This is a genomic window from Blastochloris sulfoviridis, assembly GCF_008630065.1.
GTDB classification, from domain to species: Bacteria; Pseudomonadota; Alphaproteobacteria; order Rhizobiales; family Xanthobacteraceae; genus Blastochloris; species Blastochloris sulfoviridis.
Map to the genome: position 1 here is coordinate 1 of NZ_VWPL01000018.1, position 57,152 is coordinate 57,152.

Here is a 57,152-nt window from a genome sequence, read left to right on the forward strand (position 1 = left end):
TTGATGTCGCGAGGATCGTGAACTTGGCGGAAAATCGAGATGAGAGCCTGCATGGGAGCCTCCCCGAATCGAGAAGCGTCATGAATGAATCCTTCTCTACCTCCCGCGCAATGCCCTTATACTCATCTGCGATTCCCCTGGGGTCAGGGGTGGGGGGTGCGCAACCCTCTTCCTCCCTCTCCCCGCGAGCACCGCGCGTGGTGGGGAGGGGTTGGGGGTGGGGGGAACTCCCGTCCCCCGCCCTTGCCCAAACCGCATTTCGATGGAATGTCGAGCCACTGCAAACAGGAGCCGAGGGCCGATGACCGCTCCCCGCACATTGCGTGACATGGTCGGCGCGCCGAGCGTGCCGCCGCGGCTGGCCGATGCCGTGGTGGTGGTGATCGACGCCCAGCGCGAATATGTCGATGGCCGCCTGCCGCTGGTCGACGTCGACGCGGCGCTGGCGCGCCTGGCCGACGTGCTGTTCGCCGCCCGTGCGGCCGGCGCGCCGGTCATCCACGTCCAGCACCGCGGCGCGGCCGGCGGGGCGTTCGACCCGGCCGGGCCGGGCTTTGCTTTCGCCGATCCGGCAGCGCCGGTCACCGGCGAGCGGGTGGTCGAGAAGACGCTGCCCAATTCCTTTGCCGACACCGAGCTGGCCGAGGCTGTGGCCGAGACCGGCAGCCGCCAGCTCGTGCTGGCGGGCTTCATGACCCATATGTGCGTCTCGACCACCGCGCGCGCCGCCCTCGACCACGGCCTCGGCGTCACCGTGATCGCCGATGCCTGCGCCACCCGCGACCTGCCCGATCCCACCGGCGGCCCGGTCATTCCGGCGGCCGAGATTCACCGCGTCGCCTTGGCCGAGCTGGCCGACCGCTTCGCCATCGTCTGCCGCGCCTCCGACCTCAAGCGCTGAGCCATGCCCGATCTTCTGTTCGAACTGTTCTCCGAAGAGATTCCCGCCCGCATGCAGCCGCGTGCGGCCGAGGATCTCAAGTCGCTGGTCACCACTGCGCTGGTCGAGCGCGGCCTGACCTATGAGGGCGCGAAGGCCATCGCCACGCCGCGACGGCTTGCGCTTACCATCCATGGCCTGCCGGCCCGCCAGCCCGACGTGCGGGAGGAGAAGAAGGGCCCGCGCCTCGGCGCGCCCGAGGCCGCCATCCAGGGCTTCCTCAAGTCGGCGGGGCTTGCCGACATCGGCCAGGCCAAGGTTGTGAGCGATGCCAAGAAGGGCGAGTTCTACGTCGCGGTGATCGAGAAGCCCGGCCGCGCCACGCTCGACGTGCTGGCCGAGGTGCTGCCCGCCATCGTGCGCGCCTTCCCCTGGCCGAAGTCGATGCGCTGGGGCGAGGGATCTTTGCGCTGGGTGCGGCCGCTGCACTCCATCGTCGCGACCTTCGGCCCCGAAACCGAGGAGCCGGAGATCGTGCCGTTCGAGGTCGACGGCATCCGCGCCGGCAACGTCACCTACGGCCACCGGTTCCTCGCGCCCGGCCCGATTTTGGTGCGGCGCTGGGACGATTATCTGACCAAGCTGGAGGCCGCCAAGGTGGTGGCCGATCCCGAGCGGCGCCGCGCCATGATCCTGCACGACGCCCGCAATCTGGCGTTCGCGCAGGGCTTCGAGCTGGTGGAGGACGCCGGGCTGTTGGAGGAGGTGTCGGGCCTCGTCGAGTGGCCGGTTGCGCTGATGGGATCGTTCGACGCGGCGTTTCTGACGATTCCCCCTGAGGTGATCCGCGCCACCATCCGCGCCAACCAGAAGTGCTTCGTGCTGAAGAAAGGCGAGGGGCTCGCCAACCGCTTCATCCTGGTGTCGAACCTCGTCGCCTCGGATGGCGGCGCCGCCATCATCGCCGGCAATGAGCGGGTGATCCGGGCGCGGCTGTCGGATGCCAAGTTCTTCTACGAGACCGACTTGGCGAAACAGCTTGAGGACCGGCTGCCGAAGCTCTCCGAGATCGTATTCCACGCCAAGCTGGGCACGCAAGGAGAGCGCATCGAGCGTATCGAGCGGCTGGCGGCCGAGATCGCACCCCTCGTCGGCGCCGATGTCGAGAAGGCGAAGCGCGCAGCACGCCTGTGCAAGCTCGACCTCGTGACGGAAGTCGTCGGCGAGTTCCCGGAAGTCCAGGGCCTGATGGGCAAGTACTACGCGCTGGCCCAAAGCGAGGATGCCTCGGTCGCCGCCGCGATCGAGGAGCACTACAAGCCGGTCGGCCCCTCCGACCGCGTGCCGACCGATCCGGTCTCGATCGCGGTGGCGCTGGCCGACAAGCTCGACACGCTTTCGCTTTTCTTCTGGATGGGTGAGCTTCCGACAGGTTCAAAAGACCCCTATGCCCTGCGCCGTGCTGCGCTCGGCTGCATTCGCAACATAATTGAAAACGGGCATCGTCTCAGACTTGCTGAGCTTTTCCAGCAAGCCATTTGGGCTGTCATTTGCGAATGGGATAATAAGTATCGTTCAGTGCTCCTGGTTTCGGATGTCGTCGACGATCCAGATGGGGGCACCGATGAAAATGGTCATATCCTGAAGGGGCGCGATTTTCAGCATATTCGCTCGCCTGACAATTTAGAAGAATTTCGCTTGAGGGAAAATTTTACATCAATTGCGTTCACATTGGGTGATGAACAAGGGGTTAGTGGGTTTGAACTGGAGGGCTCTTTCTGGGATCAAGCCCGTCGAGGGTTCCTGGATCCATTTAAAACGATTGATGCGCTCCTCTCCTTCTTCGCCGATCGCCTGAAGGTCCAGTTGCGCGAGCAGGGCGCGCGGCACGATCTGGTCGATGCGGTGTTCGCACTGGAGGGCCAGGACGACCTCGTGCTGATCGTGCGGCGGGTGGAGGCGCTGGCCGCCTTCCTCGACTCGGACGACGGCAGGAACCTGCTCGCCGGAACCAAGCGCGCCGCCAACATCCTGCGCATCGAGGAGAAGAAGGACGGCCGCGCGTTCGACGGCGCGCCGGACCCCGCGCTCTTCGCCCAGGACGAGGAGCGGGCGCTTGCCGCGGCCATCGACACCGCCAAGACGGATGCGGCCGCCGCCGTCGCTGCCGAGGACTTCTCGGGCGCCATGGGCGCGCTGGCCCGCCTGCGCGGTCCCGTCGACACCTTCTTCGACAAGGTGACAGTGAACGCCGACGACCCGGCCATCCGCGAGAACCGCCTGAAACTCTTGAACGAAATCCGCGCCGCCACCCGCACCGTGGCCGACTTCAGCCGCATCGAGGGCTGACCGGCCCGCCGCGTGTGTCTCCGAGTTCCCTGGCTGGCCATTTTGCCGGTGGCCACAAGACTCGTCATGCCCGCGCTTGTCGCGGGCATCCACGTCTTGAAAACAGATGTAAAGACAAAGACATGAATGGCCGGGACAAGCCCGGCCATGACGTCGGCGAGTTCGTGGCAAACGCCGCAGGTGCAGGTCATTGGAAGAAGGGCAGCATTCTGGCTCGGTCTTTGCACCCATTCTGGCTCGGTCTTTGCACCTCGGTGATTCAGACGCGTGATTGCTGTAGCCGAAAGCGGAGAGGGCAGGCGCGCCGCTCCCGGCAGCCGTTCCACCGGCAATGGCGGTTCCCCAGCCATGCCGGCCAGAATTTAGCCGGCTTCAAACCCGGATTGGCGGCACCGTGTGCGCGAATGCAGGCGATTGCACCCGCCCTGCGGCGCTACGGCCGCACCGGCAAAGCCTGAGTCTTCTTGCCGCAATGCGACCGATGTTGCACAAAGGCTACGCATTTCGGGCGTACCCGGCGGCCGGCCGCGCGCCAGCCAACGGACGAACCCGGGCCGGGTGGTTTGGGCCGGGGTTTCTTGCACTGCACGCGGGCTGGAGCGTCCGCCGAACTTAACGTACCGGACGGACGCGTCTCAAGGTCTTGAGTTCTCGCATTCTCTTTCGCAAAACGGGGTCCCATTTTTGCGGAGAATGCTCTATCGCGAGGGGAAGGCGACATGGCGAAATGGGTTTACAGCTTCGGCGGCGGGTCCGCTGAAGGCAAGTCCGACATGAAGAATCTGCTCGGCGGCAAGGGGGCGAACCTCGCCGAGATGGCCAATCTCAGCTTGCCGGTACCGCCGGGCTTCACCATCACCACCGAAGTCTGCACCTATTATTATGCCAATGGCCGGGAATATCCGCCCGAATTGAAGGACCAGGTCGAGGCCGCGCTGCTGCGCGTCGGCGAGATTACCGGCCGCGGCTTCAACAATGTCGAGAACCCGCTTCTGGTGTCGGTGCGCTCCGGCGCGCGCGCCTCGATGCCGGGCATGATGGACACCGTGCTCAATCTCGGCCTCAACGACGTCACCGTCGAGGCCCTGGCCAAGTCCTCCGGCGACCGCCGCTTCGCCTTCGACAGTTATCGCCGCTTCATCACCATGTATTCCAACGTCGTGCTCGGCATCGATCATGACGTGTTCGAGGAAATCCTCGAAGAGTACAAGCACGCCAAGGGCTACGTTCAGGACACCGACCTCAACGCCGCCGACTGGGAAGAGATGGTCGCGCGCTACAAGACGCGCGTCGGCGAGGAGTTGAAGGCGCCCTTCCCGCAGGACCCCTATGACCAGCTCTGGGGCGCCATCGGCGCGGTGTTCGGCAGCTGGATGAACCAGCGCGCCATCACCTATCGCCGCCTGCACTCCATCCCCGAGAGCTGGGGCACCGCGGTCAATGTCCAGGCCATGGTGTTCGGCAACATGGGCGAGACCTCGGCCACCGGCGTCGCCTTCACCCGCAATCCCTCGACCGGCGAGAACAAGCTCTACGGCGAGTTCCTGCTCAACGCCCAGGGCGAGGACGTGGTCGCCGGCATCCGCACGCCGCAGGAGATCACCGAGGAGGCCCGCATCGCCGGCGGCTCGGAAAAGCCGTCGATGGAAACGACGATGCCGGAGGTGTTCAGCCAGTTCGCCCTCTTCGCGCAGAAGCTCGAACGCCATTACCGCGACATGCAGGACATGGAGTTCACCGTCGAGCGCGGCAAGCTGTGGATGCTGCAGACCCGCACCGGCAAGCGCACCGCCAAGGCGGCGCTGCGCATCGCCGTGGAGATGGCGCAGTCCGGCATGATCAGCCAGGACGAGGCGGTGCTGCGCATCGATGCCGCCTCGCTCGACCAGCTTCTCCACCCGACCATCGATCCCAAGGCGCCGCGCACCGTGCTTGCCACCGGCCTGCCGGCCTCGCCCGGCGCCGCGGCCGGCGAGATCGTGTTCTCCTCCGACGAGGCCGAGGCGCTGAAGGGGCAGGGCAAGAAGGTCATCCTGGTCCGCGTCGAGACCTCGCCGGAGGATATCCACGGCATGCACGCCGCCGAGGGCATCCTCACCACCCGCGGCGGCATGACCTCGCACGCCGCCGTGGTGGCGCGCGGCATGGGCAAGCCCTGCGTCTCCGGTGCCGGCGCCATCCGCGTCGATTACGCCGCCGGCACCATGACCGCGGGCGGCCAGGTGCTGAAGAAGGGCGACCTCATCACGCTGGACGGCGGCACCGGCCAGGTGCTGCTGGGCCTGGCGCCGATGATCGAGCCGGAGCTGTCCGGCGAGTTCGCCACGCTGATGACCTGGGCGGATGCGCGCCGCACGCTGAAGGTCCGCACCAATGCCGAGACGCCGGCCGACGCCCGCACCGCGCGCGCCTTCGGCGCCGAGGGCATCGGCCTGTGCCGCACCGAGCACATGTTCTTCAATGAGCAGCGCATCCTTGCGGTGCGCGAGATGATCCTCGCCGACGACGAGGCCGGCCGGCGCGCAGCGCTCGCCAAGCTCCTGCCGATGCAGCGCGACGACTTCGTCGAGCTGTTCGAGATCATGAAGGGCTTGCCGGTCACCATCCGCCTGCTCGACCCGCCGCTGCACGAGTTCCTGCCGCACGGCGCCGACGAGATCGCGGAAGTTGCCAAGCAGATCGGCGCCGATCCGCAGAAGCTCGACGCCCGCGCCAACCAGCTCAAGGAATTCAACCCGATGCTGGGCTTCCGCGGCTGCCGCCTCGCGGTGGTCTATCCGGAGATCGCCGAGATGCAGGCGCGCGCCATCTTCGAGGCGGCGGTGATCGCCGGCAAGAAGACCGGCCAGCCGGTGGTGCCGGAGGTGATGGTGCCGCTGGTCTCCACCAAGGCCGAGCTCGATTTCGTCAAGAGCCACATCATCGAGACGGCCAAGGCGGTGGAGGCCGAGACCGGCACCAAGCTCGACTACCAGATCGGCACCATGATCGAACTGCCGCGCGCGGCACTGCGTGCCGGCGACATCGCCGCCAGCGCCGAGTTCTTCTCGTTCGGCACCAACGACCTGACGCAGACCACCTTCGGCATCTCGCGCGACGACGCGGCGCTGTTCCTCGACAGCTACACCGCGAAGAACATCTTCCCGGGCGATCCCTTCGTGTCGATCGACCAGGACGGTGTCGGCGAACTGATCCAGATCGCCGCCGAGCGCGGCCGCAAGACGCGGCCGGACATCAAGCTCGGCATCTGCGGCGAGCATGGCGGCGATCCGGCCTCGGTGGTGTTCTGCGCCAAGACCGGGCTCAACTACGTGTCGTGCTCGCCGTTCCGCGTGCCGATCGCCCGCCTCGCCGCGGCGCAGGCGGCCATCGGCGCCGCCAGCTCCGGCACGGCGTGAGGTCGGGATCCTGACGAACGCCCTCATGGCTGGAGACGGCGCAAGGCGCCTCCTCGCCATGAGGGATGATCGCAAATCGCGACTCTTTTCTTCCCTCTCCCCTTGTGGGAGAGGGTGGCGAGGCCGAGCGAAGCGAGGTCGAGCCGGGTGAGGGGTGCATGCGGGCGTCCGCCTGAATATTAACCCCTCACCCGGCTCGCGATCTGACGATCGCTCGCCACCCTCTCCCGCAAGGGGAGAGGGTGGCGTCGCCTCCGTCATCGACGACCCGGATCATCCCCGAACCATGCGCTGGCTGCCCACCAAACCCGTCTACCCGCCGCCGAAGTTCCACACGCCCGAGCCGCCACGGCCGCCGGTCTCGCCGCGCGTGCTGACCTGGTGGTTCGGCGGCATGGCGATCCTCGGCATCGCCTTCGGCCTCAATGCCGGTGCGACGCCCGGCGGCTTCGATCCCGACCGGCTCTATGAGCTGTTCGGCCTCGGCTGCCTGGCGCTGATCGCGCTGCGCCTCGCGGTGCGCCGGCCGCTCACCGAGGTGATCAGCGGCCGTGCCATCGTCATCGGCTGCGGCGTCGCGGTGGCCGGCTTCCTCGGCGCGCAGTGGCTCGCCATCCAGATGTTCACGCAGCCCGCATCATGACGCTTCCCACGCTTTCCGACATCGCCGCCGGCGGCAAACGGGCGCTGTCCCAGGCGCTCGCGGCCATCGAGACCCACGCCGGCGAGCCGGCGCTGGCCGCGCTGCTGGACGAGGCCTGCCGCGCCGCGCGCGGCCACGTGCTGGGCCTCACCGGCCCGCCCGGCGTCGGCAAATCGACGCTCACCAACACCCTGATCAAGCACTGGCGCGGCAGCGGCGAGACGGTGGGGGTGATCGCCGTCGATCCGTCCTCCAAGCGCACCGGCGGCGCGCTGCTCGGCGACCGCGCCCGCATCGTCACCGATCCCGAGGACAAGGGCATCTTCGTGCGCTCGATGGCGGCGCGCGACCGGCTCGGCGGCCTGTCCGACCAGACGGTCGCTGCCATGGTGATGATGCGCGCCATCTATGACCGCGTGCTGATCGAGAGTGTCGGCATCGGTCAGTCGGAGACCGACATCGCCTTTGCCGTCGACACCGTGGTGCTGTGCATCCAGCCGGGCTCGGGCGACTCGCTGCAGTTCATGAAGGCCGGCGCCATGGAGGTGCCGGACATCGTGGCGGTGACCAAGGCCGACATGGGCGCGCCGGCCCAGCGCGCCGCCAACGACGTCAAGGGCGCGCTGACGCTCTATACCGGCCACGAGGACTGGCCGGTGCCGGTGGTGCTGGTGGCGGCCGGCCGGGGCGACGGGCTGGGCGAGCTGACCGAGGCGATCGAGCGCCACCGCGCCCATCTGGCGGTCGGCGGGCGGCTCGCCCAGCGGCGCGGCGCGCAGGAGGCGGCCTGGGTCGAGGAGGGCATCCGCGCCCATTTCGGCGCGGCCGGGCTCAAGGCGGCGTCGGCGATCGACGCCGGCACGGCCGGGCCGTTCGGCCGCGAACTGGCGATCGCGCGGGTTCTGGCCTCCCGCCTGGAGGGCGGTAAGACGGGGTGAGAGCGCGGGGCGATCACCCCCGCTCCGTCTCATCCTCGCGCGGGCGCTGGACCGGCGGGCTGGTCTGCTCGTGGCCGTCCCAGACCACCGGCCGCTCCAGCCATTTCTGGATGAAGTTCCAGGACTGGCGATAGCCGTTGTGCGGCAGGATGCAGTCCGAGCAGTCCTTGCGCTTCAGGCCGTTCTTGTCGGTGAACACCTTGTAGGGGCCGGGGCACTCATAGGCGATCAGTGGGCAGTAGCAGAACAGGCAGTTGAACTCGCGCTCCACCCCCTTGTGGCAGGGGAAGAACGGGCATGCCGTGTTGGTGAAACCCTTGAAGGCCTCGTTGTAGGTGGTGTCCTTGGGCTCCATCGCGCCTCGTGTCCGATCCTGTTCTGAAGCTTGCCGCGTGGTGACGAAATGGGTCGGATACCGGCCGATTCAACCGGCCGGCGGAAAATGACCGGGGACGCCGGCCTGCCTCACCTCGCCAGCTTCAACAGCGCGTCGAGGTCGAGATTGGCCTCGACGTGATCGGCGAGCGCCTCCAGCGCGGCCTCGGTACGCGCCTCGAAGTCGAGCGCGGAGGCCTCGGCCCCCACCGTGGTCAGCCAGTGGGCGCGGAAGGCATCCGAGCCGAACAGGCCGTGGACGTAGGCGCCGGTGACGCGGCCGTCGGCCGACACCGCGCCCTCGGGCCGGGCACTCGCGCCATCGCCCAGCATCAGCCACGGCCGTTCAAGGCCCGGCCCGGTGGTGCGGCCCATGTGCATCTCGTAGCCGGTGACGCGCTGGCCGGAGATCTGGTCGGTGACGTCGAGATCGACCAGCCGCTTGTCGGTGGTGATCTCGGTCTCGACGTCCAAGAGGCCCAGCCCCTCGGTCTCGCCGGCCGGGCCTTCGAGGCCCTGCGGGTCGCGCACCACTTTGCCCAACATCTGGAAGCCGGCGCACAGCCCCACCACCCGTCCGCCGTGGCGCACATGGGCGAGGATGTCGATGTCCCAGCCCTCCTTGCGCAGCACATTGAGGTCGGTGCGGGTGGCCTTGGAGCCGGGCAGGATGATCACGTCGGTGTCGGCGGGAATCGGATTGCCCGGCTGGACGAACTTGAGCGCCACCCCCGGCTCGGCGGCCAGCGGGTCGAGGTCGTCGAAATTGGCGATGCGGGAGAGCCGTGGCACGGCGATGTTGAGGCCGCGCCCGCCGAACTCGGCCGGGCGCTCCAGCGCCAGCGAGTCCTCGGCCGGCAGGCGGTCGGCGCGGTCGAACCAGCGGATCACGCCGAGGAACGGCCAGCCGGTCGCCTCGGTAATCGTCCTGCAGCCCGGCTCGAACAGCGAGAAGTCGCCGCGGAACTTGTTGATGATGTAGCCGACGACGCGGGCGCGGTCGGCCTCGCTCAGCAGCGCGTGGCTGCCGACGATCGCAGCCATGGTGCCGCCGCGGTCGATGTCCGACAGGATCGCCACCGGCAGGTCCGCCGACTCGGCAAGCCGCATGTTGGTGATGTCGCTTGAGCGCAGGTACACCTCGGCGCCGGAGCCCGCGCCCTCGACGATGACGAGGTCGGCCTCCGCCTGCAGGCGGCGCAACGAGTCGAGCACCGCCGGCATCAGCGCGTGGCGCATCTTGTGATAGATGCGCGCCGGGCAGTTGCCGAGCACCCGGCCGCGCAGCACCACCTGCGAGCCGATGTCGGTCTGCGGCTTGAGCAGCACCGGGTTCATGTGGATCGACGGCGGCACCTTGCAGGCGCGCGCCTGCAGCGCCTGGGCGCGGCCGATCTCGCCGCGGATCATCTCGCCGTCCGGCCCCGGCGGCAGGTCGCTGTCGGACGCCACCGCGGCGTTGTTGCTCATGTTCTGCGCCTTGTAGGGCAGCACCTTGAGGCCGCGGCGGGTGTAGGCGCGGCACAGCGCCGCCACCACCATGCTTTTGCCGACGTCGGAGGCGGTGCCCTGGATCATCAGGGTGCGGGCGCGCTTGGGCAGGTCGGCGGGGGCGGGGGTGAAGACGACGTCGGCGAGGGACTGGGTCACGCGGGCTTACTCGGCTCGATTGGGGGTGGCGCTTGCTACGAGACCGCGCCGGCCGGGGCAAGCGTGACACGGTGGACGCTGCCGGGCGGGGCGTCGATGGCGAACGCATCCGTCAAGGCAAGGCCGCGGGCGCGGGCGACGAGCGCGCGGATCACGCCGGCATGGGTGACGGCAACCACCGGTGCGCTGCCACGGCGGCGGGTGATGTCGGCGGCGAAGGCGAAGGCGCGGTCGGCGAGCGCGGCGAAGGTCTCGCCGCCGGGCGGGGCAAAGGTGACGAAGTCCGCCGTCCAGGCGTCGATCTCGGCGCGTGCAATGTCGTCCCAGCGCCGGCCCTCCCAATGGCCGAAATCGAGCTCGTGCAGCCGGTCGTCGAGGACCGGCGCGGGATGAAGCCGCGCCGCCAGCGCCCGGCAGCGGGCGGCCGGGCTCGAATAGACCGCGGCGATCCCGGCGGGAAGCGCGGCACGCACCGCCTCCGCCTCGTCCGCGAAGGTCTCGGCCAGGCCGGCTTCAAAGCGACCGTAGCACAGGCCCGTGACGCCAGCGACCTGGGTGTGGCGCACCAGGATCAGCATCAGTGCGCGCCCAGCACCACAGAGCCCAGCACCGCGAGCAGGATCGCCAATTCGGTCATCTGCTGCGTCGCACCCAGGCAATCGCCGGTGTAGCCGCCGAGGCGGCTGTTGAACATCGCGACGCAGCCTGTCCAGGCCAGCGCGCCGGCCGCGAAGGCCGGCAGGATGGCGGCCGCCGGCAGCAGGATCAGCGGGGTGATGGCGAGCCCGACCACCAGCACCAGCCGGTCGCCCTTGAGATCGCTCACCATCGGCCGGGCGCGGCTGGCGTCGGTGCGGGCATAGCTCAGCGCCGCCATCACCATGGCGCCGAGCCCGCGGCTGAAGGCGTGGGCGGCGATCAGCGCCACGGCGGCGACATCGGCCGGCAGGGCGGCCAGCGCCTGCCATTTCAGCCCGACCAGCAGCACCAGCCCGATGGCGCCGAATGCGCCGATGCGGGAATCGCGCATGATGTCGAGCATGCGCTCGCGGGTTGCGCCGCCGAAGCCGTCGCACACGTCGATGAAGCCGTCCTCGTGCTGGGCGCCAGTGAGCACGACGCCGCTGGCCAGCGCCAGCCCCGCGGCGACGCCGGCCGGCAGCGCCAGCGACGCCAGCGCATAGATGGCGGCCGCGACGAGGCCGACGCCGACCCCGATCAGCGGCCAGTAGCTGGTGGCGCGCCGCCAATCGTCCTCGGCGAAGGGCGGCAGCGGCGGCAGGGGGATGCGGGTGAAATAGATCACCGCGGCGAGCAGCGCCCGGCGCTCGCGCGCGAACGGGCTGACGGGGAGCGGGGAGGGATTACTCGGCATAATGACGGCTGCGTTCTTTCCCTCTCCCACCCGGGGCGCGCGCAAGCGCGGCCCGGGTGGGAGAGGGAAGAAAGGGCGCAACCGCCTGCAGTTGAACGGGAATCCGGGTCATTTCAGGCGCACCGGGCAGCCGGCGACGATCAGCCATGCCTCATCCGCCACGGCGGCCGCGCGCTGGCCGAGCACGCCGACGAGATCGCGAAAGCGGCGCAGGGAGGCATCCATCGGCACCGGGCTCCAGCCGATCTCGTCGCCGACGAGGATCACCGGAAAGGGCGCGGCCTTGAGCGCGGCGAGTTCCGTCTCCCAGGCGGCGAGGATGACATCGTCCGCCTGCTCGAAGCGCGTCGCCGTCCACAGCACCACGCTGTCGACGACCGCGCCGGCCGGGGCGGGGTCGAGGGCCGACAGTGCCTGCGCCATGCGGTCCGGTGCCTCCAGCGTGCGCCAGGAAGGCGGGCGCTCGGCCTGGTGCCGGCGCACCCGTTCGGCCATCTCGGCGTCGGTGGGATCGACCGGATAGGTGGCGACGAACACGACGCCATCGCCCCAGCTTCGGGCGATCTCCACCGCCCGCCGGCTCTTGCCGCTGCGGGTCGGGCCGGTCAGGAACGTCAGATGACCCATCGCGCGGTGTAACCTCCGTTCGGCTGCGGCCAGCCGCAGCATCATCGGGCGGCGACATACGCGGGATTTCCCAATGGCGCCAGAGCTTGGCGGTCCGGCCGTCTTGGCCCGTCCAGGCAGCACAGCCTTAAGCGACCAATTGTCCATCCGACGTGACACGGATACGGCGCGCCTCGTGTAGAGCGATGTTGACACCTGTTTGCCACGCACATACCAACGCCCGGTCATAAGCACTCCCGCCCCAGCGCCTCGACGGCCGGGGGCCGGTATGGGGTATCGCCCCCGCGGAGGCTGTCATGCGGATCGTGCTCGTCCATCCGAATTATCATTCCGGCGGTGCCGAGATTGCCGGCAAATGGTCGCCGGCCTGGGTCGCCTATCTTGCCGGTTATCTGAAGGCCGGCGGCTACAGCGACATCCGGTTCATCGACGCGATGACCGACGATCTCACCGAGGACGAACTGCGCGCGCAGCTTGCGGCCTCGGGGGCGGATATCGTCGGCACCACCGCCATTACCCCGGCGATCTACAAGGCCGAGCGCGTTCTGCAGATCGCCAAGGAGGTGAACCCGAAGGTGGTCACCGTGCTCGGCGGCATCCACGGCACCTTCATGTACCAGCAGGTGCTGATCGAGGCGCCCTGGATCGACGCCGTGGTGCGCGGCGAGGGCGAGGCGGTGATGCTGAAGCTCGCCCGCGCGGTCGACGAAGGCCGCTGGCCCGACTGCCGCGGCCAAGTCGCCGGCATCGCCTATGCCGAGGGCTCCAAGGTGATCGCCACCCAGGCCGAGCCGCCGATCCGCGACGTCGACACCATCGTCGCCGACTGGGGCATCCTGGACTGGGAAAAGTACATCTACATCCCGACCGGCACCCGCGTCGCGACCCCGAACCTCGCCCGCGGCTGCCCGTTCACCTGCAGCTTCTGCTCGCAGTGGAAGTTCTGGCGCGACTACCGCGTCCGCGACCCCAAGAAGGTGGTCGACGAGATCGAGGAACTGGTCACCAAGTACAAGGTCGGCTTCTTCATCCTGGCGGACGAAGAGCCCACCATCAACAAGAAGAAGTTCATCGAGTTCTGCGAGGAGATGATCAAGCGCAACCTGCCGGTGCAGTGGGGCATCAACACCCGCGTCACCGACATCATGCGCGACGAGGAGCTCTTGCCATTCTACCGCAAGGCCGGCCTCGTCCACATCTCGCTCGGCACTGAGGCGGCGGCCCAGCTCAACCTCGACATCTTCAACAAGGAGACCACGGTCGGCCAGAACAAGCGGGCGATCGATCTTCTGCGCAACGCCGGCATCGTCACCGAGGCCCAGTTCATCGTCGGCCTGGAGAACGAGACCGCCGAGACGCTGGAGGAGACCTACCGCATGGTTCGGGACTGGAACCCGGACCTTGCCAACTGGTCGATGTACACGCCCTGGCCGTTCTCCGATCTGTTTAAGGAGATGGGCGACAAGGTCGAGGTGTTCGACTTCGAGAAGTACAACTTCGTCACGCCGATCATGCGCTCCAAGGCGCTGGACCGCGCCGAGCTGCTCGACCTCGTGATGAAGAACTACCGCCGGTTCTACATGAACAAGGCGCTGTTCGGCTACATGTGGGAGCGCGACCCGCTGCGGCGCAGCTATCTGGTGGGCTGCCTCAAGGCGTTCCTCAAGAGCGCGTTCGAGCGCAAGTTCTACGACCTCGGCAAGCGCGGCTATTGGGGTCCGCTGTCGAAGAAGTTCCTCAAGTTCGAGTTCGACAAGTCGCGCAAGCTCGCCGACGCGCCGATCGCCCAGCAGTCGGCCGACTGGAAGAGCGCGCCCAAGCGCAAGCAGGATGCGGCGGCTTCCACCACTGCGGCGGCGGTGGCCGAGATGCGCGCATGCGGCGGCTCGACCGAGCAGATGGACGACATCGTCGTCCCGCCGGCCGAGAAGATCATGGCCTGCGGCGGCGGCACCCAGCAGATGCCGGAGAACGAGCCGGTCGCCAAGGTGCATTGATCAGGGGCGGCAAGCGCCGCTCGTCGACGAAAAGACTCTCGATGGCCGGGCCCTGTCCCGGCCATCGGCGTTTTGGTGGCGGCCATGTTCCCGCGTGCGTGCTGGTAGGCGGAGGCCCGCCGTCGTGCCAACGGCCCCAAACGCTGATGCGCAGGGACGTTGACTCTTGCGAATTTACTTCAAGAAAATCAATGGTTTCACGAAAATTCGCAAGCGGAGCCACCGGTCGGCTATCGCCGCCGTTGGTATCAGTTCCTGACGCTGAGGCCCATGAACAGCCCGTCGCCGTTCATCCACGGCCAGGGGCGGGCGACCTTGCGCTTGCTGGGCGGCTGATCCCACGGGCATGGCTTGTAATAGGCTTCGGTGACCTGCGTTTTCCACGCCGCGAAACAGGTCGGCCGGGTGCCGGGGGCAAGCCCGCCGCGCTCCTGCATCACCAGCAGGAAGCGGTCCGGAATCTCGTCCTCTTCGGCGCGGCTGGCGCCAAGCGGCCCCAGCAGCCCGACGACAAGCCCTGTGATGAGTACGGCCACCATGCGCATCCGGCGTTCCTCCGCTTGATTCGAGGTCCGGCTGATCAAGCCGGAGCTTCGTCGTCCGTCCGGCGCAAAACCTACACCCGCCCGGGCCGGGCCGCAGCCGCCGGGGTGGTTGCGCGCGTGCAAAAAGGGGTGTGGCGGGCGCATCGGTACTCGCGATGGCGCATGTTCGTCCGCAAAACCGGTGCCCGCTCTTGCGGAAAATGCTCCAGATCTGAGCAAGGTCAGCGCAGCAGGGTCGCCCGCGCCCACCAGCCGGGATGGGCGGCCCGCAGCTTCGCCGCTGCCCGCGAGGCGTCGCGCGGCGTGCCGTAGAGGCCGAACACCGTGGCCCCGGAGCCCGACATCCGCACGAGCCGCACCCCGGCGGTTGCCGCCACGGCCTCGATGGCCGTGCCGACCGCGGGCGCAAGCGCTCGCGCCGGCGGCTCGAGGTCGTTGCGCAAGTCCGCCAGCGCCGCGATCAGCGCCTCGCGCGAGGTGGGAATGCGATCCTCGGCCGGATGGTCCGAAGGAATGTCGGTGCCCGGCGGGATGGCGAGCGCCCGGAACACCCCCACGGTTGCCACCGGCACGCCGGGATTGACCAGCACCGCCGGCAAGGGCGGCAGGGCCAGCGGCGGGCCGAGGTCATGGCCCGTTCCGCGCATGATGCGCGCGCAGCAGGGCAGGCATACCGGGACGTCGGCCCCGGTGGCGCAGGCGGCGGCGTGCAGCCGCGGATCGTCCAGCGGCAGCGTGTTGGCGCGGGCGAGAAGCCGCAGCGCGGCGGCGGCGTCGGCCGAGCCGCCGCCGAGCCCGGCGGCCACCGGCAGCCGCTTGGTCAGCACGAATCGGCCGACAGCCAGATCCGGCACCTCGGTCGCCAGCGCGCGCGCCGCCTTCAGCACCAGATTGTCGTCCTGGGGGCCGGCATTGGCCGCCGTCGGCCCCGCGACGTCGAGCAACAGCGGCCCGCCCGGATCCAGCGTCAGCGTGTCGCCGAGCCCGGCGAACACCACGAGGCTCTCGAGCAAATGCCAGCCGTCGCTGCGGCGTCCGACGACGTGCAACGTGAGATTGATTTTGGCTGAAGCGCGGTCGATGTAAGGCATCCGGGCGCCCGATCAACCGCAATTTTGCGGCGGGTTCAAGAGTCTTTTACGGCGAGGGGCCGCAACCTTGCCCGCGCCGGGGAAAGCGTCCATTCTCCGCCCAACTGGCCGGACTGTCCGGCAACAGAGGATTCCTCCTTGACGAAACTTGGCCATTTGGTGGTCGCTGCTCTCGTCCTGTCATTGGTCGCGGGAGGGGCGGCGGTGGCTCGCCCGCAGATGGCACAGGGCGGCGATACCGAATACGTGACGCTGTCCGGCGCCTATCTCGCCGGCCGCCTCGCCGGGACGCTGCGCGACAACGCCGCCGCGACTGACTACTTCAAGGCCGCGCTGAAGGTCGATTCGAAAAGCCCCGAGGTCGTCGAGCGCGCCTTCCTGGTGATGCTGGCCCAGGGCGACATCAATGACGCCGCCACCCTTGCCGCGCGGCTGGTGCAGCTCGACCGCCAGCACCGCATTGCCCGTCTCGCCATCGCCATCCGCGCCATCAAGGCCAAGCAGTACCAAACGGCGCGCACCCAGCTCGCCCAGTCGGTGCGCACGCCGATCGCCGATCTGACCGCGACGCTGCTCGCCGCCTGGACCGCCTATGGCGCCGGCGACGTCAAGAGCGCGATCGAGCTGCTCGACAGGCTGCAGGGGCCGGAATGGTACGCCACCTTCCGCGATCTGCACGCGGGGCTGATTCTCGATCTGGCCGGCCAGAAGAAGGAGGCCGGCAAGCGCCTGGAGCGCGCCTACAAGACCAGCGCGACCGAGCTGCGGGTGGTGGACGCCTACGCCCGCTGGGCCTCGCGCAACGGCCAGCGCGAGGTGGCGCTCGAGGTCTATCGCGGGTTCGATAAGCTTCTGCCCAAGCATCCGCTGGTGGTCGAGGCCATTGAGACGCTGGAGAAGGGCAAGAGCCTGCCGCCGCCGGTGCGCTCGGCCCAGGAGGGAGCATCCGAGGTGCTCTACGGCCTCGGGGCCGCGCTTGCCCGCCAGGGCGGCGAGGATCTCGGGCTGATCTATTTGCAGTTCGCGCTCTATCTCACGCCGAAGCACCCGCTGGCGCTCCTGTCGCTGGCCGACCTGTTCGAGACGCTGAAGAAGCCGGATCTGGCGATCGAGATCTATGAACGCGTCCCCGACAGCTCGTCGCTGAAGCGGAACGCCGAGATCCAGCTCGGGCTCAATCTCGACCAGCTCGACCGCACCGATGAGGCGCGCGAGCACCTCGAAGTGCTGGTGAAGGACGATCCCAACGACCTCGATGCCGTGATCGCGCTCGGCAACGTGCTGCGCGGGCGCAAGCAGTTCGAGGAAGCGGCTCAGGTCTACACCAAGGGCATCGACAGCCTTGAGAAGCCCGAGCGCCGAAACTGGATGATCTATTATTTCCGCGGCATCTGCTACGAGCGCTCCAAGAACTGGCCGAAGGCCGAGGCCGATTTCAAGAAGGCGCTGGAGCTTTTCCCCGATCAGCCGCACGTGCTGAACTATCTCGGCTATTCGTGGGTCGACCAGGGCGTCAATCTCGAACAGGGCATCGACATGATTCGCCGCGCCGTGCAGCTTCGGCCGGACGATGGCTACATCGTCGACAGCCTGGGCTGGGCGCACTACCGGCTCGGCCGCTTCGAGGAGGCGGTCGACGAACTGGAGCGCGCCATCGAGCTGAAGCCGGACGATCCGGTGATCAACGATCACCTCGGCGACGCCTATTGGATGGTGGGCCGCAGGCTGGAGGCGATGTTCCAGTGGAGCCATGCCCGCGACATGAAGCCCGAGCCGGATGATCTGGTGAAGATCGAAGCCAAGCTGAAGAACGGCCTTCAGATCGAGACCAAGCCGAAGGCGGAGAACGACAAGGTCCGCAGCGGCGGCTGACCCGCCGCGCCGGGCCTCCCGCCCTGTCCCGTGCGGGAGAGGGCGCAGACATCGAGTCCGGCTATGGCGCCAGTGTCCGCCGCAACGCTAGAGCGTCCGATCTGACTGCATCAGATCGGACACTCTAAGTCTTTGGTTTGTCGCATTCTCTTTCGCAATACCGGTGCCCACTTTTGCGGAGAATGCTCTAATCTGGCGGCATGACCCTCTCGCCCGACGGCCACCTGCCCGCCGCCCTTCTCGACCGCCTCGCCGCCGTGGTCGGGCCGCGGCACGTCCTCGTCTCGCCCCATGACACCGCGCCCCATCTGACCGAGAGCCGCGGCCTCTATGCCGGGCGGGCGCTGGCGGTGGTGCGGCCCGGCTCGACCGAGGAGGTCGCCGCGGTCGTGCGCCTGTGCCACGAGACCGGCACGGCGATCGTGCCGCAGGGCGGCAATACCGGCCTCGTCGGCGGCCAGATTCCGGACGACACCGGCCGCCAGCTCGTGCTGTCGACGCTCCGCCTCGATCGCATCCGCGAGGTCGATGTCGAATCCGCCACCATGACCTGCGAGGCCGGCGTCACGCTCAAGCGGGCGCAGGACGCCGCGGCCGAGGCCGGCCGGCTGTTTCCGCTGTCGCTCGCCGCCGAGGGCACGGCGACGATCGGCGGCAACCTCGCCACCAATGCCGGCGGCACCCAGGTCATCGCCTACGGCAATGCCCGCGACCTCGTGCTCGGGCTGGAGGTGGTGCTGGCCGACGGCCGCGTGTGGCGGGGCCTGCGCAAGCTGCGCAAGGACAATACCGGCTACGACCTGCGCCATCTGTTCATCGGCGCCGAGGGCACGCTCGGCATCATCACCGCCGCCGTCCTCAAGCTCTTTCCGGCGCCGACCGCGGTCGAGACGGCGCAGATCGGCCTCGACTCGCCGGCCGATGCCCTGGCGCTGCTCGGCCTCGCCCAGGCGCGGGCCGGCGGCACCGTCACCAGCTTCGAGCTGATGGCCCGCATCTGCCTCGATTTCGTGCTCGCCCATATTCCGGGCACGCGCGATCCGCTGGCCGGGACGCATCCCTGGTACGTGCTGCTGGAGGTGTCCTCGCACGGCGGGGCCGAGCTGCGCGGCCGAATCGAGGACTTGCTGGCCGAGGCGCTGGAGCGCGGCCTGATCGCGGATGCGGTGGTTGCCGCGAGCCTCGATGCCCGCGCCGGGCTGTGGCGCCTGCGCGAATCGATCCCCGCCGCCCAGAAGCCGGAGGGCGGCTCGATCAAGCACGACGTCTCGGTGCCGCTCACCGCCGTGCCGGCCTTCCTGGCCGAGGCGACGGCGGCCCTCGCCCGCCTGATGCCAGCGGCACGCCCGGTGCCGTTCGGCCATCTCGGCGACGGCAACATCCATTTCAACATCACCCAGCCGCCGGGCGCCGACACCGCCGCCTATCTCGCCCGCTGGGAGGAGGTGAACGCCCTTGTCCACGCCATCGTGATGCGCCACGGCGGCTCGATCTCGGCCGAGCACGGCATCGGCCGGCTGAAGCGGGGGCTCCTGCCCGGCGTCAAGGATCCGGTGGAACTCGACCTGATGCGCGCCATCAAGCGCGCGCTCGACCCGGACGGCCTGTTCAATCCGGGCAAGGTGCTTTGAGGCAGTTTCCGGGTGATCCCTTCGGGATCCGGGGAACAGTCGAACGGATCGATCGGGCCGCCGCCGCGCATTATCCGGATGTTTAACGATCGGGCCGATGATCGCCGGTCAGATCCGACCACAACCCAGTCCGACCGATGACCCTGGCTGAGCCCAACCACACGGATGCCTTCGCGCCGCGGTTCGATCCGGAACGCCTGAAGGCGGCCAATCTCCACCCCGAGACCGGGCTCGCTACCGACTATCTGAACCGCTTCAACGAAGCGATCATGCTGCTCGAACTGGTGCCCGACGATCCCGCCTGCGCCGAGGAGCTGGCCCACTGGGAGCCGGCGGACTACGTGCAGCACTTCTCCCGCTCCAGCTTCAAGGCGCGCGATCTCGCCATCGAGGCCTATCACCGGGCGCCGGCGGTGCTGCGCCACCGGCTGAACGAGATCGGCACCACCATGACCGACATCATCGTCCAGGCGCGGGCGGCGCTGGCCGCCGGCCCGGCCGAGGACGAGGCGCGCGCGCTGGTGGAGGCGGCATTGGCCGACCTCAAGGAATACCTGTCGGAGGCCAGCGCCGTGATCCACGGCAAGCCGCTGCAGGAGGCGGCCTCCACCCGCGAGACCCAGGACGGGGTGGACGCCCTGTTCGCCGATCCGCCCGCGCGGTGAGCGTCTCCCGCCATTATCCGGCAGCACCCGTGCTGGGCGCCAGCGCGGCCATCTTCCGTGACGGCCGCATGCTGGTGGCCCGCCGCGGCCACGCGCCGATGGCAGGGCTGTGGAGCCTGCCGGGCGGCGGCGTGGAAGTGGGCGAGACGCTGCACGAGGCCGTCCGCCGCGAGGTGCGCGAGGAGATCGGCTGCGAGATCCGGCTCGGCGCCTTCATCGGCCACGCCGAGATCATCCACCGCGATCCGGACGGCCGCGTCGCCCGCCATCTGGTGGTCGCCTGCTTCGCTGCCGAATGGGCGGCCGGCGAGCCGACGCCAAGTGCGGAGGCGCCCGAGATCGCCTGGGTCGACCGCGCGCAGCTTGCCGCCCGCCCCACCACCGACCGGCTGGACGAGCTCGCCGCCGCGGCGGCCGCGAGCCTCGGCGTTCCCTGGTAGGACTTTGGACCAAAGGTAGTACCTTGGACCCAAGGACCCCGGCGCGCCGGTTTCCACCACCCCGGCGGTGCTCTATAGAAGGGTGTCGCTGTCCGGCCGATCGGGCCGGAAACCGTATCAAGGGCTCGGCGCCCGGCCGGACACAGTCCGACCGGAATATGCCCTAATACGAAATCCGGCCGATCGGGCCGGAGTTTCGTATTCCGATCGCCGAAAACCCCGTTATCGAGAATCTCTTGAAGACCTGGGGTTTTCGGCGAGATCGTTTCCGGTATCCCGAAGGGATCACCCGGAAACCGTATGAAGCCCCGGCATTTCGCGAATGTCCCTCAACACCTACGGCCATCTGTTCCGCGTCACCACCTTCGGCGAGAGCCACGGGCCGGCGATCGGCTGCGTCATCGACGGCTGTCCGCCGCGCATCGCGCTGACGGCCGCCGACATCCAGGCCGACCTCGACCGCCGCCGCCCCGGCCAGAGCCGCTTCACCACCCAGCGGCGCGAGCCCGACACGGTGAAGATCCTGTCGGGCACCTATGTCGACCCGGCCGACGGCATCGAGCGCACGACCGGCACGCCGATCGCGCTGATGATCGAGAATGTCGACCAGCGCTCGAAGGACTATTCCGACATCGCGCTGAAGTACCGGCCCGGCCACGCCGACTTCACCTACGACGCCAAATACGGCATCCGCGATCCGCGCGGCGGCGGAAGGTCCTCGGCGCGCGAGACCGCCTGCCGCGTCGCCGCCGGTGCGGTGGCCCGCAAGGTAGTGCCGTTCGTCACCATCCGCGGTGCGCTGATCCAGGTCGGCCCGCACGCCGTCCACCGCGCCCGCTGGGACTGGGAGGAGACGGCCAAGAACCCGTTCTTCTGCCCCGATGCCGAGACCGCCCAGCGCTGGGAGGCCTATCTCGACGAGATTCGCGAGGCCGGATCGTCGATCGGCGCCATCGTCGAGGTGGTGGCCGAGGGCGTGCCGGTCGGCCTCGGCGCCCCGCTCTACGGCAAGCTCGATTCCGACCTCGCGAGCGCGATGATGAGCATCAATGCGGTCAAGGGCGTCGAGATCGGCGCAGGCTTTGCTGCGGCCGCGCTCACCGGCGAGGACAACGCCGACGAGATGCGCATGGGCCGTGACGGCGCGCCGCAGTTCCTGTCCAACAATGCCGGTGGCATTCTCGGCGGCATCGCCACCGGTCAGCCCGTGGTGGTGCGCTTTGCGGTCAAGCCGACCTCGTCGATCCTGACGCCCCGCCGCACCATCGACCGCGCCGGAAACGACACCGAAATCCTCACCAAGGGCCGGCACGATCCGTGCGTCGGCATCCGGGCCGTGCCGGTGGGCGAGGCGATGATGGCCGCCGTGCTGGCCGATCACTATCTGCGACATAGAGGACAGACTGGATGACCCGCGTTCGACCGGAGGGGGAGGCCGCCATGACCGACAGCCAGGAGCGGGTGCGCACCGCGATCGAGGCGTTCCGCGCCGGGGCGATCGTCGTGGTCACCGACGATGACGACCGCGAGAACGAGGGCGACCTCATCGTCGCCGCTTCGCTGTGCACGCCGGAGAAGATGGCCTTCATCATCCGCCACACCTCCGGCATCGTCTGCGCGCCGCTCACCGCCGCCGACGCCCGGCGGCTGAACCTGGAGCCGATGGTGGCGCGCAACGACGCCCCGCTCGGCACGGCCTTCACCGTCTCGATCGACGCCCGCCACGGCGTCACCACCGGCATCTCGGCCGAGGAGCGCGCCACCACCGTGCGCGCGCTCGCCAACGGCAATATGGGGGCGGGCGACTTCGTGCGACCCGGCCACGTCTTCCCGCTGATCGCCCGCGAGGGCGGCGTGCTGATGCGCTCCGGCCACACCGAGGCGGCGGTCGATCTGTGCCGGCTCGCCGGCCTGGCGCCGGTCGGCGTCATCGGCGAACTGATGAACGACGACGGCACGGTGATGCGCGGCGGCGAGATCAAGGCGTTCGCCGAGCGCCACGGCCTGACCCGCCTCGCGGTGGCCGACCTGATCGCTTGGCGCCAGCGCCGCGACAAGCTGGTGCGCCGTATGGCCGAGTTCCCGGTCGAGACCGCCCATGGCCGCGCCACCGGCTTCAGCTACTGGACGCCGTTCGACAATGTCGAGCATCTGGCGCTGGTGTTCGGCGACATCGGCGACGGCCGCGACGTGCTGGTGCGGCTGCACCGCGAGCAGATCCTGCGCGACGTGTTCGGCGCCGACCGCTCGCTCGACCGGGCGCTGGAGCGCATCGCCAAGCTCGGGCGCGGCGTGCTGGTCTATCTGCGCGAAGGCACCGCCGGCGTGCCGCACGAGACGCTGGCGCCGAGCGGGGCGGAGGAGTCCGAATCCGCCCGCAAGCGCGAGGAGCAGTGGCGCGAGATCGGCCTGGGCGCCCAGATCCTCAAGGATCTCGGGCTGGTGTCGATCCGCCTGCTGGCCTCCAAGTCGCGCACCTATGTCGGCGTCGCCGGCTTCGACATCGAGATCCTGGCCACCGAACTGGTGTGAGGCCGGATTCCCGTCTCAGGCTCCGCGCGAATTCGTGATCGCCGGACCGCCTGACGGCAGCACGGCTTGCCGCCACACTGGGCAGGGCGCGGGTGGACCGCGTCTCGCTGGAGGCCGGTCGTGACGAACCCCCGTCGTCGGTGGCCGCCGCTTCTCGCCCTGGCCGCGCTCGGCGCCCTGTTGGGGGTGCCGGCGCGCGCCGATGTCGAGATCGCGGTGGATGTCGAGCTCATCCTCGCCGTCGATATCTCCTATTCGATGGACGAGGACGAGCAGCGCCTGCAGCGCGACGGCTACGCCCAGGCGCTGGTGTCCGGCGCGTTCCTCGACGCGGTGAGGTCCGGCCCCAGCGGCCGCATCGCCATCGCCTATGTCGAGTGGGCCGGCGCGTTCGAGCAGCGCACGGTGCTCGACTGGTCCCTGCTCGACGGGCCAGCGAGCGCGCAGGATATTGCGGAGAAGATCGCGCAGATCCCGCTGCGTCGCGCCTTCCGCACCTCGATCTCCGGCGCCATCGCCTATGCCGAATGGATGTTCGACGGCAACGGCTATCGCGCCCTGCGCCGGGTGATCGATATTTCCGGCGACGGCGCCAACAACCAGGGCGAACCCGTCACCCTCGCCCGCGACCGCGCGCTGGAAAATGGAATTATAATCAACGGTTTGCCGCTGCTGCTCAAGCGGCCGAACGCGGCGATGATGGATGTCGCCGATCTCGACCTCTATTACGAGGACTGCGTCATCGGCGGCCCCGGCGCCTTCGTGGTGCCGGTGCGCGCGCCCGATCAGTTCGCCGAGGCGATCCGCCGCAAGCTGGTGATGGAGGTCGCGGGCATCTCCCCGGCCGCACCGCCGGTGATCCCGGCCGCGACGTCCGCGCCGCGCGTCGACTGCGCCATTGGCGAGAAGATGTGGCGCGAGCGCATGCACAATTGATGCGGTTTCCGGTTGACCCCTTCGGGATACCGAAACGGTCGCGCCGAAAAATCCCGGAGCGAATGAGGATTTTCGGCCATCGGCATAAGGTTGTCCGGCCTGAACGGCCGGAAACCGTATGAGGGCTATCGTTCGTCGGAGATTGCGTCGCCTGCGACCGGCGGGTTTCCAACGCCGGCTCGCTTCAGAATTTCAAGCGCCTTGGCAACGTCCGCTCGGGCCACCCGCTCCTGGAAATAGCTTTCCGTCCGCAAGGCCGAGAGTTTTTCGGCTACGGCAACATTGATGAGTTGGTTCAGCGCCACGCCTTCCGCCTCGGCCACCTTGCGGGCTTCCTCCAGCAGGGAGGGCTGGAGCCTCAGGGCAAAGTTGCTTTTCCTCATGGCGATCTCTCCAATCGTCTCAATGCTTCGCCCGGCAGGAGAACAGCGAGACCGAAGCGGTATGCATTCCCGGAAAAGTCGCGGACATTGAATGTCACGATAGCGTCTGCCTGTCCGTTTACGGCCGTCTCGAGCACCATGTCGTCATCCGGATCACCGAGGACCGGCCGCCACAGGAAGGCAATACGCACCGGCGTTGCCACTGCAGCAATCGCATCAAGCAGCACCTCGACCTCGTCACTGGAAAGGCCAGACGCCGCCAGATGCTCCGGCCGGGTCATCACCGCCTGATACTCGATCATGAGCGGAACGGAGGCCAGAAGCGTCAGCCGGCCTTCCAGCGCTGCGACCAGCAAACGTCGGGACGCGCCAGCGTCACTGCGGATCGCCGCCACCATGACGGCCGTATCGAGAAGCAGCCTCATTTTAGAAAAATGATATCACATGCAATATCGATATGGAAGAGTTTACCGCTCGAACCGCGCCACCACCTCGACATGCGGCGAATAGAGGAACTGGTCGACCGGCACGACGCGCACCAGCCGATAGCCTCCCGCCACCAGCAGTGCCGCGTCGCGGGCGAAGGTGGAGGGGTTGCACGACACCGCGACGATCGCCGGCACGCGGCTGGCCGCCAGCCGCTTCGCCTGCGCCTCGGCGCCCTGGCGCGGCGGGTCGAACACGACGGCGCGGAACCCGTCGAGCTCGCGCTCGATCAGCGGCCGGCGGAACAGGTCGCGGGTCTCGGCGATGACCGGCTTCAGCCCCTGCGTGCCGCGCACGGCGCTGTCGAGCGCTTGGACCGCCGCCGCCTCGCCGTCGAAGGCGGAAACCCGCATCGTCTCGGCCAGCCGCAGCGCGAAGGTGCCGACACCGGCGAACAGGTCGAGCGCGGCCGCCTTCGCCGGCAGCTTGCCGATCATCTCGATCGCCAGCGCCGCCAGTGTCGCCTCGGCCGCCGCGGTGGCCTGCAGGAAGGCGCCCGGCGGCAGCTCGACGGCGACGCGGCCGATGACCACCACCGGCGGCCGGCGCCGGACGATCAGCTCGCCGTGCAGCGTCAGGCGGGCCAGATCCTGCTCGCCGGCGAGGCGCACCAGATCCTGCCGGCGGCGCTCGGCGATCGGCCCGGCGCCGCGAATGTCGATGTCGAGGCCGCCCTCGGTGGCGGTGACCTGCAGGTCGAGCGGCTTGTCGGCGAACAGCAGGGCCTCGGCCAGCGCCCAGCACGCCTTGAGCGCGCGATCGAGCGCCGGGTCGAGAATCGGGCAGGCCGAGACCGGCACCACGCGGTGGGCGCGCGCCGCCATGAAGCCGACCGCCAGCACGTCGTGGGTGGTGTGGCGGGCGTGGAAGGTGGCGCGCCGCCGGCCGCGGCCATGCGCCGGCACGAGGTCTTCGACCTCCGCCTCGAGGCCCGCCTCGGCCAGCGCCGAGACCACGAGATGCCGCTTGAAGGCGCGATAGACGGGCGCGGCGACGTGCTGCAGCGCGCAGCCGCCGCACACGCCGAAATGCGGGCAGGGCGGCACCACGCGGTCGGCGCTCGGCTTGAGCACGGCAACCAGCTCCGCGCGGTCCTTGCCCGGCACCGGCTGCACCTCGACCACCTCGCCCGGCAGGGTGAAGGGCACGTAGAGCGGCCCGGCCGCGGTCTCGGCGCAGCCGTCGCCGCGATGGCCGAGGGAGGCGATGGTGAGGATTTCGGTGGTCATGTGTGCGCCAACTGTGCGGCCATCAGGAATTCGCGGTTGCCGTCGCCGCCTTCGATCGGCGAGGGGATGACGCCCTCGACCGTCCAGCCCAGCGCGCGGGCGGCGTCGGCCACCTTGTCGCACACTTCGGCGTGGATGGCCGCATCGCGCACCACGCCTTTCTTCACCCGCTCGCGGCCGGCCTCGAATTGCGGCTTGATCAGCGCCACCAGCCGCGCACCCGGTGCCGCGACGGACGTCGCCGCGGGCAGCACCAGCGTCAGCGCGATGAAGGCGACGTCGATGACGATGAGGTGGGGCGGTCCGCCGAGCCGGTCGAGGGTGATCTCGCGCGCGTCCACGCCCTCGTGCGGGATCACCCGCGGGTCGGCGGCGACCTTCGGGTGAAGCTGGCCGTGGCCGACATCGACGGCGTGGACCCGTGCCGCGCCGCGGGCGAGCAGCACGTCGGTGAAGCCGCCGGTCGAGGCGCCCAGATCGAGGCAGGCGAGCCCCGCCGGATCGACGGCGAAGGCATCGAGCGCATGCGCGAGCTTGACCCCGCCGCGCGATACCCAAGGATGCGGCGCCGCGGCGATGATCTCGGCATCGGGCGCGATGGTGTCGGAGGGGCGCGCCAGCACCGCGCCGTCGGCGCGGACCAGCCCGGCCTCGATTGCCGCGCGGGCGCGGGCGCGGCTGTCGAACAGGCCGCGTTCGACCAGCACGACATCGGCGCGGCGGCGGGGCCTCGTCATGTCGCGGTTCCCTCGCAATGGCCGTCGTCCGGGGACCGTGGGACCGTTTCCGGTATCCCGAAGGGATCAACCGAAAACCGCATGAGAGGCGGCCGATCCGATTGAACCGGTCGGACGCTCTAAGCTTTTGAATTATCGCATTCTCTTCGCAAAACCGGTATCCACTTTTGCGGAGAATGCTCTATGCCCGGCGGGCGGCGTCGGTGAGGTCGCGGCCCAGCACCTCGAACACCTTGGCGACGATGCTGCGGGCGTCGAGGCCGGCCTGGGCGTATTGGCGCTCGATGGTATCCTGGTCCTGGAAGGCGTCGGGCAGCGTCAGCGCCCGCACCCGCAGCGAGCCGTCGAGCAGGCTGTCGTCGGCCAGGGCGTGCAGCACGAAGGAGCCGAAGCCGCCGACCGCGCCTTCCTCCACCGTCAGCAGCACCTCGTGGTTGAGGGCGAGCTGGCGCACCAGGTCGTGGTCGATCGGCTTGGCGAAGCGGGCGTCGGCGACCGTGGTGGACAGGCCGTAGCGCTCCAGCTCCTCGGCCGCGGCGAGGCATTCGCCGAGGCGCGCGCCGAGCGACAGCAGCGCGATCTTGGTGCCCTCGCGCACGATCCGGCCCTTGCCGATCGGAAGCGGCATGCCGGCCTCGGGCAGCGGGATGCCGAGGCCGTCGGCGCGCGGATAGCGCACCGTCGAGGGCCCGTCGTCATAGGCGGCGGCGGTGGCGACCATATGCACGAGCTCGGCCTCGTCGGCCGGCGCCATCACCACCATGCCCGGCAGCACGCCCATATAGGCGACGTCGAACGCGCCGGCATGGGTGGCGCCGTCGGCGCCGACCAGCCCCGCGCGGTCGATGGCGAAGCGCACCGGCAGCTTCTGGATGGCGACGTCGTGCACCACCTGGTCGTAGGCGCGCTGCAGGAAGGTGGAATAGATGGCGCAGAACGGCTTCATGCCGTCGGCCGCCATGCCCGCGGCGAAGGTCACCGCGTGCTGCTCGGCGATGCCGACGTCGAAGCAGCGCTTGGGATGCGCCTTGGCGAACAGATCGAGTCCGGTGCCGCTCGGCATGGCGGCGGTGATCGCCACGATCTTGGGGTCGCGGTCGGCCTCCTTGATCAGCGCCTCGGCGAACACCTTGGTGTAGGAGGGCGCGGCCGGCTTGGACTTGGCCTGCGAGCCGGTGGCGATGTCGAACTTGACCACGCCGTGATACTTGTCGGCTGAGGATTCCGCCGGCCCGTAGCCCTTGCCCTTCTGCGTCACGACGTGCAGCAGCACCGGGCCGACGCCGGCATCGCGCACGTTCTTCAGCACCGGCAGGATGTGGTCGAGGTCGTGGCCGTTGATCGGCCCGACATAATAGAAGCCCAGCTCCTCGAACAGCGTGCCGCCCATCAGGAAGCCGCGGGCGTGCTCCACCGCGCGGGTGATGGTGCGGTCGATGGTGCGGCCGAAGCGGCGCGACAGCTGCTTGCCGATGTCGCGCAAGGACAGGTAGGTCTTGCCCGACAGCAGCCGCGACAGATAGGCCGACATGGCGCCGACCGAGGGCGAGATCGACATGTCGTTGTCGTTCAGCACCACGATGAGGCGCGAATCCATGGCGCCGGCATTGTTGAGCGCCTCATAGGCCATGCCGCCGGACATTGAGCCGTCGCCGATCACCGCGATGACGTTGTTGGCCTCGCCCTTGAGGTCGCGCGCCACCGCGAAGCCGAGCGCCGCCGAGATCGAGGTCGAGGTATGGCCGGCGCCGAACGGGTCGTAGGCGCTCTCGCTGCGCTTGGTGAAGCCGGAGAGGCCCCCGCCCTGGCGCAGCGTCGGCAGCCGGTCGCGCCGGCCGGTCAGCATCTTGTGGGGATAGGCCTGATGGCCGACGTCCCAGATCAGCTTGTCGTAGGGCGTGTCGAACACGTAGTGCAGCGCCACGGTGAGCTCGACCACGCCGAGCCCGGCGCCGAGATGGCCGCCGGTCTGCGACACCACCTCGATCATCTCCTCGCGGAGTTCGCGGGCGAGCTCGGGCAGCTGGTCTTCGGTCAACTGACGGAGGTCGGCCGGAGTGCGGATACGATCGAGCAAAGGGGTTTTCGACACGGGGACACCAGAAACCACAAGCGGACCAAGCCGGTTCGGCGCGGGAGACTTAGCGGTCCGGAGGGGCCGGCGCAATGCGGGCAGGCCCACACCGGACACGGACCGGGCGCATGGAGGGCGTCCGTCAGGGCACCCTCATGCGCGGCCGATCACTCCGGATCGAGCGGCGCCGTGCCGCTGGGCTTGCCGTCTGCGCTGAGCGTGATGCGCTCGATGCGCGCCTCGGCCTCGGCCAGGAGCTGGCTGCAGCGGGCCTTCAGCGCCTCGCCGCGCTCGTAGATGGCGATCGATTCCTCCAGCGGCACATCGCCGCGCTCCAGCCGGCCGACGATCTTTTCCAGCTCGTCCAGCGCCTTCTCGAACGACAGGGTGGCGACATCGGCATGGGCGTCGGCGGTCACGGGCGCCTCCTGGGAGTCGTTTCCACAAGAGCGGGACCCGCTCTTGTGGAAGAACATACGACAATTCAAGAACTTCGGATTGCCACCTGACGCCGTCGGGCCGGGCATCCAAGCTGCGGGAGGGGCGAGTGATAGCCGGTGGCGCGGAAAGCGGCAACGGTCATCGGATGGTCAAAATTGCCTAATTGACAGGCGTAAGCACGGCCGACTTTTTGCATACGAAGCGTTCATCTGCCTCCCAGATGAACAAAGGATGCCAGTCTTGTCAGCGCTTTACGCCAAATACCACATGGCGACGCCTTCTGCGGAGGCGGATGCCGGTGAAGTTGTGGGCGAAATGCCCACAAAAACGTCAATCATCCGTCATCGCCCCGGCCTCACCGCCGCGCTCGCGCTCGCCGGCGTGCTCGCCGCGGGGCCGGCCTTCGCCGAGTCGGGCGACGCGGCCGGCCATGTCGCGTGGATCCTCACCTCGTCGGTGCTCGTGCTGTTCATGACGCTGCCGGGGCTGGCGCTGTTCTATGGCGGGCTGCTCCACGCCAAGAACCTGTTGTCGATCATGATGCAGTGCTTCGCGATCTGCTGCGTGGTGTCGCTGCTGTGGGTAGCGGTGGGCTACAGCCTCGCCTTCGACGGCGACGGCGCGCTGATCGGCGGCCTCCACCGCATGTTCCTGGCCGGCGCCTCGGGCACCTTCGGCACCACGCCGCTGCCCGAGACCGCCTTCGCGCTGTTCCAGATGACGTTCGCCGTCATCACCCCGGCGCTGATCGTCGGCGCCTTCGCCGAGCGGGTGAACTTCACCTTCGTCATTGCCTTCAGCGCGCTGTGGCTGCTCGGCGTCTATGTGCCGGTGGCGCACTGGATGTGGGGCGGCGGCTGGCTCGCGGCGATGGGCGCGCTCGATTTCGCCGGCGGCATCGTCGTCCACACCACGGCCGGCGTCTCGGCCCTCGTGCTCGCCATCATGATCGGCCGCCGCCGCGGCTTCCCGCACGGCCTCACGCCGCCGCACAGCCCCGGCCTCACCATGACCGGCGCCGGCATGCTGTGGGTCGGCTGGTTCGGCTTCAATGGCGGCAGCGCGCTGGCCGCCGACAGTGCCGCGGCCTCGGCGATCATCGCCACCCATCTCGCGGCTTCCGCCGGCGCCATGACCTGGATCGCCGCCGAATGGATGAAGACCGGCAAGCCGACCTCGATCGGCATCGCCACCGGCTGCGTTGCCGGCCTCGCCACCATCACGCCGATGGCCGGCTTCGTCGGCCCGGGCGGGGCGATGCTGGTGGGCATTGCCGCCGGCCTCGTCTGCTACGCCGCGACGCTGTTCGTCAAACACCGCCTCGAGATCGACGATTCGCTCGACGTCTTCGCCGTCCATGGCTGCGGCGGCATGCTGGGCTCGCTCCTGCTGCCGGTGTTCGCGCTCACCGCCTTCGCCGGCACCGGCGCCAGCGACGGCAAGCTGTTCGGCATGCTGGGGCTGCAGGCGCTGGCGGTGGTGGTGACGCTGGTGTGGTCGGCCTTGGCGACGGTAGCCATCGCCTGGCTGCTCGGCTTCGTCACGCCGCTGCGGGTCGGCGCCGAGGAGGAATACAGCGGGCTCGACCTCGCCACCCATGGCGAGCGCGCCTACGAGAACGCGTGAGCGAGCACTTCAAGACAGGGGGGCCGGCCGTCGCGCCGGCCCCTTTGCATGGGGCCGGGGATTTGGGAGCGGCGGACGGAATAGAGAAAGAAAATTCCGCGATTTTCGTTGCCGCTTCATGCTTCGGCGCAATACGCTCGCGCTATTGCGCCCTACGAGCTTCCGATCTTCGAAATATTGGAATCGTCTTCGGTGAGCGTAGGGCGGAATAGCGAAGCGTATTCCGCCATTTCTGCCGCCGCGCCCCGCTGTCTCCTTCGGCACAATACGCTGACGCTATTGCGCCCTGCCTAGCTTTTGTGGCGTATTGCGATCCGCGACCAAGCCTTCGAGACGCCACCGGTTGACCCCACCGACTGTGGTGGAGATCCCCGTACGCATGGGGCAGCCTCGCACAGGCTCACGCGCCGCGGAATCCCCTCCGGGACTCTTTCGTTTCGGTCAATCCACTAGAATACGCGACCGCCTGCGAGTTAGCGCTGCGCCTAGCCAACCATGACGACCATCTTGCCCGTGCGCGATTTGAGACAGGCACCAACCGCCATCATCGGTGCGCACGCCCATCCAGTGACGGCCCTTGTTACCGGACTTCGACCCATTCGGGCTGAATGTCGATCTCCAGCGATGGATCGCGCACCCACTCGAAATAAGCTTTGGGGTTGGTGATCCGGGTGCCTTCGACGTAGCGCCTGTCGTGGCGACGCCAATATTCCAGCACACGGCGCGGCTCGCTGTTCATGGAGGCTCCGGCCAAGCACGGGAGGGTGTCGGCACTCTCGCCGTCATGCCTTGGCGGATCGCCATAGTGCAGCGTCTTGTTTTGGATCGCTTCGGCGATCGTTTGGTCTCGGAAGTTTACGACTGAAAAGGCCACCCGAAACCGGCGTTGGCACTCCTGGCAGGTGATCTCGGCAAGCGCAATTTCACCGATGTGAATGCTAGCCGATCGCCCAGGCTCAAATGCGCAGTAGCGCGGTACAGCGTTCTCGTCGAACCAGATCGGCGGCGTGCTGATGCGGGAGATAATGTCATCGTAGCTTGCGTGCATGACGTGTCGCCTCATCGAAACTGTCTCGCCGGCGGGTGGGGATGCTGCATTCAACCACTCTGCACATGCCGCCGGCACGTCCCGCAGGCATCTCTCATTCAATGTTATACGAACCTGCTATGGTGCGGGAGGCAGAAGTTGGCACGGATGCGGAGTACCGCGGTTTCCAATTTTACTTCCATTAGATCGTGGTGACGATTTAAAGGATTGAGGTTCCCTGGAGAGCGCAAATCGGATTCAAGGCTGATTTTCGGGACACATCAGCACGCGTAGGGCGGAATAGCGCAGCGTATTCCGCCATTTCTGCCGCCGCGCCCCGCTGCCTCCTTTGGCGCAATACGCTGACGCTATTGCGCCCTACGGACTGATCGTCACGCTCCCATCAGGGTCATGACATGGGCGGCGGTGGAGCGGGCGAGGCCTTCGAGGTCGTAGCCGCCCTCCAGGATGGAGACCAGCCGGCCGCCGGCGGTGAGGTCGGCGATCTCCATCAGCCGCTTGGTTACCCAGGCAAAATCGGCCTCGATCAGGTTGATGTTGGCCAGCGGGTCGCGCACGTGCGCGTCGAAGCCGGCCGAGACGATCACGAGGTCGGGCGAGAAGACCCTGAGCCGCGGGAAGATGATGCCCTCATAGGCCTCGCGGAATTCGGGCCCGCCGTCGCCGGCCGCCAGCGGCACATTGACGATGTTGCCGACGCCGGTCTCGCTGGCGGCGCCGGTGCCGGGATAGAGCGGCATCTCGTGCGTCGAGCAGTACATCACCGAAGGGTCGGTCCAGAAGATCTCCTGGGTGCCGTTACCGTGGTGGACGTCGAAATCGACGATAGCCACCCGCTCGGCGCCGTGCGCGGCCTGGGCGTAGCGCGCGGCGACGGCGGAATTGTTGATGAAGCAGAAACCCATCGGCTTCACGCTCTCGGCGTGGTGGCCGGGCGGGCGGACGGCCACGAAGGCGTTGCTCACCTTGCGCGTCATCACCTCGTCGACCGCGATCACCGAGCCGCCGGCGGCCAGCCGCGCCGCCTGCCACGTACCCGGCGACATCGAGGTGTCGCTGTCGATCTGCACCATGCCCTCGTCCGGCGAGGCCTCCTGCAGCCGGTCGAGATAGTGACCCGGGTGGACGCGGGCGACGATATCGAGGTCGACCGGCGTCGCCTGCTCGCGGGCCAGCACCTGGAAGCGCTCATGCTCCAGAATACGCTCGACCACCCGGAGCCGGTCGGCCCGCTCGGGATGGCCGAGCGGCGTCATGTGGTTGAGGCACAGGGGGTTGGACACCAGCAAGGTGGACATGAACCGGACCGTGCCTCCCGTACGCTTTTGATCTTGTCATACGGCTTCCGGCCGACCAGGCCTTCGAGCCGCATCCCGATCGCCGAAAACCCCGTTATCGAACAAGGGTTTTCGGCGAAACCGCTTCCGGCATCCCGCGGGGATCGACCGGAAGCCGTGTCAGTTATCGCACCCCACCTGTTGCAGGGCCATCTATTGTTATGGTCCGCGGGGCGGGCTTGGCATCCCCGTACTTCGTCGGGGGGCCGAACGCGGAGCCGTCATCGCCCCTCGCCGCAACGGCGGACCCCTGTCGCGATGCGCGGATTTCGCATCGTCCGGTTTCCGGGGGGAGCGCGTCGTGAGCCCGGAACCGCACGCGCCGAAACCTCATCGACCGGGAGGGATCTTTCGGCAAACGGGCTGCGAGACTTGGGCTCGCTGAGCCGGAGTCCGCGTCACGCCCCGCGCGGTCCCATGCGGTCGGCCACCTCGGCCGGCACCGCATAGTCGCGCAGCAAGGCGGAATAGCTGCACAGCCCCACCGCCTCGCGCTGCACCGCGAGCATCCACAGCGCCTCGGCCGCCTCGGCGACCAGCGCCGGCCGCTCCCCTTTGCCGTCCGGCGCCGCACCGGTGGGGGCGGCATCGAACGCGGCGAGTGCCGCCAGCGCCGCCTCCAGCCGCCGTCCCATGCGGCCGAGCGAAACGGCCTTCTCCTGGGCGATCTCGTAGTCGAGGCCGGGATTGGCGGAAAAGCGCCCCGGCCCGCCCATCATGGCCGCGACCGGCTTGACCGGCATCGGCGCCTCCCGATCCCAACAGGCCGCCCGTTCCGACGATCAGTAGCCGTCGATCGTCCGCACCACCGAGGAGGTCGGCTTGCCGGTGCCGCCGGCCGAGGCCGGTCCCTTGATCTCCTTGGCCACTTCGGCGTCGTACTCGGGCAGGGTCTGGAGCTGGTCCTTGGCCGTGAGATGCACCACCCGGTAGCCGCCCTCCTTGAGCGCGTCGAGCAGCATCGGCATGGCCTTGGCCGTAACCGCCTGGAAGTCGTGCATCAGGATGATGCCCTTGCCGGTCTTCTGCAGCTTGGTCATCACGGTCTTGACCATGGCCGCCGGCTTCTTGGTCTTGAAGTCGAACGAGTCGACGTCGGTGGAGAACACCGCCATGTTGCGCTCGCCGACATAGGCCAGCATTTCCGGCGGATGGCGCAGCGCCGGGAAGCGGAAGAACGGCGTCTCCGGCGCGCCGCCGAGCGCCAGCTTGACCGCGCTCGCCCCCTTCTCGATCTCGGCCTTGCCGTCGACCGACTTCTTGCTCAGGTCGGCGTGCGACCAGGTGTGCGAGCCGATGGTGTGGCCCGCGGCGGCGACCTGACGCAGGATTTCCGGATGCCAGGAGGCGTGCTTGCCGATCGGGAAGAACGTCGCCTTGGTGCAGTGGCTGGCGAGCGTGGCGAGCACGGCCGGCGTGTTGCGCGGCCACGGCCCGTCGTCGAAGGTGAGCACCACCTCGCCGGGCCGCAGGAAGTCGTAGGCCTTGAAATGTTCGAAGCCGAAGCCCGGCCCGCCGGTGGTGTCGATCTCGACGGTGCGCGACACGCCGAGCGCGTTCGGGTTGCCCGGGCAGTTGACCGCCGCCGGCACCGCCTCCAGGGTCGGGGCCGGCTCCGCCGCGGCGGCCGGTGCCGCGGGCGGATTGGCGAGCAGGGCCGGGGCGTTCGACCCACGGACCACGGGAGCCGGCTGCGTGACGGCCGGCCCATTGGCGGAGTCGGCCGGTACCAGCGCCGGCGCGCTGGGGCCGCGCACCACCGGCGCGGTCTGGGCGGCGGCGTCGGGGGAAGGCTGGACCATCGCCAGCATGGCTGCCGCCGTTGCTGCCAAGAGCACGCGGCGTCGCGGCATTGAAACGAGCATGAATTGCCTCCACCAGACCGCAGCGGTGGCGCCTCTGTCCACGCGCTGGCCGGGAACCGATCGCAGAAAGGGTAGCGCGACTGCCGGCGAGAACAAGCCATTCCGACAGCCGCCGTATGTTCTTCTGAATAGGAGCGGCGGAACAGAGCGAACGCGGATCGGCGCGGAGAATTCAGAGAATATTGCGGTCCGCCCGGCGCGCACGCCCCAGGCGATGCGTCGTCTATCCAATTGACGCCGCAATGACGGCGGTCAGGCGATTCTCGGCCGGGCGATTCTCGGGGACGGCTGGGCGCTCAGCGCTTGACGCAGCGACGCACCCGCGGGCCGCCATCGGGATAGGACTTGGTGTCGCCGCTCTTGCGGCTGTTCACCACCACCTCGCGGAGTTCGCCGGCCTTGCACACCCCGTCGTCGACCAGCACGCGCTGGCCGACGCGCAAGCTTCCGAGCGCCGGCTCGGTGGAGAAGAGACGCGGCGCGGCCACGGCCGGCGCCGTGATCAGGACCAGGGCGGTGAGGCCGGCAGCGAGAGCGGGCAGGGCAGCAGGAATCGGTCGCATGCGGACAGGGAGCCGCAGCGAGCCCGCGATGTCAAACCCGCCCGCGGCGCCAAACGGCGCCGTCGCCGGCCGCGGCGTCAGACGATTCCCAGTTCAACCTCGATGGCGGCCTTGGTGACGCCGGCCCCCTGCACCACGATCCGGTCGCCGTCGTCGAAGGTGATGATGGCCTCATCCGTTGCGCCGTCCGCCACCGTGTAGCCCTGGCTGCCGACCAGTTCGATCCCGTCTTCGGCGAGACTGTAATTGACGATGGTGTCGATCTCGTCCGGCGAATCCGGCCCCTCGACCTGATTGAACACGAACGTGTCCTGGCCGGCGCCGCCGTCGAACGTGTTGTTGCCGATGCCGTCGATGATCCTGTCGTTGCCGCCGCGGGTGCGCACGATGTAGGCGCCGCTCGCGCCCGAGAAGTCGAACGTATCGGCGGCATTGCTGCCGATCACCGTGGCATCGAGGCTGCCGGTGATGTCGGCGTCGATGGCCTTCTTGCTGTTGATCGTGAAGCTGAAGTCACCATTGACATACTTGCTGGACATGCTGACGGAGCCCTCCGCCGTTCCGGCGATCTTGAAGACTTCGCCGTTGAAGGACGTCTTGCTGGAAAACGAAGCCATGGCCTTCCTCCTGCTGCAGGACGAACCGAAAACGCGACAGACTTGACACGGAACCTGAGACGACGCGCGCGCCGCGCCGAAGGTTCCACTTGTGGGTGAGGTAACCGGCTACGATAAGCGCGCCGGTCGCCGCGCCCGGGATCGCGCCGCGAGACTTGGCGTGGGCCGTGAGACTTGGCGTGGGCCGTGAGACCTGGCGTGGGCCGTGAGACTTGGCGTGGGCCGTGAGACTTGGCGTGGATCGCGGCCCGCCCTCGCATCAGCGCGCCGGACGCTCTATCAGGGCAGTCATCGGCACGCGGCACGGGAGGCGCCAATGTCCGTCACCATCTACGGCATCAAGGCCTGCGACACGATGAAGAAGGCGCGCGCCTGGCTGGAGGCGCACGGCGTCGCCCACGCCTTCCACGACTACAAGAGCATGGGCGTCGAACCGGCGCAGCTTGCGGCGTGGGCGCGGCAGGTGGGCTGGGAGAGCCTGCTCAACCGCGCCGGCACCACGTTCCGCAAGCTGCCCGAGGACGCCAAGGCCGACCTCACCGAGACGAAGGCGCTGGCGCTGATGGCGGCGCAGCCCGCGATGATCAAGCGCCCGGTGCTGGAGGCGGACGGCCGGCTGGTGGTGGGCTTCAAGCCGGAGGTCTACGCCAGGACGTTCGGCGGGTAGGGCGCAGGCGCGGAAGGGCGCAACAGCGCTCGAACGCCCCGGCCAATCGCTGCGCCGGGGCGCGGCTCACCGGACGGCGCGGCGCCGGGGCTCGATGCGGCACAGGACCTGGAGCGGGAAGCCGTCGAGCAGGGTCTTGCCGAGGAACGACACCGACGCGCAATGCGAATTGCAGTAATCGTCCAGCGCCAGCAGCTCCTGCCCCGTGAACTCGTCGAATATCGCCAGGTAGCCGATGCCGAGCGAGTCGATTTTCGACAGCGTGTAGAGTGTCGAGGTATAGAGATCGGCGTCGTAATGCACGATCAACGACCCGAGATCGTGGTCCCGAAGCCGCGCCGCCAGCTCCTCCCAGGTGTCCTGGAACCACCCCTTGATGAAGCTCACGCGGGCATCGCCGATCGTCGGCACCGCGCCGTTGGTGCTGAACGTGCCTTTTGGGGCCGGCCCCCAGTCCTCGGGCAACCCCTCGAAACTGTCCAGGCCGATGAATTCGGAGTCCGGGTTCGGGTGCCGCCGGGCGAAATAGCCGATCGAATACCCTTCGTGAACGCCGAATTCGACGAACGTCACCTTGCGGTTCGCCACCGTGTCGAGACCGTAGTCCCAGAGTTGCTCTCGGGTCTCGAACGTCGGGACCGACGCGATCTCGCCGAACCCCGTTTTGAGGATGGCATAGGGCAGCAAGCGGCGATACGTGTCGGCACCGACCGTCGCGGCCATGCGCTTCAGCAATGTCTTTCCGACCATTTGTCGTTTCCGATGGCGTGTGATGAACGATGCTCGCGGCACGCGACCTGCCGTGCTCGCCAGGATCGAGATCGCAAGGACGGGTTCCGGAATGCGCCGGCTTTTCGCCCGGCCCGAAAGCTGTAGGCGATTTGTGTTACCGTTCTGCAACCCTTGGACTGTGCATGCGCAGCCGGCGCCGTGCGGCCTTATGCCAACGGCCAGCCTTGCGGCCGTTGGCGTTACGGCTTCGGCAGACGGTCCGTGCGCGATGTGGCGACGGGATGCGGCGGGATGCCCGGCATCCGCCGCGCGACCCGGGAACGTGCGCTGGATGAGGCCTCTTTTCTGAAGACGATCCCGGCTCTCATGGCCTCGCCGCTCGGCCGGGACGACGACCGGGGACAGGGTGCCGGTGGTGCGGGCCATGGCCAGTCCCAAATTCCGATCGAGCCGGCCGCGATTCAGACCCGCTGTCAACGTCGGCTGCCGCGGGAAAGTTCCGCTCTGACAGACGAAGAGCTCATGGGTCTGGCGATGAAGAGCGTCTAGAACAGCTCGATGGCCTTGGCGTCGTCAGATCGGGATGCCTCGCCGAGTGCGACGGCGTGGGTGGTGCGCTGAACGTTCGACACGTAGCGCGACTGCAGCCGCTCGATCAGTGCCTGGCCGCATGTCAGGTCGACGCGCTCGTCGCCGACGAGGCTCTGCGCGAAGCTGTCGAGGACAGACCGCAGCGAGGTCAGCGCATCGATGAGCGCCTCGACCTGCTGGCGCACCACGTCCTGGAACTGGATGCGACCGTAGGTGTCCAGCACGCTGCAAGCGATGGCGGCATGTTCGGCATCCATTTCGGCCATCAACGTGTCGTGCTCGGCGACGATGGCGCTGTAGGACTGCGACACCGCGTCGAGCGCGCTCAGCACCTGCTCGATCTGCTCGGCCTCGGCCTTGCGCCGCTGGTCGGTAGCCGCGCCGAGCAACGTGCTCTCGATCACCGACTGAGTGGCGGCGATGGCGGTGTTGGCTTCCTGCACCGCCGCGCGCGATTTCTGCGACAGCGCGCGGATCTCGCTGGCCACCACCTTGAAGCCGGCGCCGAGCGCGCCGGCGCGCTCCGCCTCAATGGTGGCATTGAGCGACAGGATGTTGGTCGCCGACCCGATCTGGTCCAGCGAGTGCGTCAGGTTCTTCAGGCTGTTCATCTGTTCGATGACACGACCGAGATGGACGCGCTCGGCAGCGATCTCCTCCGACCGCGCCCGCATGTAGTTGCGGATCAGAGCGACCACCTTGTGGTCGGTGCTCAAGCCTTCCGCCGAGATCCGGTTGCCGCGGTCGTGGCTGGCGGCGGACTTGGCCTTCATCGCGACGATCTGGCCGTCCAGGTTCCGCAGTTGCTCAAGAATACCGATCGCCGCGTCGCCGGTCTGCTCGACGATGCTGCGAAGTTGCGCGTCCGTCAGGGCGAAGAACGGCACGAGTTCCTCGATCCGGGCGGCGATGAGCGGCGCGGCGGCGGGCGCCGGCGTCCGGTCCCCTGCATCGCTGATCGCGCAGTCCGCGGTGGCCTCGATCCTCACATGCGCCATTGGCGCAGAACCGGCTTCGCTATCCACGTCGCCGGGACGGCGTGACAGCGCAACCTGCGTCGCGAGCGTGGCACCGATCGCCGCCAATGCGACAACTGCCGTGCCGGCGTCAACGGCGGACATCAGCGACGCCAATGCCGCAGCCGCGGCCAAGCCGGCTGCGCCCGCCAGAACGGTCGCGCGCCCGGAGCCGCGCTTCGCAGAGCCCGCCCCTGCCAATGACTGGCCTACGATCATTTGATACCCTCGAAACTGGCGGCTGAGGCGGCTTCGCGCGCGGACGTCTCGACACCGCCAAGCGCCAGTGGCCGCCGAAACGTGATGACGAATCTTCGAATGCTGGTCTATCTGCCGTGTCCGCTGCAATCGGGGGGCGAGGCGGTGGACCGGAAGGGTGCGTCAGTTCGGCAGCACCTGCTTGAGAACCTGCAGGAGCTTGTCGGCCTCCACCGGCTTGACCAGCCAGCCGGTCGCGCCGGCCTTGCGGGCTGCGTCGCGCTTGTCCTGCTGGGATTCCGTCGTCAGCACCAGCATGGGCGTGAAGCGGGTGGGTGGCAGCTTGCGCAGTTCCTGGATCAGCTCGACCCCATGCATGCCCGGCATGTGATAATCGGTGATCACCAGACCCGGCGCCAGCCCGCCGCGCACCTTCTCCAGCGCTGCCTCGGCGTTGGGCGCCTGTTCATTGGGATATCCAGCTTTCGACAACAGCACCGACATGCTCATGAGAATCGTCGGCGAGTCATCCACAAGGAGTACCGGTTTCATAACCATGTCCTGATTTGCACCTGCGGCTATTGTCGCTCACAGAGGTGGAGAATAGGTTTTCCCGATCGATGAAATCTCGCCGCACAAGCGCTCGAAATCGGCGGCGCCGCGGCTCGCGGGCCGATAGGCGCGCACGGGAACGCCCTGGCCGAACGCCTCCGCCAGCGACACGTCGACCCGGATCGCCCGGAAGATTCGTTCCGGCCCGTAGCGGCGGATGAGCTCGGCCAGCACGGCGCGCTGCATGGTCGAGCGGGTATCGACCAGCACCGGCACGATGGCGAGCGGCCCCAACGCCGGGTTGACATATGCCGCCACCCGGAAGAACAGCCGCGCGAACTGCGACACGCCGTCGAGCGCCAGCCAATGCAGCACGGTCGGCACCAGGCAGCGGTCGGCCGCCGCCAGTGCGTTCACCAAGGCCGCGTCTACCGTCGGCGGCGTATCGAGCACGATGGCGGCGTAGCGCGCGCGCAGCGGCTCCAGCGCTGCGGCCAGCGCGCGTGGCTCGCGCACCGTGAAGTCGCCGGCGAAGCCGCGATCGGCCGGCACAATGTCGAGGCCCGCGATCGAAGTCGGGCGCACCGCCTCCTCAAGGCGCGCAGCGCGGCCGGTGAACAGGTCATGGACCGTCGGCTCGCCTGCCTTGGCGATCACCCCGAGTCCCAGCCCGGCATGGCCTTGCGGATCCATGTCGACAAGGAGCGTCGGCCCGTGCGTGCGCACCAGCTCCGCCGCCAGGTTGACGGCCACCGTCGTCTTGCCGGTGCCGCCCTTGCGGTTCGCAACCAGGATCACGGGATGTTCGACAGATCCGAGCACGATGATCCCCTCAGGCCGTACGCCTCTGGCCGTGGCCGAGGCAGGCCGCCAGCCCGCGGTCCTGCACATCGCCGCGAATCTCCGCACTGGACGCCCGCAGAATCTGCGCGATCGCCGTGTGAACGCGAAGCAGACTCGTCACGTCGACCACCGGGGCATGGGCCGAGCGCAGGAACGCCAGGAGCCCCTCGGCGTCGTCAATGGTCGCAATTCCAGTGATGGTCGCGACGTCGCCATCGTAGGTGATCGGCATCACATGATCTCCGCAGGATCCAGGACCAGCAGCACCCGCCCGTCGCCGAGCAACGCCGTGCCGGAAAACACGCTCGTGGACGCGAGCAGGCCGTCCAGCGGACGCACGATCACCTCCAGCCGCTCGCGGAAGCCATCCACGATGACGCCGGCCCGACGCCGGCCGACCTGCACCACCATCACCGCTTCCTCGCCATCCTCATCGACCGGCGTGGCCGGCAGATCCAGCACGCCGGAAAGCCGCACCAGCGGCACCACCACGTTGCGCAACACGAAGGCTTCGCGGTCCTTGATGGTGTGGATGCGCCCGCGCGGCACCTTGACGGTCTCGGCCACCGCATCCATGGGAATGCCGAACACGTGGCTGCCGCACAGCACCGTGACCACCCGCGTCACCGCCATGGTCAGCGGCAAGCGCAGGGTGATGGTGGTGCCCACGCCCGGCCGGCTCGACAGCCAGACCTCGCCGCCGGCCTTTTGCACCGCGGTGCGCACCACGTCCATGCCGACGCCGCGGCCCGACAGGTCCGACACCTGGTCGCGGGTCGAGAAGCCGGCGGCGAACACCAGATTGACCGCGTCGGTGTCCGACATCTGGGCGGCCTGCCCGGCATCGATCAGCCCGGTCCTGACCGCCTTCGCCTTGACCGCCTCGGGATCGATGCCCTTGCCGTCGTCGGCGACCTCGATCACCACATTGTCGTTCTCCTGGCGCGCGGCAAGGCGAATGGTGCCGTGCGCCGACTTGCCAGCAGCGCGGCGCGCCTCGGGCACCTCGATTCCGTGGTCCACACTGTTGCGGACGATGTGGATCAGCGGATCGGCAAGGCTCTCCAGCACGTTCTTGTCGGCCTCGGTCGACTCGCCCTCGATCACGAGCTCGATGGTCTTGTCGAGCTTGCGCGCAGTGTCGCGCACCAGCCGCGGAAAGCGCTGGAACAACTGACTCACCGGCATCATGCGCACCGACATCACGCCGACCTGCAGCCCCTGCGCGATGCGGTCGATGACGGCGAACTGGTCCTTGATCTCGCGCGAAAGCTGGCGCGAGCCGAACACCTCCTCGGCGCGCTTGGCGAGGTAGGGCAGGCCGTTCTTGGCCACGACCAGTTCGGCCACCAGGTTCATCAACATATCGATCTTGGCCTGATCGACGCGCAGCACCCGCGTCGCGCCGGACTTGCCGTCGTCGCGGTGGTCCTCGGCGCGGCGCTGGTCCGCGCGGGCCATGGTCGGCTCTCCCGCCGGCGCCGCCGGGCCGCCAGCAGCCGCAGCCGCCACGATCGGCGACTGCACGGCCGCCGGCGCGCCAAAGTCGGGCGCAAGGTCGGTCAACAGCACGCCGATGAACGCCGCCAGCGGCTGATGGTGCCGCTGGGTCCGCGCCGCCTGCAGCGCGGACTCGAGACCGGCAATCCGGTCGCTGACGCCAATGGCACAAAGCGTGTTGCGCACGGTCGCGGCCACCGCATCGAGCCGGCCGGCGGAAATGTCCTCGCTTGTCGACGTCGCGAGAATGGCGACCTGGACGGCGAGCAGATCGACGGCGAGGCTGAGAACCCCGTCCGGGGTCGCGCCGCGCGACTCTGCCGCGCCGCCCGTCTGCGGCATGCGCCCCTCGCCGACGGCGCGCACCAGCCGGCCAAGCAGAGCAGGCGCCGCCAGCCCCCGTGCGTCGAGCACGCAGCGCAGCCAGCGCAGCGCCGAAGCCTCGAAGCTCGCCGGCGCCAGGATGCTCTCCAGCGCAGCAACTGCTGCGATGAGACCGCCGGCATCGCCCGCCTCCAGCGCCGCCCCCGCGGTCTCGGCAAAGTCCGCGCAGACCTCGCCGCCGAAGACATGGCCGGCGGGCTCAACGAGATCGTCCGGACCAATGACCGCCACGTGGACGCGGTCGTAGACGTAGCGCGTGTGCTCGTGGATCTCGTCCGCCGACGCCTGGCACAGCACGTGAAACCGGAGCCAGCACGAGAACGGGTCGAGGTCATCGAACGCCGGCAGCGGCCCCGCCTCCTCCGCCTGCAGCGCCAGCAATCCCGGCGCGCTGGCAGCCAATGCCAGCGGATCGTCGCCGCGGAAGAAGCAGTCCTCTTCCGGCTCGAAGCACCACGCCACCAGCGGCGTATCCGACGCTGCGGCCTCGGCATAGGCGCGGCGGCGCTCGACCTCGGGCACCGCAGCAAGCCAGGCCGGCGCGGGCTCATGCGCCGGCAAAGGCGCGCGCGCGGCGGCCGAAGGCGTGGGCTCTGCAGCCGCTGCCGCTGTGTCTTGCAGTTCGCGCAGCGTACGAAGCGCCGCGATGCGCGCCGAGGTCAGCGCATCCGCATCGGGCGCCAGCGCCTCGGCCGACTCCAGCGTGTCGACGAGATCGCCCAGGACGTCGAGGCTCTCCAAAAGTTCGTCGACGATATCCGCCGTCAGCGCGAACTTCTCGGCGCGCACGTCGCCAAGCAGATCCTCGGCCGCGTGCACAAGGCTGGTCAGCGGCTTGACGTCGAACAGGCCCGACGAGCCCTTGAGGGTGTGGACCGCCCGGAACACGTCATTGACCAGGCTCATCTGACCGGGATGGCGCTCCAGTTCGAGCAGGCCGGCTCCGGCGGTCTCGATCAGCTCGCGCGCTTCGGGAATGAACTGGGCAAGCAATGCGTTCATGCCGCGCCTCCGATCATGATTTGCCCCGCCATCAGCCGCGCATGGTGCGCAAGGCAGTCAGGCTTCACCGGTTTTACGAGGTAGAGATTGGCGCCGGCGGCGAAGGCGCGCTGCCGATCGGTGTCCTTTGCCTCGGTCGAGATCATGATGGCCGGGATGCCGGCGCCCTCGGCCTGGCAGCGCAGCCGGCTGAGGAAGGTGTAGCCGTCCATCCGCGGCATGTTGACGTCGACGATCACCAAGTCGTAGCTGGCCTCCGCCATCTTCTCCAGCGCCTCGAGGCCGTTGAAGGCCTCGTCGACGTCGAAGCCGGAAGCCTCAAGCACGTCGCGATAGAACATGCGGATGGTGGCCGCGTCATCGACGATGAGAACATGCGGCACCGCGGAATTGGACGTTGCAGGTTTCAGCGTTGCGCGATTCGACATGGCAGCCTCATGAGGGCTTCTGGTAGACGATGGCGTTCGGAAATTTGCGAACGTCAAACAGCGACGATACCCGGCTCATCGATTCCGAATGGCCGAGGCAAACGAATCCGCCGGGGCGGAGAACCTCGAAGATGGTCTCCGCGGCCTCTCGACGTGACATGTCGTCGAAATAGATCAGGAGGTTGCGGCAGAACACGACGTCAAAGCCGCGGAATCGCGCGGTCGAGAGCGCGTCCGCCAGGTTGGCCTGAACGAAGGTGATCGAGTCGCGGATCTCCGGAATGACCTGGTGGACATCCTCGCCCACCGGCGTCATGTAGCGCGCGATGGTGGCCTTCGGCACGTACTGCAGCGCCCGCTCGCCATAGACGCCACGGCGGGCCCGCTCAAGCACCTTGGTATCGATGTCGGAGGCGACGATCTCGACCGCGAAATCGTCGACCCGCCGCCAGTGATCGAGAAGCTGAAAGGCGATCGAATAGGGCTCCTCGCCGGTCGAGCACGGGATCGTCCAGATCCGCACCGCGTCTCCGTTTCGGCGCGAGCGTGTCACCTCGGGCAGGATCGATTCGACGAGGCAGCGGAACTGATACTCCTCGCGATAGAAATAGGTCTCGTTCACCGTCATTGCGTTGACGAGAAGCTGGAGTTCCGCGCCATTGGCCTGGTAGCGCGTCAGGTTGAAATAGTCGTGGAAGGCCGGCACGTTGCAGGCCGCCATGCGTTCGCGCAGGCGCTTGTCGACGAAATAGCGCTTGTTGTCGGCGAACATGATGCCCGTCTTGCGGTAGAAGAACTCGCGAAAGCGCGAGAAGTCCTCGTCCGAAATGGCGGGCTCCGCCCTGCGCGCTGCTGGCTGGGTCATCGCGATCCTTATGCGATCCGCTTGATCGCTGCCGTGACGGCGAATGCCATGAACGGCTCCGTCCTGAAGCGGCCGGCGACGGCTTCGAGGTCGGCAACCATGTCCGGCGTGCCGATCTCGGCCAACACCTCGACGGCGGCGGCGCAGACATTGACGTGGGGATCGCTGGCAATGACACGCCGTGCCAGACAGGCGGCGGAGGGATGACGCAGCCGGTGGAGCACCCCCAGCGCGAAGATGCGCACATCGCTGTCGGGATCGTCGAGCAGGCCGGCGATCTCCTGCAGCACAACTTCGGGATCCATCTCCTGAAGCGTCTCGATGGCGCCGTTGCGCCGCGCCGCATCCTCGTCGCGCAGCAGATCGACCAGCGCCGACACCGCACGTGGGCCGTCGGTGCGGCCGATCGCGGTGAGCAGCGTCTCGACCACGCTGGGCTCGCTCTCGACTCTGAGCCGATCGGCCAGCGCATCGACGCTGTCGCGTTGCCCGGCAAGGAGGCGCGCGGCGTTGCGGCGCGCCGCCGGATCTGTCGACTCGAGGTCGTCGAGGAGCTGGCCGCTATCCGCCGCTGCGACGCCTTCGTCCACGAGTTTCGACCTGATCAGCCCCATCATGCCCTCACATCAGCCACGCGGCGATCTGCGCCGGAATGCGCCCCGCCGCCAGCACGGTCGTGGCGCCGCCGAGCCGCACCAGCTCGCCCGGCATGCCGAACACGATCGCCGAGGATTCCGACTCGGCGATGGTGCGGCCGCCCTGCGCCTTGAGATCGCGCATCGCCTCCGCACCGTCATTGCCCATGCCGGTCAACTCGATGCCGATGACGTTCGGCGCCTCGAACGCCTTCATCGCCGAGCGCACCAGGCGGTCGACGCTGGGATGCCACAGCCAGTTCGGATCGCTCGGCACGGCATTGATCAGCTTGCGCCCGAGCCGACTTTCGACCACGACGTCCATGTCGCCGCGCCCGATATAGATTCGCCCGCGCGTGAGCGGCGTCGGCTCGCTCGCCTCCACCACCTCAAGCTGGCACAGCCGGTTGAGGCGCGCGGCGAAAGGTCCGGTGAATGCCATCGGCATGTGCTGCGCGATCACCACCGGCCACGGCAGATCGGCCGGCAAGGCGGGCAGAATGTCCTCCAGCGTGCGCGGACCGCCGGTGGAGACGCCGACCACCACCACGCCGCCAACCGTGCCGAGCTGGCTGCGCAACGCCGGGCGCCGGCATGTCTCCGCCGCCGCCCGCCGCACCCGGCTGGCCAGCCCCAGCGCACGGCGCGGCCGCGCCCGTGCCGCCGCCCGCACCTTGGTGCGGATCTCGTCGGCGATCTCGTCGATATTGAGCGACACCGTGCCGCCCGGCTTGGCGATCCAGTCGACCGCGCCAAGCTGTAGCGCCTCCAGCGTCGCCACCGCACCCTCGGTGGTGATCGAGGACAGCATCACCACCGGCTTGGGGTTGGTGGCCATGATCTCCGACAGGCAGGTCAGCCCGTCCATCTCCGGCATGTTGACGTCGAGGGTGATGACGTCGGGATCGAACTGGGGGATCTGCTCCAACGCATCCTTGCCGTTGCGGGCCGTACGGACCTCGAACCCGCCGCGCTCCTCGAACACGGCCCGGACGAATTTCCGCATCAGGGCCGAGTCGTCGACAACCAGAAGCTTGACCAAGACTGCCTCCGATGAATCTCATGCAGGGCATTGCGTGACGTCGCGCTCGCGGCGGCGAATCACGCAGCGTCCTGCATTGCGCCCAACTCGTCGGTTGCCAGCAGCCTGGCGACGTCGAGCATAAGGATCATGCGCTGCGCCGCCGGCATGTTGGCAACATGGGTGATGGCCCCGGCGTCGGCGGTGGCGATGTCCGGCGCGAGGGCGATCGCCGAGCGCGGAATGCGCAGCACTTCCGACACGTGGTCGACGATGAAGCCGGTGCGGACGCCACCGATGGTGAACACCATGATGCGTTGGCGGTCGTTGCGTTCGATCGTCGCCAGTCCGAACCGCTTGCGCTGGTCGATCACCGGCAGCACCGCGCCGCGCAGATTCACCATGCCCTCGACGAACGAGGCCGATTTCGGCACGTGCGTCAACTGCTCGGGCACGCGCACGATCTCCTGCACGGCGTCGATCGGCACGCCGTATTCCTCGTCGGCAAGGCGGAACACCACGAACTGGTCCTCCTCCTCGGCCGCCGCCTGAACATCGTCTCCGGTCCTGGTCATCGTCTCCCCCTGGTCGCGGATTTCGGTGCTCCTGAAGGCGTCCTGGATCGTCGCATTGGTGAAGAGCCGCTCCGCCGACAGGATCGAGACCAGGCGCTTGCCGCCCTCGATGCGGCAGATCATCTCGACCTCGCGCAACGACCCACCGCTCGACAGAAGCTCGGGCAGAGGATCGACGATGCTGCGCGGCACCCGCAGCACCTCCTTCACCGTGTCGGTGACGATGCCGACCGCAAGGGCGTCATTGTCCTTGGACAGCGACACCACCACGATGCGGCACTGCTCGCCGAGTTCGCTCATCGGCAGGCCGAACAGCCGGCGCAGGCTGACCAGCGGCAACAGGCGACTTCTGAGGGTCATCACCCCGAGAACGCTGGCGTCGCTGTTGGGCACCGCGCTGATCACTTCCGGCACCTGGACGATCTCCTGGACGTGCTCGATCGGCAGGGCATATTCCTGCCCGGCGAGGCCGAACGAGACGAGCTGGATTTCATCGGCAGCGACCTCGCTGGCGTGGCGACGCTCCACGGCCCGCTCGCCCTCGCCGCCAGGGCCTGGCTCCTTGCGGGCATCGCGTCTGCCCTGCCGCATCAGGCGGCCGGGCTCCAGGATCATGATCATGCCGTTCGGGCGCTTGATCATGCCGGAGACGAGATCGGTGGCCACCGTGCCGTGCATGGTGTCGGTTCTCTCGATCTCCTGCAGCTCGCTGGTGACGACGCTGGCCATCCGGTCGACGACGAAGCCGACCGGCGTTCCCTGATTGATCACCACCACGCGGGTGGCGTCATCGTGCTCGGCGTCGGGCAGGTTGAACACCCGGCGCAGGCTGCTGACCGGCAGCACGTTGCCGCGCAGATTGGCGAGACCGGCGAGGCTGCGCGGTGACAGCGGCACCTCGACCATTTCAGGAAGCCGAATGATCTCCTGGACCTCGGCAAGCGGCACGGCATAGGTCTCGCGGTCGACGTGGAAGGTCACGAACTGGCGGATCGTGCCCGAGGATTCGTCCTCGGCCTCCGGCTCGGCGACAGTCGATTTGGTGGACATGATCCGCACTCCTTCTCAATTGGCGAGGCGTGCCATCAGTCTCGGTTCTGCAGCTCGTCGGCGAGCGAAGCGATCTCCTCGATCGCGGCGGCGAGTTCCTCGGCACCCTTGGCCTGTTCCTTGGCGGCCTGCTGGGCCTCGCCGGATGCGGTGGCGGCCTGCTGCGCGGCGGCGGCGATCATGTCGACGCCCTTCTTGGCCTCGGTGAGGTTCTTCAGGATCTCCTCGGAGCCGGCCATGATGTCGCGGTTGCTGGACAGCACCACCGCCATCTCCGCGGCCATCGTCGACATGTTGGCGGAGATCACCTTGTTCTTCTCGACCTCGGAAATCGCGGCGGCCGAGATCTCGTCGAGGTCGCGGCGCACCACCACGATCTGGTCCTGGATCGCCTTCACGAGATCCTTGATGCGCTCGGCGTTCTCCGACGAATCGCGGGCGAGATTGCGGATGTCGGTCGACACCACCATGAAGCCCTTGCCAAACTCGCCGGCACGCGCGGCCTCGATCGAGCCGTTGACCGCCAGCATGTTGGTCTGGATGGCGACGGTGGTGATGGCATCGACGATCTTGTCGATCTTGCGGCTCACCTGCTCAAGCCCGTTGACTTGCTCGCGGTTCGTGTTGGTCTCTTCCAGCGAGGCGTTGACGCCCTCGATCAGTTCATCGACGCTGCGGCGGTTGTCCTGCAGCAGCGCGTTGATCGCGTCGCCCCTTTCCAGCCCGATCTTGGCACGATCGATCGAGGACTGCGCGCCCTTCTCGATCTGGGTCACCGCGGCGGCCGACTGCTGGGCGGCCGCCGACTGCTGCTGCGACCCGCGGTTGATCTGCTCCAGTGCGGTCATGATCTGGGCCGCGGCGCGGTTGATCTCCTCGACCGCCGACGACAATTCCTCGGCCGCCGCTGCGACGTCCTCGGCGCTTCGGCCGATATCGGTGGAGTTCTTGAGCTCGTCGGCAAGCTGGCTGAGCTCGTTGGAGGCCTGGTCGCTCTGAGCGAGTGCGGTGGTCTGCTGCTCCAGTGTCTTCAGCGCCTCCTCGCAGGCAGCCGACTGCTCCTCCGCCGCCGACGCGATGGCCTCGGACCCTTTCTGCGCTTCCACCGACGCCTGTTCGGATTCGACCGCGGCGCGGGCGATGGACTCGGCGCCAGCCAGCACCTCGCCCATGTTTGTCGACACCGTCTTGAGCTGCTCGGTGACGATATTGCCTTTCGCCACCTCGGCGCGCGCAGCCTCGGCCGAGCGGTTGATGCCTTCGGCGATCACCTTCACATCGCTTTGGATCTTGCCGATCAGCTCCTGGATCTCGCGGGCGCTTTTCTCGGAGGTCTCAGCCAGCGTGCGGACCTCGTCGGCAACCACCGCGAAACCCTTGCCGTGCTGGCCGGCACGGGCTGCCTCGATCGCGGCGTTGAGCGCCAGCAGGTTGGTCTGGTCGGCGATGCGGGCAACGGCGCGCACGATGTCGCCGATCGAGGCGGCCTGGCGCTCCAGCTCGACGATGAATTTCACCGAGCTCGCCTGCCGCTCTGCCGCGGTGTTGATCGAGGCGACCGAGGTCGCGATCTGGTTGGAGACGTTGACGACCAGGGTCTGCAGCGCCGCGACCTTGTCGCGCGAAGTCTCGGCGGCCGCCAGCGCCTCGCGGTTCTTGGCAGCGATCACGGTCACCGCGCGCTGCGACTCCTCGGACGCGCTGGCGGCCTGCTCGGCGCCGGCGGCGATCTGCTCCATCGCCTTGCGCAGCTCCTCGGCGGCCGAGGACGCCTCGGTGATGCCGCTGGCGAGTTGGGCGGTGGCGGTGGCGACGCGCTCGGCGGCCTTCTGCTGCTTGGCGTGGGTGCGGGCCTTTTGGCGATTCTCGTCCGCCAGGCGGCCGAGCTTGTTCAGGGCGACCTCTTCACCACCACGGGCGAGGCCTTTCGGAGTACCCGCAGCAGCGAGCGTGTTCTTCTTCACGAGAGCCATGTCCAAGCTCCAAGCTGGTTGCCAAAGGGCACAATCGAGTGCCCGGGCGCTGGGAGCTCGGTCACGTCCGGTTGGGCACCTGTTCGAGTCGTGGATACGTCTGCTTCAATGACCGCGCCTCGTTCAGGCGACGTGCCGTCACAAGTTGGGGGGGTATGAAGATAACGAACCGCAATGTGCGCCGATGTCGTTAACAATGGACTAAACGCACTCGGACAGTTGTTTGGTAGGTATTATTGCTAGTTCAAGGCACTGGATTCGCTTTTTCCCTTCTTGGAACAATGGCGCCAAAATAGATGCCGATGAAACTGATAGATGCCGATGGCTGCAACCTGCGCAAGAGGCTCTACGCCAGCTAAACTGCTACGGCACATCGACATGATGTCTGGTTTTGGCGTTGGCGCGCCTTGAATTTCGCTGGGAATTGAGAGACCGGTTGGAAACTTGAAGTGGACCCGCTTGTGAGGGCCACTGAGCGGGGTTTCTTGGTTGGAAATGCGGGGCGGCTCACATTGGCCTGATGACGCCCGACCAGGTGCACTACGGTCAGGCCGAGGAAATCCATGCCGCCCGCCAGAACACTCTCATCGCAGCCTTCAATAAAAGCCCGAGCGCTTCGTCAGAAAGCTCAGGAATCCCCTCATTTTTTGTGCTGAGACTTCAATGCCTTGGCGTTGTGGTGCTTGAACAGTTGGCCGGTTCTCGTCGACCGCCAACTCTGCGCCCAGCCATATTTCGACGGCGCTGCATGGTGGAAACATGGGGGCGAGTCACGGTTCAGGTCCACCGAAGAGGACCTGCGGGCAAGCGTGGGGCACATAAGTCAAAAATGAGGGGATTCATGAGGTCAGAAAGAGGCCCAAACCGCCGGCAAAACCGACCGAAACCTGGATCGATCCACCACCGAAAGCCCTGAACGTCCAAGCCGAAATTCCTTGCCGGGCTGCCTCAAAATCGTCGATACGTTCCGCCCAGCCATCACGACAGTGGGTCAAGGCCAAGGGCCACTGATACTACGACGTGCCCTTCCGCATGCTCCCGATGACGGCAATAGGTGGCAGTTTCGCCAGCGCACTCGCGGACAGCTCGTGCACATGGAGATGATCATTGCGCTTGTCGCGCATTCGAAGCTGCCGGAGAGCCTCGATGACCTCGGCGATGCGTACGCCTTTCGGGCAGCGCGTGTTGCAGGTGAGGCAGGAGACGCACATCCAGATCGCCTCCGAGCCGAGAAGCTCATCCTTGAGACCGAGCTGCGCGAAGCGGATCATCTGGTGGGGAAGGAGGTCCATGTATTTTGCCATCGGACATCCGGCTGAGCACTTGCCGCATTGATAGCAGGCCAGAAGATCCTGGTTGCTCAGGCTTTCAACTTTCTCGATGAAGGCCCTCGCTTCGGCACCATTGCCATCGATCTTCACGCTCATGGAGTCGCTCCTGACGTGATCATGGGTGCGTCCTCCGCTCTTGAGCCGTGAACCTGCTGCGCAGCATGGAGTGCAGCGCAGGGACGTTGCCGAGACGTGCAAGCTGCTGAATCTTCACGTCCTCCGGCGTGTAGGACGGCAGGATCAGCGGCGAGATCATATCCGTGTCGATACCCTCTCGCTTGAGTTCGCGCGCATGTTCGGCAACGTGCTCCAGGCTGAGCCTCCCGAGCTTCGCCGTCTTGGCGTATTGGGTGGCGTGCTGCCCGGCGCGTCGGCCAAAGACGTTGTAGTCGAGCACAGAGTTGCCCATCAGCCGGTTGCGACCATGGACGCCTCCCGAGGCCTCCCCCGCGACATAGAGGCCGGGGATGCTGGTCTCGCAGCGTTCGTTGATCGCGACGCCGCCGTTCTGATAGTGCAGCGACGGATAGATCAGCATCGGCTCCTTCGCGATGTCGATGCCGAAGCGGTTGAACTGGCGGCACATGCCGGGGAATTGGCGGTGTATGTAGCCTTCGCCGTGGATCATGTCGATGATCGGGGAATCAAGCCACACGCCCGTCCGGCCGACATAGGTGTCGATGCCGTTGTTGCGGTCGTGGCCGCACTCACGGATGATTGCGGCGCTCTCCACGTCGCGCGGTTCGCGCGGGAACACGAACAGCTCGCCGAACTTGTTGAGGGGCTGTCCGCCCGCGCCGCGTATCTTTTCGGTGATCAGGAACCCCGCGATCTGCTCGGGGAACACCGCGCCGGTCGGATGGTATTGAACGGAGTCCATGAATTTGAGCTTGGCTCCGGCACGGTAGGCCATCACGAGGCCGTCGCCGGTCGCGCCGTAGTGGTTGGTCGTGGCGAAACCGCGGATGTGAAGCCGGCCGAAACCACCTGTCGCAATGATCGTGGCCTTCGCCCGCACGATCAGGAACTGCTCGGTATCAAGACTGTAGAGGACGGCGCCTGCACAACGGCCATTTTCGTCGAGGATCAGCTCCACGGCGGGCTCGAACTCGCGGATGGAGATCAGGTCCGGGTGGTTTCGCACCTCGTCCATGAGCGTACGCATGATGATGGCGCCGATATAGTCCCGGCAGGAAACCATGCGCTTGCGCGAGGTGCCGCCGCCGTGCAGCACCTGCATGCTGCCGTCGGACTCCTTGTCCCAGATGACGCCGAGATTTTCGAGCTCCCGTACAATCTCAGGGGCATCCTCCGTCAGCACGCGCACGAGCGCCGGGTCGTTCTCGAAGTGTCCGCCGCCCATGGCGTCGAGATAGTGGCGGGTTGGCGAGTCCGTGCGCGAGACGGCAGCTTGCATGCCGCCCTCGGACATCATGGTGTTGGCGTCGCCGATGCGCAACTTGGTGGCGATCAGCGATTTCATGCCCTGGCGTGCGGCCGTGATGGCAGCCCAGCAACCCGCACCGCCTCCGCCGATGATGAGGAGGTCGGTTTCGTAATCGGGCTCCCGGAGACCAAGCTCCATGAGCTTCGGGCGGATCATGGAATGCGCTTCCAGGAGGACGGCGACCTCCGTCGTCATCTCCTCGCCCTTGTTGGGTCCAACCCGAACCGGTCGTTTCGCTCCCTTCGAATAGTCGGGATGATATTTCGTCAGAACATCTTCCCGTTCCTCCGCGGTCATCGGCGGAAAAACCGGCGCTCCCGTCAGCGCCAGTTCCAGCCGTTTGGGGCGCGTCCGCTCGACCTCTTTCACATGGCCGGCCAGATAGTCAGGATACATGCCTCACTCCCAGGAGCGGCCGATGTGCAATCGCCGTCGTTGTCATCAGGAAATCCGTGGCGCAGGTCATTGGTGGCGTGCTCAGGGCTCGATGTCGCGTGCGTAGTAGAGCTTGCTCAAGGCAGCCTTATCCATCGTCATGAGCTTGCTGTATTCGCCGTCGTACTTGTGAGAGCGGACCTCCGCGATCCTGTCGTCGAGTTCCCTGCTCTCCTTGCGCAAATACCGGCCGGTAAGGCGCTTGGAGAGGATGCCGACCTCGTGCTGGATGATTTCTGCGGGACAACGCAGGGCGCAGAGGCCGCAGGCGACGCAGTCGAACGCCATGTCTGCAACCGCAGCAATATCGCCGCGCATGGCCGCCTGAATGTAGTCCATCACCGGCAATCCTTGCGGACAGGCCTTGGTGCAGGTTCCGCAGGCCACGCAGCGAAACGTGACGGGATAGACCTGCAAGATCGCGGTGACGTCGGGCGTCAGCGTTTCGAGGTCGTAGACCGCCTTCTCCATCGGCACGGAGGGAATCTGGGTGAGCGACATCCCATCCTTGACGAGGGTGGTGCAGGCTAGGCCCGTGTGGAGCTTGTAGTCGCCCGGCAGGCGGTAGATGGTGCCACAGGCCCCGCAGAAGCCTTCGCGGCAGCCGGCACCGCGGATGATCTGGTGCCCGGCATATTCGATGGCCCGCATGATCGTGGCGTGTTCCGGCACGACATGTCGCTTGCCGTTGATGTACACACTCACCATGTGCGCGCCAACGTGCTGGCGCTTGCCTCCTTCTTCGTGCGGTTCGGTTTCCTTTTGCATTCCACTCCCCGTCAGGACCTCGCGAAGCACCCGCCCTGTGTCAGGCCGCTGTCCTTGTTGCGGCGCTCCGGTATTCGGCGATCTCGTCGAAGTTCATGTAGCGGTAGACGTCGGCCGCGGTCCTGTTGACCGCCTCGATATGCTGCATGTACTCGGCCACGGTCGGGATGCGTCCGAGCAGCGCGCACACTGCGGCAAGCTCGGCCGAGCCGAGATAGACGCGCGTATCGATGCCAAGCCGGTTCGGGAAGTTGCGCGTCGAGGTCGACATCGCGGTCGAGCCCTTCTTGATCTGAGCCTGGTTTCCCATGCACAGCGAGCAGCCCGGCATCTCGGTGCGAGCGCCCGACGTCCCGAATGTGCTGTAGTAGCCCTCCTGCATAAGGATGGAGGCATCCATTTTTGTCGGCGGAGTGATCCATAGCCGCGCCGCGATGTCGGTCACTCCAGCCAGCACTTTCCCTGCGGCCCGGAAGTGACCGATGTTGGTCATGCAACTGCCGATGAAGACCTCGTCGATCCTGTCGCCAGCAACCCGAGAGAGCAGCTTCACGTCGTCGGGGTCATTGGGACAGGCGACGATCGGCTCCGTGATCTCGTCGAGGTCAATCTCGATCACCGCGACATAGTCGGCGTCGGCGTCGGGTTCGAGCAGTTTCGGATCGGCGAGCCAGGCCTCCATCTCGCCGATACGGCGTTCGAGCGTGGCCCGGTCCTGGTAGCCGTTGGCAATCATCCAATTCAGCAGGGCCACGTTCGAACGGACATATTCGATGACGGGCCCCGTGTTCAGGCGAACCGTGGACGCCGCGGCCGAGCGCTCGGCCGATGCGTTGGCCAGTTCGAACGCCTGCTCGACCTTCAGGTCTTCCAGCCCCTCGATTTCCAGGATGACGCCGGAGAAGATGTTCTTCTTGCCCTTCTTCTCGACGGTCAGCAGCCCCTGCTGAATCGCAACATGGGGAATCGCGTTCACGAGGTCGCGCAGCGTGATCCCGGGCTGCATGGTACCCTTGAAGCGCACCAGCACGGATTGCGGCATGTCGAGCGGCATCATGCCGGTGGCCGCGGCGAACGCGACGAGCCCGGAGCCTGCCGGGAAAGAGATGCCCAGCGGGAACCGCGTATGGGAGTCGCCGCCGGTGCCGACCGTATCGGGCAGCAGCATGCGGTTCAGCCACGTATGGATCACACCATCGCCAGGGCGCAGCGACACGCCTGCACGACTGGAAATGAACGCCGGCAGTGTCGCGTGCGTCTTTACGTCCACGGGCTTGGGATAGGCGGCGGTGTGGCAGAAGGACTGCATCACCAGCCCGGCCGAGAAGCCCATGCAGGCGAGATCCTTCATTTCGTCCCGCGTCATCGGGCCCGTGGTGTCCTGCGAGCCGACCGTGGTCATCCTCGGCTCGCAGTACGCGCCGGGACGCACCCCCTTGCCTTCGGGCAGGCCGCAGGCGCGGCCCACCATCTTCTGCGCCAGCGTATAGCCCTTGCCCGTATCGGCAGGCTGCGCGGGCATGCGGAAAAGCGTCGAAGGCGGCAAGCCGAGGACCGCGCGCGCTTTCGATGTCAAATCGCGGCCAACGATCAGCGGGATGCGACCGCCGGCCTGAACCTCATCGAGGATCACGTCCGACTTGATCTTGAACGTGGCGATGACCTCGCCGTTCTTCAGCGCCGTGCCTTCAAGCGGGCGAAGCTCGATCACATCACCCGTCTCCATCCGGGAAACGTCAAGCTCGATCGGCAGCGCGCCGGCATCCTCCATGGTGTTGAAGAAGATCGGCGCGATCTTGCCGCCGAGGCAGACGCCGCCGCAGCGCTTGTTCGGCACATTGGGGATGTCTTCGCCGGTCCACCACAGAACGGAGTTGGTGGCAGACTTGCGCGAGGAGCCGGTGCCGACCACATCGCCGGCATAGGCGACCGGATGGCCTTTCTCCTTCAGCGCCTGCAGAAGCTTGATGGGGCCGACCTTGCCTGGCTGATCCGGCTCGATGCCGGGGCGCGGGTTCTTCAGCATGGCAAGCGCATGCAGCGGAATGTCCGGGCGGGTCCACGCATCGGGCGCGGGCGAAAGGTCGTCGGTGTTGGTCTCGCCGGGAACCTTGAAGATGGTCACCGTGAGGCTTTCCGGCACGCCCGGCCGCGACGTGAACCACTCCGCGTCCGCCCAGGATTGTATGACGTCCTTCGCGTTGTCGGCGCCCGGCTTGTCAGACGCGGCGAGCGCATTGACCTCGTTGAAGTAATCGAACATCAACAGCGTGTTCTTCAACGCTTGTGCAGCAGCCGCACCGCAGTCCGGACAGGCGAGAAGTTCGATCAGCGGCTTGATGTTGAAGCCGCCCAGCATGGTGCCGAGAAGCTCCGTCGCTCGGACCTTCGACATCAAGGACGACGGCTCTTCGCCCTTTGCGACCTTCGCCAGATAGTCCGCCTTCACCCCTGCCGCATCGTCCACTCCGGCCGGGACGCGGTTCGTGATGAGGTCGAGAAGGAACGCCTCCTCGCCCTGCGGCGGATTCTTCAGGAGGCCGACGAGCTCGATCGTCTGCTGCTTCGACAACGGCAGAGGCGGAATCCCGAGTGCGGCGCGTTCGGCGACATGGGCGCGATAGGCTCCGAGCATGGCGTTCCCCCGATTTTTTAGGCTTGAGCCAGTGAAGCGATTGCAGCGTTCAACGTCGCGCTGGGTCGCATGGCCTTCGATGTCTTCTCGAAATCCGGGCGATAGTAGCCGCCGGTATCCTGCGGCTTGCCTTGTGCAGCCGCCAGCTCGCCAA

51 protein-coding genes and 1 pseudogene (1 of these 52 running past the window's edge) are annotated in these 57,152 nt (G+C 67.5%); 16 read left to right on the top strand and 36 right to left on the bottom strand.

The features are described 5' to 3' along the window. Positions 1–301 precede the first annotated feature (301 nt). The 5 genes from F1193_RS10895 (at position 302) to F1193_RS10915 (ending at position 8,208) form a co-directional block, all read left to right on the top strand. Entirely contained in the window at positions 302–901 is a 600-nt protein-coding gene (locus F1193_RS10895) for a cysteine hydrolase family protein (protein ID WP_150097719.1), read from the top strand. A 3-nt stretch (positions 902–904) separates the two neighbouring features. Beyond that, a complete protein-coding gene (glyS, locus tag F1193_RS10900) occupies positions 905–3,229 on the top strand; it encodes a glycine--tRNA ligase subunit beta (RefSeq protein WP_150097720.1) in 2,325 nt (774 codons plus the stop codon). Between the two features lie 719 nt (positions 3,230–3,948). Beyond that, on the top strand, positions 3,949–6,627 hold the full coding sequence (gene ppdK, locus F1193_RS10905) for a pyruvate, phosphate dikinase (RefSeq protein WP_150097721.1): 2,679 nt from the start codon (positions 3,949–3,951) through the stop codon (positions 6,625–6,627). Between the two features lie 286 nt (positions 6,628–6,913). After that, positions 6,914–7,270, top strand: a complete 357-nt coding sequence (locus F1193_RS10910; RefSeq protein ID WP_150097722.1) for a hypothetical protein — start codon at positions 6,914–6,916, stop codon at positions 7,268–7,270. Next, positions 7,267–8,208 carry an ArgK/MeaB family GTPase gene (locus tag F1193_RS10915; RefSeq protein ID WP_150097723.1) on the top strand — a complete coding sequence of 314 codons (942 nt, stop codon included), beginning with the start codon at positions 7,267–7,269 and terminating at the stop codon, positions 8,206–8,208. Before F1193_RS10910 ends, F1193_RS10915 begins: the two co-directional genes overlap by 4 nt. Before the next feature lie 13 nt (positions 8,209–8,221). Here the strand turns inward: F1193_RS10915 and F1193_RS10920 are convergent, their stop codons facing one another. The 5 genes from F1193_RS10920 to F1193_RS10940 all read right to left on the bottom strand — a co-directional run bounded on the left by F1193_RS10920 (position 8,222) and on the right by F1193_RS10940 (position 12,235). Next, positions 8,222–8,563, bottom strand: a complete 342-nt coding sequence (locus tag F1193_RS10920; RefSeq protein WP_150097724.1) for a cysteine-rich small domain-containing protein — start codon at positions 8,561–8,563, stop codon at positions 8,222–8,224. 110 nt (positions 8,564–8,673) lie between these two features. Continuing rightward, positions 8,674–10,161: a cobyric acid synthase gene (locus F1193_RS10925; RefSeq protein WP_246164325.1), complete on the bottom strand. Its 1,488-nt coding sequence runs from the start codon at positions 10,159–10,161 to the stop codon at positions 8,674–8,676. 107 nt (positions 10,162–10,268) lie between these two features. Then, positions 10,269–10,811, bottom strand: coding sequence for a histidine phosphatase family protein (locus F1193_RS10930; protein ID WP_150097726.1), 543 nt, complete (start codon positions 10,809–10,811; stop codon positions 10,269–10,271). Then, the gene (gene cobS / locus F1193_RS10935) at positions 10,811–11,608 is read right to left on the bottom strand and encodes an adenosylcobinamide-GDP ribazoletransferase (RefSeq protein ID WP_150097727.1); all 798 of its coding nucleotides are present in this window, start codon (positions 11,606–11,608) and stop codon (positions 10,811–10,813) included. Before cobS ends, F1193_RS10930 begins: the two co-directional genes overlap by 1 nt. Positions 11,609–11,716: 108 nt before the next feature. Beyond that, positions 11,717–12,235: a bifunctional adenosylcobinamide kinase/adenosylcobinamide-phosphate guanylyltransferase gene (locus F1193_RS10940; protein WP_150097728.1), complete on the bottom strand. Its 519-nt coding sequence runs from the start codon at positions 12,233–12,235 to the stop codon at positions 11,717–11,719. A gap of 296 nt (positions 12,236–12,531) precedes the next feature. Between F1193_RS10940 and bchE the strand changes: the two genes are divergently transcribed. Next, positions 12,532–14,232, top strand: coding sequence for a magnesium-protoporphyrin IX monomethyl ester anaerobic oxidative cyclase (gene bchE / locus F1193_RS10945; protein ID WP_150097729.1), 1,701 nt, complete (start codon positions 12,532–12,534; stop codon positions 14,230–14,232). A gap of 248 nt (positions 14,233–14,480) precedes the next feature. On the opposite strand, the gene F1193_RS10950 is transcribed toward bchE, so the two are convergent. Then, positions 14,481–14,777 carry a hypothetical protein gene (locus tag F1193_RS10950; RefSeq protein ID WP_150097730.1) on the bottom strand — a complete coding sequence of 99 codons (297 nt, stop codon included), beginning with the start codon at positions 14,775–14,777 and terminating at the stop codon, positions 14,481–14,483. Between the two features lie 221 nt (positions 14,778–14,998). Then, positions 14,999–15,868, bottom strand: a complete 870-nt coding sequence (locus F1193_RS10955; RefSeq protein ID WP_150097731.1) for a 4-(cytidine 5'-diphospho)-2-C-methyl-D-erythritol kinase — start codon at positions 15,866–15,868, stop codon at positions 14,999–15,001. Between the two features lie 204 nt (positions 15,869–16,072). Between F1193_RS10955 and F1193_RS10960 the strand changes: the two genes are divergently transcribed. The 7 genes from F1193_RS10960 (at position 16,073) to F1193_RS10990 (ending at position 23,944) form a co-directional block, all read left to right on the top strand. Continuing rightward, entirely contained in the window at positions 16,073–17,740 is a 1,668-nt protein-coding gene (locus tag F1193_RS10960; RefSeq protein WP_246164317.1) for a tetratricopeptide repeat protein, read from the top strand. A 200-nt stretch (positions 17,741–17,940) separates the two neighbouring features. Next, positions 17,941–19,371: an FAD-binding oxidoreductase gene (locus F1193_RS10965; RefSeq protein WP_150097732.1), complete on the top strand. Its 1,431-nt coding sequence runs from the start codon at positions 17,941–17,943 to the stop codon at positions 19,369–19,371. A 137-nt stretch (positions 19,372–19,508) separates the two neighbouring features. Next, complete coding sequence (locus F1193_RS10970; RefSeq protein WP_150097733.1) at positions 19,509–20,036, top strand: hypothetical protein; 528 nt, start codon at positions 19,509–19,511, stop codon at positions 20,034–20,036. Then, complete coding sequence (locus F1193_RS10975) at positions 20,033–20,476, top strand: NUDIX hydrolase (RefSeq protein ID WP_246164318.1); 444 nt, start codon at positions 20,033–20,035, stop codon at positions 20,474–20,476. Before F1193_RS10970 ends, F1193_RS10975 begins: the two co-directional genes overlap by 4 nt. Positions 20,477–20,798: 322 nt before the next feature. Beyond that, complete coding sequence (gene aroC, locus F1193_RS10980) at positions 20,799–21,887, top strand: chorismate synthase (protein ID WP_150097734.1); 1,089 nt, start codon at positions 20,799–20,801, stop codon at positions 21,885–21,887. After that, complete coding sequence (ribB, locus tag F1193_RS10985) at positions 21,884–23,008, top strand: 3,4-dihydroxy-2-butanone-4-phosphate synthase (protein WP_425457232.1); 1,125 nt, start codon at positions 21,884–21,886, stop codon at positions 23,006–23,008. The genes aroC and ribB overlap by 4 nt, the downstream gene beginning before the upstream one ends. A gap of 120 nt (positions 23,009–23,128) precedes the next feature. After that, positions 23,129–23,944, top strand: coding sequence for a DUF1194 domain-containing protein (locus tag F1193_RS10990; protein WP_342781812.1), 816 nt, complete (start codon positions 23,129–23,131; stop codon positions 23,942–23,944). Positions 23,945–24,069: 125 nt separating this feature from the next. Here the strand turns inward: F1193_RS10990 and F1193_RS10995 are convergent, their stop codons facing one another. From F1193_RS10995 to F1193_RS11020, 6 genes are all read right to left on the bottom strand, one after another. Next, entirely contained in the window at positions 24,070–24,327 is a 258-nt protein-coding gene (locus F1193_RS10995; protein ID WP_150097736.1) for a toxin-antitoxin system HicB family antitoxin, read from the bottom strand. Then, positions 24,324–24,752, bottom strand: coding sequence for a putative toxin-antitoxin system toxin component, PIN family (locus F1193_RS11000; RefSeq protein WP_150097737.1), 429 nt, complete (start codon positions 24,750–24,752; stop codon positions 24,324–24,326). Before F1193_RS11000 ends, F1193_RS10995 begins: the two co-directional genes overlap by 4 nt. A 42-nt stretch (positions 24,753–24,794) precedes the next feature. After that, complete coding sequence (locus F1193_RS11005) at positions 24,795–26,042, bottom strand: class I SAM-dependent RNA methyltransferase (protein WP_150097738.1); 1,248 nt, start codon at positions 26,040–26,042, stop codon at positions 24,795–24,797. Then, positions 26,039–26,779 carry a TlyA family RNA methyltransferase gene (locus F1193_RS11010; RefSeq protein ID WP_150097739.1) on the bottom strand — a complete coding sequence of 247 codons (741 nt, stop codon included), beginning with the start codon at positions 26,777–26,779 and terminating at the stop codon, positions 26,039–26,041. Before F1193_RS11010 ends, F1193_RS11005 begins: the two co-directional genes overlap by 4 nt. Before the next feature lie 181 nt (positions 26,780–26,960). Then, on the bottom strand, positions 26,961–28,871 hold the full coding sequence (gene dxs, locus F1193_RS11015) for a 1-deoxy-D-xylulose-5-phosphate synthase (RefSeq protein ID WP_170263534.1): 1,911 nt from the start codon (positions 28,869–28,871) through the stop codon (positions 26,961–26,963). A gap of 149 nt (positions 28,872–29,020) precedes the next feature. Continuing rightward, the gene (locus F1193_RS11020) at positions 29,021–29,272 is read right to left on the bottom strand and encodes an exodeoxyribonuclease VII small subunit (protein ID WP_246164322.1); all 252 of its coding nucleotides are present in this window, start codon (positions 29,270–29,272) and stop codon (positions 29,021–29,023) included. A 337-nt stretch (positions 29,273–29,609) separates the two neighbouring features. On the opposite strand from F1193_RS11020, the gene F1193_RS11025 reads away from it, so the two are divergent. Next, positions 29,610–30,920, top strand: a complete 1,311-nt coding sequence (locus tag F1193_RS11025) for an ammonium transporter (protein ID WP_150097742.1) — start codon at positions 29,610–29,612, stop codon at positions 30,918–30,920. Between the two features lie 580 nt (positions 30,921–31,500). On the opposite strand, the gene F1193_RS11030 is transcribed toward F1193_RS11025, so the two are convergent. From F1193_RS11030 to F1193_RS11055, 6 genes are all read right to left on the bottom strand, one after another. Next, a complete protein-coding gene (locus F1193_RS11030; RefSeq protein WP_150097743.1) occupies positions 31,501–31,968 on the bottom strand; it encodes a hypothetical protein in 468 nt (155 codons plus the stop codon). 371 nt (positions 31,969–32,339) lie between these two features. Continuing rightward, complete coding sequence (locus F1193_RS11035) at positions 32,340–33,266, bottom strand: histone deacetylase family protein (protein WP_150097744.1); 927 nt, start codon at positions 33,264–33,266, stop codon at positions 32,340–32,342. 437 nt (positions 33,267–33,703) lie between these two features. Continuing rightward, positions 33,704–34,048 carry a DUF6665 family protein gene (locus F1193_RS11040; RefSeq protein ID WP_342781813.1) on the bottom strand — a complete coding sequence of 115 codons (345 nt, stop codon included), beginning with the start codon at positions 34,046–34,048 and terminating at the stop codon, positions 33,704–33,706. Between the two features lie 39 nt (positions 34,049–34,087). Then, the gene (locus F1193_RS11045; RefSeq protein ID WP_425457233.1) at positions 34,088–35,170 is read right to left on the bottom strand and encodes a polysaccharide deacetylase family protein; all 1,083 of its coding nucleotides are present in this window, start codon (positions 35,168–35,170) and stop codon (positions 34,088–34,090) included. A 296-nt stretch (positions 35,171–35,466) separates the two neighbouring features. Then, entirely contained in the window at positions 35,467–35,733 is a 267-nt protein-coding gene (locus F1193_RS11050) for a DUF6719 family protein (protein WP_150097745.1), read from the bottom strand. Between the two features lie 77 nt (positions 35,734–35,810). Beyond that, positions 35,811–36,350 carry a calcium-binding protein gene (locus F1193_RS11055; protein WP_150097746.1) on the bottom strand — a complete coding sequence of 180 codons (540 nt, stop codon included), beginning with the start codon at positions 36,348–36,350 and terminating at the stop codon, positions 35,811–35,813. A gap of 316 nt (positions 36,351–36,666) precedes the next feature. Here F1193_RS11055 and F1193_RS11060 point away from each other — a divergent pair, with 316 nt between their 5' ends. Beyond that, complete coding sequence (locus F1193_RS11060) at positions 36,667–37,017, top strand: ArsC family reductase (protein ID WP_150097747.1); 351 nt, start codon at positions 36,667–36,669, stop codon at positions 37,015–37,017. 66 nt (positions 37,018–37,083) lie between these two features. On the opposite strand, the gene F1193_RS11065 is transcribed toward F1193_RS11060, so the two are convergent. From F1193_RS11065 to F1193_RS11120, 12 genes are all read right to left on the bottom strand, one after another. After that, the gene (locus F1193_RS11065; RefSeq protein ID WP_150097748.1) at positions 37,084–38,175 is read right to left on the bottom strand and encodes a class I SAM-dependent methyltransferase; all 1,092 of its coding nucleotides are present in this window, start codon (positions 38,173–38,175) and stop codon (positions 37,084–37,086) included. Between the two features lie 119 nt (positions 38,176–38,294). After that, entirely contained in the window at positions 38,295–39,575 is a 1,281-nt protein-coding gene (locus F1193_RS17650; RefSeq protein WP_150097749.1) for a methyl-accepting chemotaxis protein, read from the bottom strand. 162 nt (positions 39,576–39,737) lie between these two features. Beyond that, complete coding sequence (locus F1193_RS11075; RefSeq protein ID WP_281287240.1) at positions 39,738–40,112, bottom strand: response regulator; 375 nt, start codon at positions 40,110–40,112, stop codon at positions 39,738–39,740. Positions 40,113–40,142: 30 nt separating this feature from the next. Further along, on the bottom strand, positions 40,143–40,904 hold the full coding sequence (locus F1193_RS11080) for a ParA family protein (RefSeq protein WP_170263536.1): 762 nt from the start codon (positions 40,902–40,904) through the stop codon (positions 40,143–40,145). A 34-nt stretch (positions 40,905–40,938) separates the two neighbouring features. Further along, positions 40,939–41,181 (bottom strand): hypothetical protein, encoded by a 243-nt coding sequence (locus F1193_RS11085; RefSeq protein WP_150097752.1) that lies wholly within the window; start codon positions 41,179–41,181, stop codon positions 40,939–40,941. Beyond that, positions 41,181–43,835, bottom strand: a complete 2,655-nt coding sequence (locus F1193_RS11090) for a chemotaxis protein CheA (protein ID WP_150097753.1) — start codon at positions 43,833–43,835, stop codon at positions 41,181–41,183. Before F1193_RS11090 ends, F1193_RS11085 begins: the two co-directional genes overlap by 1 nt. After that, positions 43,832–44,263 carry a response regulator transcription factor gene (locus F1193_RS11095; protein WP_170263539.1) on the bottom strand — a complete coding sequence of 144 codons (432 nt, stop codon included), beginning with the start codon at positions 44,261–44,263 and terminating at the stop codon, positions 43,832–43,834. The genes F1193_RS11090 and F1193_RS11095 overlap by 4 nt, the downstream gene beginning before the upstream one ends. 7 nt (positions 44,264–44,270) lie before the next feature. Further along, complete coding sequence (locus F1193_RS11100; protein WP_150097754.1) at positions 44,271–45,128, bottom strand: CheR family methyltransferase; 858 nt, start codon at positions 45,126–45,128, stop codon at positions 44,271–44,273. An 8-nt stretch (positions 45,129–45,136) separates the two neighbouring features. Beyond that, positions 45,137–45,742 carry a HEAT repeat domain-containing protein gene (locus F1193_RS11105; protein ID WP_170263541.1) on the bottom strand — a complete coding sequence of 202 codons (606 nt, stop codon included), beginning with the start codon at positions 45,740–45,742 and terminating at the stop codon, positions 45,137–45,139. Between the two features lie 7 nt (positions 45,743–45,749). Next, positions 45,750–46,805 carry a chemotaxis-specific protein-glutamate methyltransferase CheB gene (cheB, locus tag F1193_RS11110; protein ID WP_150097756.1) on the bottom strand — a complete coding sequence of 352 codons (1,056 nt, stop codon included), beginning with the start codon at positions 46,803–46,805 and terminating at the stop codon, positions 45,750–45,752. A 59-nt stretch (positions 46,806–46,864) separates the two neighbouring features. After that, on the bottom strand, positions 46,865–48,409 hold the full coding sequence (locus tag F1193_RS11115; RefSeq protein WP_150097757.1) for a chemotaxis protein CheW: 1,545 nt from the start codon (positions 48,407–48,409) through the stop codon (positions 46,865–46,867). Between the two features lie 35 nt (positions 48,410–48,444). Beyond that, on the bottom strand, positions 48,445–50,382 hold the full coding sequence (locus F1193_RS11120; protein ID WP_150097758.1) for a methyl-accepting chemotaxis protein: 1,938 nt from the start codon (positions 50,380–50,382) through the stop codon (positions 48,445–48,447). 505 nt (positions 50,383–50,887) lie between these two features. Between F1193_RS11120 and F1193_RS17790 the strand changes: the two are divergent. Beyond that, positions 50,888–51,069: pseudogene (locus tag F1193_RS17790) on the top strand (hypothetical protein); the annotation flags it as partial. Positions 51,070–51,395: 326 nt separating this feature from the next. Here F1193_RS17790 and F1193_RS11125 read toward each other — a convergent pair. The 5 genes from F1193_RS11125 to F1193_RS11145 all read right to left on the bottom strand — a co-directional run. Then, a complete protein-coding gene (locus F1193_RS11125) occupies positions 51,396–51,809 on the bottom strand; it encodes a 4Fe-4S dicluster domain-containing protein (RefSeq protein WP_150097759.1) in 414 nt (137 codons plus the stop codon). Between the two features lie 19 nt (positions 51,810–51,828). Continuing rightward, a complete protein-coding gene (locus F1193_RS11130; RefSeq protein ID WP_150097760.1) occupies positions 51,829–53,556 on the bottom strand; it encodes an FAD-binding protein in 1,728 nt (575 codons plus the stop codon). An 81-nt stretch (positions 53,557–53,637) separates the two neighbouring features. Further along, positions 53,638–54,363, bottom strand: coding sequence for a 4Fe-4S dicluster domain-containing protein (locus tag F1193_RS11135; protein ID WP_150097761.1), 726 nt, complete (start codon positions 54,361–54,363; stop codon positions 53,638–53,640). A gap of 40 nt (positions 54,364–54,403) precedes the next feature. Beyond that, positions 54,404–56,998 carry a bifunctional aconitate hydratase 2/2-methylisocitrate dehydratase gene (gene acnB / locus F1193_RS11140; RefSeq protein ID WP_150097762.1) on the bottom strand — a complete coding sequence of 865 codons (2,595 nt, stop codon included), beginning with the start codon at positions 56,996–56,998 and terminating at the stop codon, positions 54,404–54,406. Positions 56,999–57,015: 17 nt separating this feature from the next. Continuing rightward, positions 57,016–57,152 carry the 3' portion of an NADP-dependent isocitrate dehydrogenase gene (locus F1193_RS11145; RefSeq protein WP_150097763.1) on the bottom strand. The gene runs 2,101 nt beyond the window's last position, so 137 of the gene's 2,238 nt are visible here — the last part of the coding sequence; its start codon lies off the right edge, out of view — the gene reads right to left on this strand; it ends in the stop codon at positions 57,016–57,018.

Excerpts from the sequence above, each read along its gene's own strand:
- F1193_RS11005 (WP_150097738.1), bottom strand. The coding sequence starts at position 26,042 with ATGACCACCGAAATCCTCACCATCGCCTCCCTCGGCCATCGCGGCGAC.
- F1193_RS11090 (WP_150097753.1), bottom strand. The coding sequence starts at position 43,835 with ATGAACGCATTGCTTGCCCAGTTCATTCCCGAAGCGCGCGAGCTGATC.
- F1193_RS10920 (WP_150097724.1), bottom strand. The coding sequence starts at position 8,563 with ATGGAGCCCAAGGACACCACCTACAACGAGGCCTTCAAGGGTTTCACC.
- F1193_RS10930 (WP_150097726.1), bottom strand. The coding sequence starts at position 10,811 with ATGCTGATCCTGGTGCGCCACACCCAGGTCGCTGGCGTCACGGGCCTG.
- aroC (WP_150097734.1), top strand. The coding sequence starts at position 20,799 with ATGTCCCTCAACACCTACGGCCATCTGTTCCGCGTCACCACCTTCGGC.
- F1193_RS11050 (WP_150097745.1), bottom strand. The coding sequence starts at position 35,733 with ATGCGACCGATTCCTGCTGCCCTGCCCGCTCTCGCTGCCGGCCTCACC.
- F1193_RS10995 (WP_150097736.1), bottom strand. The coding sequence starts at position 24,327 with ATGAGGAAAAGCAACTTTGCCCTGAGGCTCCAGCCCTCCCTGCTGGAG.
- F1193_RS11045 (WP_425457233.1), bottom strand. The coding sequence starts at position 35,170 with ATGCTCGTTTCAATGCCGCGACGCCGCGTGCTCTTGGCAGCAACGGCG.
- glyS (WP_150097720.1), top strand. The coding sequence starts at position 905 with ATGCCCGATCTTCTGTTCGAACTGTTCTCCGAAGAGATTCCCGCCCGC.
- F1193_RS10970 (WP_150097733.1), top strand. The coding sequence starts at position 19,509 with ATGACCCTGGCTGAGCCCAACCACACGGATGCCTTCGCGCCGCGGTTC.
- F1193_RS10925 (WP_246164325.1), bottom strand. The coding sequence starts at position 10,161 with ATGATCCAGGGCACCGCCTCCGACGTCGGCAAAAGCATGGTGGTGGCG.
- F1193_RS11120 (WP_150097758.1), bottom strand. The coding sequence starts at position 50,382 with ATGGCTCTCGTGAAGAAGAACACGCTCGCTGCTGCGGGTACTCCGAAA.
- F1193_RS11130 (WP_150097760.1), bottom strand. The coding sequence starts at position 53,556 with ATGTATCCTGACTATCTGGCCGGCCATGTGAAAGAGGTCGAGCGGACG.
- F1193_RS11010 (WP_150097739.1), bottom strand. The coding sequence starts at position 26,779 with ATGACGAGGCCCCGCCGCCGCGCCGATGTCGTGCTGGTCGAACGCGGC.
- F1193_RS11075 (WP_281287240.1), bottom strand. The coding sequence starts at position 40,112 with ATGGTTATGAAACCGGTACTCCTTGTGGATGACTCGCCGACGATTCTC.
- F1193_RS11105 (WP_170263541.1), bottom strand. The coding sequence starts at position 45,742 with ATGGGGCTGATCAGGTCGAAACTCGTGGACGAAGGCGTCGCAGCGGCG.
- F1193_RS11085 (WP_150097752.1), bottom strand. The coding sequence starts at position 41,181 with ATGCCGATCACCTACGATGGCGACGTCGCGACCATCACTGGAATTGCG.
- F1193_RS10895 (WP_150097719.1), top strand. The coding sequence starts at position 302 with ATGACCGCTCCCCGCACATTGCGTGACATGGTCGGCGCGCCGAGCGTG.
- F1193_RS11135 (WP_150097761.1), bottom strand. The coding sequence starts at position 54,363 with ATGCAAAAGGAAACCGAACCGCACGAAGAAGGAGGCAAGCGCCAGCAC.
- bchE (WP_150097729.1), top strand. The coding sequence starts at position 12,532 with ATGCGGATCGTGCTCGTCCATCCGAATTATCATTCCGGCGGTGCCGAG.
- cobS (WP_150097727.1), bottom strand. The coding sequence starts at position 11,608 with ATGCCGAGTAATCCCTCCCCGCTCCCCGTCAGCCCGTTCGCGCGCGAG.
- F1193_RS11115 (WP_150097757.1), bottom strand. The coding sequence starts at position 48,409 with ATGTCCACCAAATCGACTGTCGCCGAGCCGGAGGCCGAGGACGAATCC.
- F1193_RS11065 (WP_150097748.1), bottom strand. The coding sequence starts at position 38,175 with ATGGCCCGCACCACCGGCACCCTGTCCCCGGTCGTCGTCCCGGCCGAG.
- F1193_RS10965 (WP_150097732.1), top strand. The coding sequence starts at position 17,941 with ATGACCCTCTCGCCCGACGGCCACCTGCCCGCCGCCCTTCTCGACCGC.
- ribB (WP_425457232.1), top strand. The coding sequence starts at position 21,884 with ATGACCCGCGTTCGACCGGAGGGGGAGGCCGCCATGACCGACAGCCAG.
- F1193_RS17650 (WP_150097749.1), bottom strand. The coding sequence starts at position 39,575 with ATGATCGTAGGCCAGTCATTGGCAGGGGCGGGCTCTGCGAAGCGCGGC.
- F1193_RS11100 (WP_150097754.1), bottom strand. The coding sequence starts at position 45,128 with ATGACCCAGCCAGCAGCGCGCAGGGCGGAGCCCGCCATTTCGGACGAG.
- acnB (WP_150097762.1), bottom strand. The coding sequence starts at position 56,998 with ATGCTCGGAGCCTATCGCGCCCATGTCGCCGAACGCGCCGCACTCGGG.
- F1193_RS11060 (WP_150097747.1), top strand. The coding sequence starts at position 36,667 with ATGTCCGTCACCATCTACGGCATCAAGGCCTGCGACACGATGAAGAAG.
- F1193_RS11095 (WP_170263539.1), bottom strand. The coding sequence starts at position 44,263 with ATGTCGAATCGCGCAACGCTGAAACCTGCAACGTCCAATTCCGCGGTG.
- F1193_RS10910 (WP_150097722.1), top strand. The coding sequence starts at position 6,914 with ATGCGCTGGCTGCCCACCAAACCCGTCTACCCGCCGCCGAAGTTCCAC.
- F1193_RS11040 (WP_342781813.1), bottom strand. The coding sequence starts at position 34,048 with ATGCCGGTCAAGCCGGTCGCGGCCATGATGGGCGGGCCGGGGCGCTTT.
- F1193_RS11000 (WP_150097737.1), bottom strand. The coding sequence starts at position 24,752 with ATGAGGCTGCTTCTCGATACGGCCGTCATGGTGGCGGCGATCCGCAGT.
- F1193_RS11030 (WP_150097743.1), bottom strand. The coding sequence starts at position 31,968 with ATGCACGCAAGCTACGATGACATTATCTCCCGCATCAGCACGCCGCCG.
- F1193_RS10940 (WP_150097728.1), bottom strand. The coding sequence starts at position 12,235 with ATGGGTCATCTGACGTTCCTGACCGGCCCGACCCGCAGCGGCAAGAGC.
- F1193_RS10950 (WP_150097730.1), bottom strand. The coding sequence starts at position 14,777 with ATGCGCATGGTGGCCGTACTCATCACAGGGCTTGTCGTCGGGCTGCTG.
- F1193_RS11125 (WP_150097759.1), bottom strand. The coding sequence starts at position 51,809 with ATGAGCGTGAAGATCGATGGCAATGGTGCCGAAGCGAGGGCCTTCATC.
- F1193_RS11055 (WP_150097746.1), bottom strand. The coding sequence starts at position 36,350 with ATGGCTTCGTTTTCCAGCAAGACGTCCTTCAACGGCGAAGTCTTCAAG.
- ppdK (WP_150097721.1), top strand. The coding sequence starts at position 3,949 with ATGGCGAAATGGGTTTACAGCTTCGGCGGCGGGTCCGCTGAAGGCAAG.
- F1193_RS11025 (WP_150097742.1), top strand. The coding sequence starts at position 29,610 with ATGCCCACAAAAACGTCAATCATCCGTCATCGCCCCGGCCTCACCGCC.
- F1193_RS10915 (WP_150097723.1), top strand. The coding sequence starts at position 7,267 with ATGACGCTTCCCACGCTTTCCGACATCGCCGCCGGCGGCAAACGGGCG.
- F1193_RS11035 (WP_150097744.1), bottom strand. The coding sequence starts at position 33,266 with ATGTCCACCTTGCTGGTGTCCAACCCCCTGTGCCTCAACCACATGACG.
- F1193_RS10955 (WP_150097731.1), bottom strand. The coding sequence starts at position 15,868 with ATGCCTTACATCGACCGCGCTTCAGCCAAAATCAATCTCACGTTGCAC.